Raw genomic sequence first — 56984 nt, 5'->3', positions numbered from 1 at the left:
GGTTGCCAGGAACGCATTGTTTCCACGGAAAACGCAGCCCAGTGGCGCTTGCAGGACATCGACCGCTACTGGGCTGGCGAGCCTGCCGTGGCATGACGACCGGCACGGCCGTAATAAAGTATATTTTATTAATAATAAAATATTAAAATAATGGTGCCACTGCCATGCCCGTTTTACTGACTGGCGACTGTGCCTTGTCCGCTTACCCGTCACCGTACGGGCTACCACTGAGGATGTGACCATGCGACTCAATCTTCCCGTCACCGATACCGAAATCAACCTGAGCGATACAGAGACCATCGTCTCGACTACCGACTTGCAAGGCAATATCACGTATGCCAACCCGTATTTCATCGCCGTCAGCGGTTACAGCGCGGAAGAGTTGATCGGCGCGCCGCAAAACATTCTGCGCCATCCGGACATGCCGGTCGAAGCGTTCGCCGATTTCTGGGCCACCATCCGCTCGGGGCGTTCGTGGAGCGGCATGGTGAAAAACCGCTGCAAGAATGGCGATTTTTACTGGGTGCTGGCGAACGTGACGCCGGTGGTGGAAGACGGCGTGGCTGTCGGCTACATGTCCGTGCGCACCAAACCGACGCGCCAGCAGGTGGCGCAGGCGTCCGCTCTGTACGCGCGCATCAAGGCGGGGCAGGCCGATGGCATCGCCCTCAGCCAGGGCGCCGCCGTGCGCACGGGCTGGCTGGCGAAGTTCGCGAGCCTGCGCGATCTGGCGCTGGGCAAGCGCATCGGCTGGAACCTGGGTTTGCTGACGGTGGTATTGGTGTTGCAGCTGGCGTGGAATGCGGGCGTGTTGCCGGAGGCGGCCCACGGCTGGCTGACGGGCCTGTCCGTGCTGGCCTTGTGCGCGACCCTGTATTTCTGGCACAGCTTGCACCGTGCCGTGCTGCAACCGTTGCAGCGGGCGCGCCAGGCCTGCGACGTGATGGCGGGTGGCGACCTGACGGGCGAGCTCGACACCACGCGGCGCGACGAGATGGGGCAGCTGCTGCGCTCCTTGCGCCAGCTGCGCGTGAACCTGCATTCCATCGTCGGCGACGTGCGCGGCAATTTCTTGCGCATCAGCATGGCCAGTCAGGAAATCGCCGCCGGCAATATGGATTTGTCGGGCCGCACGGAAGCGCAGGCCTCGGCCCTGCAGCAGACGGCGTCGAGCATGGAGCAACTGGCGGCCACGGTGCAGCAAAACAGCGGCAACGCCGTGCAGGCCAGCGACATGGCGGGCAAGGTGCATGGCCTGGCCGGGCGCGGCGGCGAGATCGTCGGCCAGGTGGTGAACATGATGGCGGACATCAATGCCTCGTCGAAGAAGATCGGCGACATTACGGGCATCATCGAAGGCATTGCCTTTCAGACCAATATCCTGGCCCTGAACGCGGCTGTCGAGGCGGCGCGCGCGGGCGACCAGGGGCGCGGTTTTGCCGTGGTGGCGGGCGAGGTGCGCAGCCTGGCCCATCGCAGCGCGGCGGCCGCCACGGAAATCAAGCAATTGATCACGGCGTCTTTGGCGCAGGTGCAGGCAGGCGCCAAGCTGGCGCAGCAGGCGGGCGCCAGCAGCGCCGAGATGCTGGGCGCCGTGCAGGGCGTGCACGGCATCATGGAAGAGATCGCCTCGGCTTCGCGCGAGCAAAGCCACGGCATTGGCCAGGTCAACATGGCCGTCACGCAGATGGATGAAGTGACGCAGCAGAACGCGGCGCTGGTCGAGGAATCGGCGGCCGCCTCGGCCTCGCTGCAAGACCAGACCTTGCAGCTGGAGCAGGCGATGGCCCTGTTCAAGCTGGAACGGCGGCGCGGCGGCCAGGCAGGCCCGGCTACGCCCCTGCGCGCACCCGAGCGTCGCCACGCTACAGCAGGCGCTCTGACAGCGCCTTGAAGGCAACCTTGGGCACGAGAAAGGCGAACGGGTTGGACACGGGCGGCAACTGCCCCAGCAAGCCGCAGTCGGCGCGCAAGGCTATCAGCGCTTGCACTTGATCCACATCAACGGGCAAGTCGATTTCGCCGAAGACCAGCTTGCCGTTGCGCGGCACGGGCGCGATGGCCGCTTCCTGGCAGGCAAGGAAGGTGACGGCGTCGCGCCAGTTGCCGAACAGTTGTTGCCAGTCTTCGTCGAGGGTCTGGTGACTGGTGATGTCCGCCTGCACCTCGAGCGCGGGTGCGCTGCCGGCGCCACTGGCAATGGCGCAGCTGGCTTGCGTGGCGCTGACTTCCAGCGTCATGCCGTCGGCCAGGTGCGTCGGCAGGATGTCGCTGAACAGCCGCGTGCCCAGCGCATGCGGCAGGCTGTCCATGATGTTTTTCAAAAAATACACGCAGGGCACGGTCGGCGCGCCCGGCGGCGTGTGGTCCAGGTAGAAGCGCCAGTTGCTTTGCAGGGGCGACGGCAGCAGCTTGCGTAACGGACCGGGCAGGGCCGGGCCGAAATGCCCGTGGCGGTAGGTCAGCACGGTCAATGGCGTCTTGCCGCCGCGCTGCCACAGGGTCACGCCGGCGGGCAGCAGTTGCTGCGCAGCAGCGGCGTCCACCAGCCAGCTCACGTAGACGACGTCGCGCACGTCGCTGTGCAGTGTCAGAAAGGGCAGGCGCGACATGATCGCCTGGCGTAGGTTGGCAAAATGCGTGCAATTGGCGAGCGCGGCGAACAGGCGCCCCGGCCAGCCCGCGCGCGGGTGGCGGTAAGAGTTGTCTTGCAATGGGGAACTTTCGGGGTAGATACCGGGGGAATACGCTGATGCAAAAGCGCCCGTCCACATCATCGCGAGCGGCAGCGATGTGTGGCCGAGACGCGCAGCTGTGCTGGAGCACAGCGAGCATCGCAGGCCGCACAGGGCGCCGCGCAGCCGATGTGGGCGGGTGTCACTATTACTGCATGTGCCAGCCGTGGCTGACGACGATCGACTGGCCGCTCAGTGCGTTCGACGGGAACGCCGCCAGGAACACGGCCGTTTGCGCCACATCCTGCGTGGTGGTGAATTCGCCGTCGATGGTGTCTTTCAGCATCACTTTCTTGATCACGTCTTCTTCGCTGATGTTCAGCTGGGTCGCCTGTTCGGGGATTTGCTTGTCGACCAGCGGCGTGCGCACGAAGCCGGGGCAGATGACGTTGGCGCGGATGCCATCCTTGGCGCCTTCCTTGGCCACCACCTTGGCCAGGCCCAGCAAGCCGTGCTTGGCGGCCACGTAGGCGCTCTTGAACGGCGAGCCTTCGTGCGAGTGCACGGAACCCATGTAGATGATGGCGCCGCCGCGGCCGGCCTTGATCATTTCGCGCATGCAGGCGCGCGTGGTGAGGAAGGCGCCGTCCATGTGAATGGCCAGCATCTTTTTCCACTGCTCGAACGGGTAGTCGACGACGGGGCTGATGATCTGGATGCCCGCATTGCTGATCAGGATATCGACGCCGCCGAAGTGGGCCACGGCATCGGCCACGCCCTGGTCGACCTGCGCTTCGCTGGAGACATCCATGGCGACGGCAAACGCCTGGCCGCCCGACTGCTTGATTTCCTCGGCCGTCTTGCTGGCCGCTTCCAGGACCAGGTCAGCGATGACGACCTTGGCGCCTTGTTTCGCGTATTCAATGGCCATTTCCTTGCCGATACCACTGGCGGCGCCGGTAATCAGTGCGACTTTGTCTTTGAGTTGCATATTAATCCTTTGCATTGCGGGTTGGAGTGATCGTGGAAAGCGTTGACTATGCCAGTATAGCCAGAAAACGCGCCAGGCATGGCCCGCGCACGCCTACAAACCGGCTTGCTTCGCCTGTAATTGCTGCAGGCGCCAGGCGCCGGGATTGGTGCCCGACCAGGTGCGAAACGCGTGGTTGAACGCGCTTTGTTCCTGGTAGCCGAGCAGGAAGGCGATGTCGACCAGCGACAGGTCCGGCTCGCGCAAATAATCGCGCGCCAGGCCGTAGCGGGCCTGGTCCAGCACGGCCTGGAAGCTGGTGCCCGCGTCGGCCAGCTTGCGCTGCAGGGTGCGCGGCGTCACCGCCAGGGTGGCGGCAACGGTGGCCAGGCGCGCCGAACCCTGGCGCAAGCCTGCCACGATGGCCGCGTGTACCTGCGCGTCGATGCCGCCGCCCGTCTGCGCTGCGGCTTGCCGTCGCGCCAGCAATTGTTCCGCATGCTGGCACAGCACGGGGTACAGGCTGACGTCGGCGTTCGGCACGGGCCAGTCCAGCAATTGCGCGTCGAAGCTGGCCGTGTTGGCGTCCGCGCCAAAGGCGGGCAGGCTGCCCAGTACGCGCACGTATTCGTCGCGGTGCGCCGCATGGCGCAGCAAACCGCCGCCGCCATCGTGGGTAAACGCCAGCCGGGCCGGCGGCAGCGGCATGCCCGCCAGCCAGTCGCCGCACACCTTGACGCCGGCAAAGACGCTGTCGACCAGGTGCCGGCTGGCGCCCGGGTAGTTGCTGGCCCAGCGGTAATGCGCGATGGCGCCATCGCGCTGCAGGGTCGAGCGGCCCAGGTCGTGCGCCAGCCGTTCATAGCGGGCCGTCTGTTCCAGCGCCTGGCCCACGTTGCGGCAACTGAGCAATATCAAGCCATACGCGCTGTAGGTGCCCATGCGCACGCGCTGGCCCACGTGCAGGCCGAAATGCGCATCGCCCGCCAGCTGCGCGGCCGCGTCGAGCAGGCGCACGTAGTCGCGCGCGGCCAGGCTGGCTGCGGATGCTTCCAGGCTGTGCGGCGCCACGCCGGCCGCCTGCGCCAGGCTGGCAGGCGCGATGCCGTGCGCGCCGGCCGCTTCCAGCAGCGGCTGCAGATAGGCGCCGGCGACCCGGCCTTCCGCGTGGTGGCTGTCAGTGCCTGGCATGATGGAACAATGCGATTGTCATGAAAAACCAATACCCTTCGTTTGTGGCGGCATATGCTATTGATCTGGCAAGAAAATAAGGCAAGGACAGTATAGCAAGCCGCCGTGGCGCGCAACTGGGTGAAGATAGGGAATGTCGATGCGACGCTGGAATGGCTGGGGAGACGAGAGCATCACGTATGCGCTGAGCGAAGAGGCGCTGGTTTTTTTGCGCGCGCGCCTGGGGCCGGGCAGCGGCATTGCCGACGCCACCTTCGACGACGCCTGTGCGCAGGTGCCCGCTTCGCGCCTGGCGCCGCATCCGCTGATCGACACTGCGCCTGCCACGCGCGTGCGCCATGCGCTCGGTCAAAGCCTGCCCGACTGGTTTAAATTACGCCATGGCCGCATCGGCGCCGTGCCCGATGGCGTGGCCTTTCCCGACAGCGCGCTGCAGGTGCGCCAGCTGCTCGCGTATGCGCGCCAGGCCTGCGTGGCCGTGATACCCCATGGCGGCGGCACCAGCGTGGCCGGGCATTTGACGGTGGCGGCGGGACCGCGTCCCGTGCTGTCGATCAGCCTGGCGCGCCTGTGCGCGCTGGGCCACCTGGACCGCGAAGCGCAGCTGGCCACGTTCGGCGCGGGCGTATATGGTCCCGACCTGGAAGCGCAGCTGCGCGCGCAAGGGTATACTCTGGGCCACTATCCGCAGTCATTCGAGTATTCGACCCTGGGCGGCTGGATCGCCACGCGCTCGTCGGGCCAGCAATCCTTGCGCTACGGCCGCATCGAGCAGCTGTTCGCGGGCGGCGCAGTGGAAACGCCGGCCGGCACCCTGACGATTCCCACGTTTCCCGCCTCGGCGGCGGGCATCGACCTGCGCGAAATGGTGCTCGGTTCCGAGGGCCGGCTGGGCATCCTGACGCAGGCCACCGTGCGCGTCTCGCCGCTGCCGCCCCATGAAGCATTCCACGCCGTGTTCTTTGCCGACTGGGGCCAGGCGCAGGCCGCCGTGCGGGCGCTGGCCCAGTCGCGCCTGCCCCTGTGCATGCTGCGCCTGTCGAACGCGGTCGAAACGCAAACCATGCTGACCCTGGCCGGGCATAAAAAACTGGTGGGACTGCTGGAGCGCTATCTGGCCCTGCGCGGCTGCGGCGAAGGCAAGTGCATGCTGATGCTGGGCGTCAGCGGAGAAACCGGGCCGGCGCGCGCGGCCCTGCGCGGCGCCCTGGCGCTGGCGCGGCGGCACAAGGGCGTGCACGCGGGACGCCACATGGGCGACAAGTGGAAGCAGGGGCGTTTTCGCAATGTGTACCTGCGCAACGGCGCCTGGGAACACGGCTATGTGATCGACACGGTGGAAACGGCCGTCGACTGGCCGCGCGTCGCTTCCATGATGGCGGCGCTGGAGCAGGCGGGCGCGGGCGCGCTGGCGGCGCACGGCGAGCAGGTGCACGCGTACACGCACCTGTCGCACGTGTACGCGCAGGGCGCCAGCGTCTACACCACGTATGTGTACCGGCTGGCGCCCACATTTGAAGACAACATGGCGCGCTGGCGCAGCCTGAAGGACGCGGCCTGCGCCGCCATCGTCGCCAACGGCGGCACCATCAGCCACCAGCACGGCGTGGGCACCGACCACGCGCCGTGGCTGGCGGCCGAAAAGGGAGAGCTGGGCATCGCCGCCATGCGCGCGCTGCTGCGCCAGTTCGACCCGCAGGGCATGATGAACCCCGGCAAACTGCTGCCCGACACCGGGGGCGGCTTGTGAACCGGGGGGAGTTGCCTGGCCTCCTGGCGCGCGAGTGGGATGTGCTGATCGTCGGCGGCGGCATCACGGGCGCCGGCATCCTGCTCGAAGCATCGCGGCGCGGCTTGACGGCGCTGCTGGTGGAACAGCGCGATTTCGCCTGGGGCACGTCGAGCCGTTCCTCGAAGCTGGTGCATGGCGGCTTGCGCTACCTGAAGCAGGGGCAGTTCGCGCTGACGCGCGAGTCGGTGCATGAGCGGCAAGCCTTGCTGACGGATGCGGCCGGGCTGGTCGAGCCCCAGGGCTTTGCCTTTGGCGACTACACGGGCAGGAAGCCGGGGCGGCGCCAGTTCATGCTGGGCCTGGCCATCTACGACGTGATGGCGGGCCGGCGCGCGCGCCGCTATGTCGATGCCCCTGATTTTGCCATGCTGGCGCCGCATGTCAACCGCGATGGGCTGCGGGGCGGCATGCTGTACCAGGACGCCAAGACGGACGACGCGCGCCTGGTGCTGCGCGTGCTGCAGGAGGCGCGCCGCCATGGCGGCGTGGCCGTCAATTACCTGGGCGTGGCAGCGCTGCTGCGGGAAGGAGATAACGTCGTCGGCGCCACCTTGCGCGATGGCATCGGCGGCGAAAAGCCAACGGTGCGCGCGCGCCTGGTGATCAGCGCCACGGGCGCCTGGGCCGACGGCCTGCGCGGCCAGGTGGGAGAACAGGCGAAACTGCGTCCCCTGCGCGGCAGCCATCTGCTGCTGCCGGCCTGGCGCCTGCCGCTGGCGCAAGCCGTCAGCCTGATGCACCCGCGTGATGGCCGCCCCGTGTTTGCGTATCCGTGGGAGGGCGTGACCCTGGTGGGCACCACCGATGTCGACCATGGCGCCAGCCTGGACCTGGAACCGGCCATCACGCGCGGCGAACTCGATTATCTGCTGGCGGCGCTGCAGTGGCAGTTCCCGCAGCTGGCGCTGGGCGAAGACGACGTGCTGGCCACGTTTGCCGGCGTGCGTCCCGTGATCGGCAGCGGCCAGCTTGACCCGTCGAAGGAAGCGCGCGAACATGCGCTATGGCTGGAAAACGGCTTGCTGACGGTGGCGGGCGGCAAGCTGACGACGTTTCGCGTGATCGCCCTCGATGCATTGCGCCGCGCGGCGCCGCTGCTGCCGGGCTGGCAGGCCGATTTGACGCCCTTGCCGATTTTCGACGCCACGCCGCCCTTGTCGGGCAAGGCCTTGCTGCTCGATGGCGAACAGCGCGCGCGCCTGCTGGGGCGCCATGGCGCGCAAGCGCAGGCGCTGTGCGAGGCGGCGCGGGAGGGAGAACTGGAGCCGATTCCCGGCACGCAGACCCTGTGGGCGCAGCTGCGCTGGGGCGCGCGCAACGAGGACGTGCAGCACCTGGACGACCTGCTGCTGCGCCGCACGCGCCTCGGTTTGCAGCTGGCCGGCGGCGCGCTTGCTATCATGCCGCGCCTGCGCGCCATCTGCCAGCGTGAGCTGGGCTGGGATGATGTACGCTGGGATGCGGAACAGGCGCGCTACCTGGCCCTGTGGCGCCGCCATTACAGCGTGCCGCAAGGCGATTGAAAAACCATAAGAATACGGAGAGCATCATCGAAACCATCCTGTTTGGCCAGCCCCTGGCGCTGGGCGACGCCCGCATCACCTACGACAGCCTGTCGCCACTGGATTTGCGCCAGAGCGTGGACGTCCTCGTCGACGACCTGGGCGAAGACCTGCTGCAGATCACGTGCGCGAATGGCGACATCGTCGACGTGGGCTGGTATCCGGCCTGGAGCGAAGGGGGGCGCTTGCGCGTGGTGGCCGTGCGCGGGCAGGACTGGGAAGCACCCGTGTTCAGCGCCCAGCCGGACAAGGATCCGCAGGCGCTGCTGCAGGCGCTGCGCGCCGCGCTGTCCAGCCTGGGCTGAGGCCATGGCGAGCGTATCGGGCCAGGGGCCGTACATTCTTGCCATCGACAATGGCACGCAAAGCGTGCGCGCGCTGCTGTTCGACCGGGACGGGAACCTGGCGGCCAAGGCGCAAGTGTTCCTGGAAGCATATTACTCGGCGCACCCCGGCTGGGCCGAGCATGACGCCGACGGCTACTGGCAAGCCGTGTGCGAAGCATGCCAGCAGCTGTGGCGCAGCACCGTCATTGAAAAATCGTCGGTCGCCGGCGTGGCCGTGACGACGCAGCGCGGCACGGTGGTCAACGTGGATGAATATGGCGTACCCTTGCGGCCCGCCATCACCTGGCTGGATCAGCGCAGCACGCGCGATATTCCCCAACTGGCGCCATGGTGGCGCGCCGCCTTCCGCGCCACGCGCCTCGATGGCACGATCGCGTATTTCCGCCGCGAGGCCGAGATCAACTGGATCCGCGCGCACCAGCCCGACATCTGGCGCCGCACGCACAAATTCCTGCTGCTGTCGGGTTTTCTGAATCACCGGCTGTGCGGAAAGTATATCGATTCGACGGGCTCGCAAGTGGCGTACATCCCGTTCGACTACAAGCGCCATGCGTGGGCCGGGCGCTTCGACTGGAAGTGGCAGGCGCTGGCGATTCAGCGCTCCATGCTGCCCGAGCTGGTGACGCCGGGCACGCGCATGGGCGCCATCACGGCCGCAGCAGCGGCAGCAATGGGTGTTCTTGAGGGCACGCCCTTGCTGGCCGCCGCCGCCGACAAGGCGTGCGAGGTGCTGGGCGCCGGCTGCGTCGAGCCGCACGTGGCCTGCCTCAGTTATGGCACCACGGCCACGATCAACACGACCAACCGCAAGTACGTGGAGGTGACGCGCTTCATTCCGCCGTATCCGGCCGCCATGCCGGGCGCCTACAGCACGGAGGTGCAGATCTTCCGCGGCTACTGGATGGTCAACTGGTTCAAGGAGCAGTTCGGCGACCGCGAACGGGCGGCCGCCGCCGAAGATGGTACGGGCCTGTCTGCCGAAGCGCTGTTCGACCGCCTGGTCGACGCCGTGCCGCCCGGCTCCATGGGCCTGATGCTGCAGCCGTACTGGAGTCCCGGCATCAAGGTGCCGGGCCCGGAAGCGAAGGGCGCCATGATCGGCTTTGGCGACGTGCACACGCGCGCGCACATCTACCGCGCCATCCTCGAAGGGCTCGCGTATGCGCTGCGCGAAGGCAAGGAACGCATCGAGCAGCGCAGCGGCATGGCCATCACGGAGCTGCGCATCGCGGGCGGCGGTTCGCAAAGCGACGCGGCCATGCAGCTGACGGCCGACATCTTCGGCTTGCCGGCCGCGCGCGCCCACGTGTATGAAAGCTCGGGCCTGGGCGCGGCGATCGCCGCTAGCGTGGGCCTGGGCTGGCATGCGGATTTTCCCGCCGCCGTGCAAGCGATGACGCGCAAGGGCAAGGTATTCCATCCCCATCCCGAGCACCGCAAAATCTACGAACAGCTGTACCGGCGCGTGTACCGCAAGATGTATGCGCGGCTGCGGCCCCTGTACCGCGAGATCGCCGACATCACCGGCTATCCCGAATAAACCGCATCAAATCGTATTGCGAATCATTCGCATTCGATATATGATGTGTTCCGCATTTCACTAAGGCAACTTGTCCCGGTGATTGCAGCGCGCCGCCGGCCATGCGCCGGCGGCGTGTCCGCGCGGGCAGAGTTCCGCCGCAACGCTTCCTTCAACGCCGCCGCTTGATCGTGCACCGCCTTCCTCTGCCCCGGCATTTTTTCATTCCAGAAGCATCAAGCAGTCAGCAAACCCAGGCAAGGATAGCGATGAAGAGCAGCAGCAAACAAGGATTAACCCCGCTGGCCGCCGCACTGGCGCTGGCATTGGGCGGCGCGCACGGCCATGCGTGGGCGGCAGCGGACGCTGTGCAGATGCCCGCCATCAGCGTGTTTGGCGACGCCATCAGCGCCGGCACGGCCGGGCGCTCCTACATCAACAGCGCCGATATCGAACGCCAGCAGGCCGATAATGTCGCGTCCTTGCTCGACACCTTGCCCGGCGTCGACCTGGCCGGCACGGCACGGCCCAGCGGCCAGAGCCTCAATATCTGGGGTTTCAATAAAGTGCAGGACGTGAAAGTCATCCTCGACGGCGTGCCCAAGGGCTTCGAGAAATACCGCCAGGGTTCCATCTTCATCGAGCCGGAATTGATCAAGCAGATCGAGGTGAACAAGGGCGCGCATACGAGCTTGTACGGCAATGGCGGCTTCGGCGGCGTCATCACGGTCGAGACCAAGGATGCGCAAGACTTGCTGGAAGGCGGCGAGAGCGTGGGCGCCATGCTCAAGTACTCGCGCCACTCCAATAACGGGGAAGACGACGCCACCGTGGCCGTTTACGGCCGCACGGAAGACGGCCGCTTCGATGCGATGGCCTTCACCACGCGGCGCAAGTCCGACGATTTGCGCAAACCCGATGGCAAGCCATTCCGCTTTTCCGCCATCGACGCGCCATCGAGCCTGGCGAAGCTGAATATCCGTCTGACGCCGGAGCAGCTCCTGACCCTGACGGCCATGAAGAGTGGCAGTTCGGGCTGGGGTCCGTTCGCCGCCATGGGCGAGGACGTGCCCACGCCGACCGAGGCGGAAATCAAGAAATATGGACTGGAGGAGGCGTGGCAGCGCAAGGCCGTGTACCGCGACCAGGACGACGATACGTATTCCGTGAAGTGGCAGTACGCGCCGCAAAACAATCCATGGATCAAGCTGACGGCCAGCGCCGGCTATTCGCACACGGACCAGCATGACAAGCGCCTGCCGTCCGCTTCGCCGGGTTCCTACCTGGGATCCCTGGGCAACGAGAGCTGGGCCTCGTACGTGGACCGCATTGCGGAGGTGCGCAACGAAAGCGTGTTTACGACGGGCGCCATTTCGCACGTGCTGCTAACGGGCCTGCAATGGCACAAGAACGTGCGCGACACCCTGATGTACTACCCGTCGTCGACGGCGCTGAAGGATCCCAGCTACAACCATGGCTACTTCCAGCCCTACTACATGCCGGCCGGGCGCCAGGAAACCACGGGCCTGTATCTGCAGGATGCGATGACGTATGGCGACCTGACGGTGACGGCGGCGCTGCGCCACGACCGGGTCGTGTCCGAGGGCGTGCCGAACAAGGCGCCGCGCTACAACAGCGCGCTGGCGGCGGCCGGCCACGACTTCAGCGAAAAGGCGCACGCGGACTGGTCGCCCCGCCTGGGCCTGTTCTGGAAGGCGTCGGGCAGCGTGGCGCTGTTCGGCGACTTGAGCCGCACCTGGCGCGCGCCGACGATCGACGAGATGTATTCGAACGAATACTATGTATCGGCCAGACAGGGCTCATCGACGCCGGGCACCAGCCGCGAGCTGGCCGTCGAGCGCGTGACGGCCGTGCGCACGGGCGTCATGCTGCACCGGCAGAACGTATTCATGGAGCGCGACGACGTGCAGCTGCGCCTGACGGCGTACCGGAACCGCGTCAGCGACAATATCGGACCGCGCCTGGGCATCCTGATCGAAGGCTATGTGCCGGGATCGGGCAAGGTGCCGCCAGCCCTGTCGTCCTACCGCAATCTGGCCGGTTTCCACACGCAGGGCGTGGAGGTCGAGTCCTACTACAACTCGCCGCGCCTGTTTGCCAGCGCTTCGCTGTCGAAGCAGCGCGGCACGCGCACCGGCTCCCAGCGCGACCCGTGGGGCCGGGACGAACCCGTGTCGACCATCGCGCCGGATAAATTGATGGCGGGCCTGGGCTGGCGCATGCCCGACCTCGGGGCCAGCATTGGCTGGCAGGGCCGCTTCGTGGCGAAGCAGGAGCGCGTCCTGGCGGTGGGGAATGTCTACCGCCTGCCGCCATCGAAAGGCTATGCGCTGCACACCCTGTTCGCTGCGTGGCATGGCAGGCAGGGAGTGTGGCGCGGCACGGAAGTACGCTTGACGGTCGATAATGTCTTCAACCGCAACTACATGCCGTACCTGAGTGAAGCAGTCACCGGCGTGGGACGCAATGCGAAGCTGAGCGTGTCGAGAAAGTTCTAACGTAAAACCAGCGCCTTGACCGTTTCCCAGGCCGTGCTGCCCGACTGCGTGACGCGCACCTGGTTGCGGCCCCCTTCCTTGGCCACGTAAAGCGCGCGGTCGGCGGCGACGAACAGCACCTTGCGGTCGTCCAGCTGGTGCGGGTGGATGGTCGCCACGCCGATGCTGACGGTGATCCATGGCGAGGTGGCGGAGCGAGGGTGCGGCAGCTGCAGTGCCTCGATGTGCGCGCGGATGGCTTCGGCCAGGTGCAGGGCGCCTTCGGCATCCGTGTCGGCAAACAGCAGGACGAATTCCTCGCCGCCGTAGCGGGCCGCCAGGTCGCCCGGGCGGGCGGCGTGCGAGGCGATGGCTTGCGCCACCTGCTGCAGGCAGCTGTCGCCGGCCGGGTGGCCCAGGCTATCGTTGTACAGCTTGAAGTGGTCGACGTCGAGCACCACCAGCGACAGGACGCCGCCGCCGCGCACGGCGCGCTGCCATTCCTTTTCCAGGAAGCTGTCGAAATGCCGGCGGTTGGGGATTTTTGTCAGCGGATCGAGATAGGCGGCGCGCTGCAAGGCGTCTTCCGACTGCTTGTGGTGCGTGATGTCGTGCAGCAGGCCGATATACAGGGGCTGGCGCAGATACATGGGCGTCAGGGTCAGGTCCATGCACAGCGTCTCGCCATTGCGGTGGCGGATCGCCACTTCGCGCGTGCCGTGGTTGTGCGCATTTTCGGGATTGGCTGCGTACATGGCGAAGTAATCGAGATATTCCTGCGTCACCAGAGGGCTGAGCAGCTCGCCGATGGAGCGCCCGGCCAGTTCGTTTTCGCGGTAGCCCAGGTACTGGTCGCAAGCCGGGTTGGTGTACTGGATGCGGCCATCGGCTTCGATGATCAGCAAGCCCTCGGCCATGTTGTTGACGATGGTGCGCAGGCGCTCGGCCTGTTCCTGCTGGGTTTCATTGTTGCTGCGGATTTGCAGCTGGGCGCGCACGCGCGCGCACACTTCGGCCATGCGCAGCGGCTTGCTGATGTAGTCGACGGCGCCGCAGTCGAAGCCGGCCACCACGTCTTCCGTTTCCGTCTTGGCGCTCATGAAGATGATGGGAATGCGCTGCGTCAGCGGATGCTGCTTGAGGCGGCGGCATGTTTCGATGCCGTCCATGTCCGGCATCAGCACGTCGAGCAGGATCAGGTCGGGATGGGCGCGCTGGGCGATCGCCAGCGCCCGTTCGCCGGACGTGGCGACATAGGTTTGATAGCCTTGTTCGCTCATCAGCTTGCGCAGCAGCTCAAGGTTGGCTGGCGCATCATCGACAATCAAAATGGCGGCGTTGTGCCGCTGGGAATGCTCCACACTGCCTGGACTCATTGCTTCCGGCCTTCTCGATGTACTCTGCGATGCCAGCGTTTGCCGCATTTTCGGTGATGCCGAGCGGGTTCAAATCCGCTGCAGCGCTCAAATCATACCGCCTTGCCAATTTTTTGGGTGAAAAAATCGATGCTGCGCGAGGCGGTGAAATATTATTTTTATGATATTTTTAAAAATATATACACGAAGTTGCTATCGTGAAGGCGGCTTTTGTGCGGAAAAGACGCGTGCCCCCAGGCGTCGGGGGCAGCAGTGACACGCCCCGCAGCAGGCGGGGCGCGAAGAGGCGAGTTACATTTTTGCGGCGATCAGTTTGCCCAGGATGGCGATGCCTTCGCGAATGCGTTCCGGCGGCACCGTCACGAACGACAGGCGCAAGGTGTGCGTTTCCGGCGTGTTGGCGTAGAACGGCGCGCCCGGCACGAAGGCGACCTTGTTGGCGATGGCTTCATCGAGCAGTTTCATGGCGTCGATGTGTTTCGGCAGGGTGACCCAGATGAACATGCCGCCTTCCGGGCGGGTCCAGGTGACGCCGGCCGGGAAGTGCTCTTCCAGCGCCGACAGCATGGCCTGGCACTGGTTGCCGTACAGGCTGCGGATGCTGGGGATGTGCCGGTCCAGGAAGCCATCCTTGATCACTTCATGCACGACCATCTGCGTCAGCTGCGACGTGTGCAGGTCGGCTGCCTGCTTGGCCAGTTCCAGGCGGCGCACCAGCGGCATCGGCGCCACCACGTAGCCGAGGCGGATGCCCGGCGTGAGCACCTTGGAGAACGAACCCATGTAAATGACGCCGTCCGGATTCATGTTGATCATCTTCGGATATGGCTCGCCGCTGTAGCTCAGGGCGCCGTACGGATCATCCTCGATCAGCGGCAGGCCGTGGCGGGCGCAGGTTTCCACCAGCTCCACGCGGCGCGCCACGGACAGGCTGCGGCCCGTCGGGTTCTGGAAGTTCGGCAGCGCGTACAGCAGGCGCGCGCCATCGGCGACGGGGTCGATCGACGACGGCACCAGGCCTTCGTCATCGGTGTCGACGGAAACGAATTCGGGACGGTAGACGGAAAACGCCTGCAGCGCGCCCAGGTAGCTGGGGGTTTCCACCAACACTTTGCTGCCTTCGTCGATGAGGACCTTGCCCAGCAAGTCCAGCGCCTGCTGCGAGCCGGACGTCATCAGCACTTGTTCGGGCAGGATGGTGCTGCCATTGCTGGAGAGCGAGTCGGCGATCCACTGGCGCAGCGGCAGGTAGCCGTCGGTGGGGCCGTATTGCAGCGCCACCTTGCCATTGTTCGACAGGACCTTGTCGAAGGCGGTCTTCATTTCTTCCACGGGGAAGGTGGCGGGCGAGGGCAGGCCGCCGGCAAACGAGATGATCTCGGGACGCTGCGTGATCTTCAGGATTTCGCGGATGAACGAGCTTTGCAGCTGTTCTGCGCGTTCGGCAAAGCGCCATTGGATCGGATTCGGATTTTCAATTTTCATACGAGTCTCACGGAAGATGCCGAGCTGCGCCGGCTGGATTTGTTGGCCCGCTTGTGGCGGTGCGTGCGCAAGCGGCGCCGGATAGGCGTCGCCATGGTGCTGCGGTATTGTACGGCTTGCACGCCGCCGTGCCCATCCGCACGCGCAACGGCGTTGCAAATGGGCGTCAAGGCGCTTTACTTCAGCTTGCGTCCGATGGCCACCACGGCGATCACGGCGCCGGCAAACAGCAGGCTTTCACCCGTCAGTGGCTCGTGCAGCAGCACGGCCGCGCCCACCAGCGTGAGGAAAGGCTGCAGCAATTGCGTCTGTCCCACGCGGGCCACGCCGCCCAGCGCCATGCCCCGGTACCAGAAAAAGAAGCCGATAAACATGGAAAACACGGAGATGTAGGCAAAGCCCAGCCAGGCCGCGCCGCTGGCCTGCGCCAGCAGCGCCCGCTGCGGCCAGGCATTCCACAGCACCACGGGCAGTACGAACGGCACGGCCAGCAGCAGCGCCCAGGAAATCACATGCTGGCCCGGCATGGCTTGCGCCAGGCGTCCGCCTTCGGCATAGCCGAGTGCCGCCAGCAGCACGGCGGCAAAGATCAGCCAGTCGGCCAGGTGGAAGCTGCCGCCGCCCTGGCGCAGCGCGAACGCCACCACCAATGCCGTGCCGAGCAGGGCCATCAGCCAGAAGCCCGGCGATGGGCGTTCCTTGCCGCGCAGTACGGCAAACACAGCGGTGGCCAGGGGCAAAATGCCCACCAGCACGGCGCCGTGCGAGGCGGGCAGGCTGCGCATGGCGATCGAGGTCAGCCAGGGGAAGCCCAGCACGCAGCCCAGCGACACGAGCGCCAGCGGCAGCCATTGTTCGCGCCGCGGCATGGGCGCGCGCTGCTGCCATAGCCACAGGCCGGCCAGGCAGGCGGCCACCAGGGCGCGGCCCAGGGCGACAAAGGTGGGATCGAGTTCGGCCACCGCCAGGCGCGTGAAGGGCAGGGTCAGGCTGAAGAGCGCGACGGCGGTCAGGCCCAGCAGCAACCCCTTGTGGTCATCGCTGAGGCGGGGCGGGTGGGTGGTGGAGGTGCTCGTGTGTGAAGACATGGGTTTCCTGGTGCGTGCGGTAAGGGAAAGGCGTGGATTTGTGTGATACATGCTGCTATCCTAGGCGTGAATAGCAGTACAGTACAAATACACTTCCACGCATAATTTCACATACTGTCATGGTCATATGAGCAATACACTCCCTTTGCTGTCGCGCGTCTCGGGCGAAACCCTGATCGACCAGATCACGCGCTCGCTGGCGGCGCGCATCGATGACAAGCTGCTGCGCGGCGGCGCGCGCATGCCCTCGATCCGCCAGTGCGCCGCCAGCTTGAGCGTGTCGTGCGCCACGGTGGTGGCCAGCTACGACAAGCTGGTGGCGCGCGGCTACCTGGAATCGCGGCGCGGCGCCGGTTTTTTCGTGCGCGAGCGCTCGTCCCTGAATACGCCGGCGCCGTCCGCTGGCGCGCAGGACCCGGTGGCGCAGCCGATGGACGTGGTCTGGCTGATCCGTAACATGTTCCGCCAGACGCCGGCCATCCCCGCGCCCGGCACCGGCATGCTGCCCGCCGAGTGGCTCGACGGCGACCTGGTGGCGCGCGCCTTGCGCGACGTCAGCCGCCAGCCCGGCAGTTTGCTGCTGGGCTATGGCACGCCGCAGGGGTTCCTGCCGCTGCGCCAGCAGTTGCAACTGAAACTGGCGGGGCTGGAAATCGCCTGCCCACCCGAGCAGATCGTCACCACGGTGGGCGTGATGCAGGCGCTGGACCTGGTGGCGCGCGAGTTCGCCCGCCCCGGAGACACCATTTTCGTCGACGATCCCGCGTACTGGCTGATGTTCGGCGCCTTTGCCGCCATGGGCATGCACGTCATCGGCATCCCGCGCCTGGGTGACGGCCCCGATATCGCCGTGCTGGCCGAGCTGGCGGCGCTGCACCGCCCCAAGCTGTACGTGATCAACTCGGTGCTGCACAACCCCAGTTCGACCTCGCTGTCGGCGGCCAAGGCGTTCCAGGTGCTGCGCCTGGCCGAACAGCACGATTTCCTCATCGTCGAGGATGACATCTATTGCGACATGCACCCGGGCGCAGCCGGTCTGGTGCAGCCGGCCACGCGCCTGGCCGCGCTGGACCAGCTGCGCCGCGTGATCTATCTGGGCGGCTTTTCCAAGAGCCTGGCGGCGAACCTGCGCGTGGGCTTCATTGCCACCTCAAAGGAGCGGGCGCAGCGCCTGGCCGACCGCAAGATGCTGGCCACCCTGACCACCAGCGACATCGGCGAACGCGTCGTGTATAAAATCCTCTCGCAGGGGCTGTACCGCAAGCATGCGGAGCGCCTGCGCGCGCGGCTGGACAAGGTGCGCGAGGGTACTTACCGCAAGGTCGAACAGGCGGGCTTGCGTTTCGATCCCGCACCGGCCGGCATGTTCGTGTGGGCCGATGCGGGCAGTGACACGAACGTATTGGCCGAGAAGGCGCTGGCAGAGGGGCTGGTGCTGGCGCCGGGAAGCCTGTTCTCGCCGCGCCAGCTGCCGTCGACCCGCATGCGCCTGAACCTGGCCACGGTGCAGGATGAGCGTATCTGGGCGTTTTTCGCCCGCGCGCTGGGATAAGACGCCGCGTGAAACGGGGGGGGCTTGAAATCGCTTATATAATCCCCAACTCCGTAGCATCCGTCCCATCCACAAGACTATGAGGTAAAAATGGCTGTCTCCGAAAAGCAAACCCTGGGTTTTCAGACCGAAGTGAAGCAAATGCTGCACCTGATGATCCATTCCCTGTACTCGAACAAGGAAATCTTCCTGCGCGAATTGATCTCGAACGCGTCCGACGCGGCCGATAAATTGCGCTTCGAAGCGATCGATAACGATGCCCTGTACGGCAACGATCACGAATTGAAGATCAAGGTCAGCTTCGACAAGGATGCGCGCACCATCACCATTTCCGACAACGGCATCGGCATGACCCGCGACGAGGCGATCTCGCACCTGGGCACCATCGCCAAGTCGGGCACCAAGGAATTCTTCGGCAAGCTGTCGGGCGACCAGCAGCAGGACGCGGCCCTGATCGGCCAGTTCGGCGTGGGCTTCTATTCGGGCTTCATCGTCGCCGACAAGATCACCGTCGAAACGCGCCGCGCCGGCGCGGACGCCTCCGAGGGCGTGCGCTGGGAGTCAAGCGGCGAAGGCGATTACAGCATCGAGACCATCGACAAGCCGTCGCGCGGCACGGACATCATCCTGCACCTGCGCGAAGGCGAGGACGAATTGCTGTCGAGCTGGAAGATCAAGTCCATCATCCGCAAATACTCGGACCATATCTCGCTGCCGATCGTGATGCAGAAGGAAGAGTGGGACGACGAGAAAAAAGAAACCGTCCTGAAAGACGAATTCGAAACCGTCAACCAGGCCAGCGCCCTGTGGGCCCGCAACAAGGCCGACATCACGCCGGAACAGTACGACGAATTCTACAAGCACGTGTCGCACGACTTCCAGTCGCCGCTCACGCACACGCACAACCGCGTCGAAGGCCGCAGCGAATACACGCAGCTGCTGTACATCCCGGCCAAGGCACCGTTCGACATGTGGGACCGCAACAAGCGCGGCGGCATCAAGCTGTACGTCAAGCGCGTCTTCATCATGGACGATGCCGAGCAGCTGATGCCGACCTACCTGCGCTTCGTGCGCGGGGTGATCGATTCGGCCGACCTGCCGCTGAACGTGTCGCGTGAAATCCTGCAGGAATCGCGCGACGTCAAGGTGATCCGCGAAGGCTCGACCAAGCGCGTGCTGGGCATGCTGGAAGAACTGGCGAACGCGGACGAGCAGGACAAGAAGGACAAGAAGGACAAGTACGCCGTCTTCTGGAAGGAATTCGGCCAGGTGCTGAAAGAAGGCATCGGCGAAGACGCGGCCAACAAGGAACGCCTGGCCAAGCTGCTGCGCTTTGCATCGACGGCCAACGACAGCGACGAACAAATCACCTCGTTCGCCGACTACGTGGCGCGCATGAAGGAAGGCCAGGACAAGATTTACTACGTCACGGCCGACAACTACGCCGCCGCCAAGAACAGTCCGCACCTGGAAATCTTCCGCAAGAAGGGCGTCGAAGTGCTGCTGCTGACGGACCGTGTCGATGAATGGATGCTGTCGTTTATCCAGGACTTCGAAGGCAAGGAACTGGTCTCCGTCGCCAAAGGTGGCCTGGACCTGGGCGCGCTGGAAGACGAAGCGGAAAAGAAAGAGCACGAAGAAACGGAAACCTCGTACGCCGACCTGGTGGGCAAGATGAAGACCGTGCTGGCCGACAAGGCCAAGGACGTGCGCGTGACGTTCCGCCTGACCGATTCGCCAGCCTGCCTGGTGGCCGATGAAAACGAATTGTCGGGTAACCTGCTGCGCATGCTCAAAGCTGCTGGCCAGAGCGCGCCGGAATCGAAGCCGATCCTGGAGATCAACCCGAACCACCCGCTGGTGACGCGTTTGAAGTACGAAGACGCGGAAGGCGGCAAGTTCGGCGACTGGGCCAATATCCTGTTCGACCAGGCCATGCTGGCCGAAGGCGGTTCGCTGGCCGATCCTGCCAGCTTCGTGAAACGCCTCAACGAATTGCTGCTCAATTCGGCGAAGTAATCGCCTTGTTGTCAGTGCGTAGATCGGATTAGCGGGGCCGTCGAGGCCAAGCGTAATCCGATACGGCGTCTGAGGCATTAGGGCCGGCCCTTTCCTCGTGAAAGGGCCGGCTTTTTCTTTAAGGGGGAGCATGAAAATTCGCCTGATGGCCGGCCTGGGCGCGCATGCGCTGGGCTGCCTGCTGTTTATCGCATTGAGCTGGCTGGGGTTTTATTTGTACACGCAACTGTTTGGCAGCCTCGGCTCGCGCGGCGTGGCCGGCGGCCTGGCCCTGCTGCTGGTGTTTTACGTGTATGCGGGCACAAATCTGCTGCTGGCGCTGCTGCCGCCCGGCTGGTGGAAGCCTGCGCTGTGCGCTCTGCTGGGCGCGGCCGTGCTCGCGTACCTGCTGCCCCAGCATCCGCTGCGGGCCATCTACTTCAGCGTGCTGTCGGGCGGCGTGAGCTGGCTGGCCGTGCTGGCCAGCGCGCGTTTAAGCGGATACCTGCGCGGCTGACAGGCCCGCGAGAAAGGCGGCGACGGCGTCGGCTGCCGCTGCCGGCGCCGCCTGCAGCAGCATGTGCGGCGCGGCGATGTCGACCAGTTGCGCGCCGGGCGCCTGCCGCAGTATCTGCACGGCGTTCGCCGGCGGCACCAGGCGGTCGTGGCGGGCGCGCAGGTACAGCACGGGCAGGCTGCCGCGCGCGAAGCTGCGCGAGGCGTCTGTTTCCAGCACGGCGCGCAGGCGCTGGCGCAGCACGCTGGGTGGCACTTGCGCCAGCGCCGCTGCCAGTTCCGCCTGCAGTTGCGGCGTGGCGCAGGGTGCCAGCAGCGCCTGGCGCAGGGCGAAGCCGGGCATGGCGCCAAAGGGCACCAGGCCGAGCAGGTGGCGCAGCGGCGCCAGCATCGGGCGCGGATTGCGCACGAACGAACAGCAGAGGACCAGGGCGTGCATGCCGGGTGGCGGATCGGCGCGCAGGGCGGCGCCGAGCGGGCCTGAAAACGATTCGGCCAGCACGACGAAAGGGCGGCCCTGCGGCAAGCGCTCGCGCACGAATGCTTCCAGCGCCGCGTAATCGAGTGGCGCGGCCGGATAGGCGATGGCCAGGGTATCGATGGTGGTTTGCGCCCGCAAGGCGGCGTCAAAACGGTGGAATAGCCGGGCCGTGCCATCCATGCCGGGCAGGAGGACAAGCAGGGGCGAGGCGTGGGGTGGTGTCGTCATTGCGGCCATCATACCAGCCGCGCCGGCAGATCACCGTCCGCCAGCCGCACGGCATGGGCGCTGGCGCCATGCTAGAATCGCCGGTGCGCCATGCGTGGCCGTAATCGCGGCCATATCCCCGACAGACAGAACCATGCATATCATTTTTTCGAATTACCGCACCCTGGGCGGCGCTTTGCTGGCAGCGGCTTGCGTCCTTTTCCAGCCTGCCCGCGCCATGGCGGCGCCTTCGGCTCCGGCCGGGAAAGGCTTGTCCTCGTTGCTGGCAGGCGGTCCTTTGCCGCGCCTGAGCGAAGACCCGCAAGTGCGCGCCGCGCTGTTCGATTTCTTCGGTTACGCGCGCGGCAGCTACACGGAAGACGATGAATTGCTGCTGGCGCAGGCGCTCGAAGCGATCAGCGAAAAGCGCGACGCCACGCGCACCGTGCTGGCCGATGGTCGCCAGTTGCTGGCGTCGATGAATGACCGCAAGCAGGGCCGCGAACGCGGTGCCATGCTGCTCGACAAGCGCGGCGCCATCATCGCCTTTGGCCTGGTCAACGGGCATTGCCGCCTGGAGGGCCAGCCGCTGGCGAAAGTCTGCAATCCTGATCCGAATGCGGTGCTGACGGTGTTCCACCGCAAGGGCATGCTGGTCGGGGATGCGGCGCCGTTGCTGGCCTGGGCCCGCCAATTGCCGCCCATGCTGGCGCTGATCGCGGGCGACAAGGAAGCGGGTGCCGACGGGCAGAAGATCGCCAGCGTCGAATATGTGCTGGCGCAGCCGGCCCTGCCGGGCTGGAACCGCGCCCAGCTGCCGCCCGCGTATCCGCCGGCGCTGTTGCCGCTGCTGCTGGATAGATCCACGGTGCTGACGTCGGCCGGCGCCGGCGTGTTTGCCTATCCGCTCACCTTGAAGGGCAAGAAACAGAACAATGTGCTGGACCATGCCGAAGGCCGCCCGCCGCGCGACTTGGAAGTGGCGCTGCGCAGCTATGCCAGTTTCGACACGGTGGTCGAGCGCTACCGCCAGCTGGCCAAGGGCGCCCGGCTGCAGCGCAACGAGCGCACGGCTTACCTCGATGGCGACATGGGGCAGGGCAGCTACCGCGTCTACATCCGCAACACGGGCGTGGACGGCGTGATGATCGACGTGGCGCTATGGCAGCGCAAGCTGGCGGCCAGCCGCTAACGCTAGTAAAAGCGTGCCTCGGCGTAGCCCAGCGCTGACAGCTGCGCGTCGATCGCATCGTCGCGCTTCCGTTTGCCCGTGGCCAGGGTCAGGTTTTTTAGTGTTGCAGGCAAGCCGCCGGCCAGCAGCGCATCGATATCGAGCTGCGTCAGGTACACGGCCAGGTTGCGCAATGCGGGCAGGGCCGTAATGCCTGCCAGGCGCTCCAGGGTCTTGCAGTTGCGCAGGACCAGCCATTCCAGCGCGCGATTTTCACCCAGCCGGACTTCCTGCAGCTTGATCTGGTCTTCCACCGCCAGGCGCCGCAGGCGGGGAAAACGGCCGATGTGGCCCAGGTCTTCCAGTCCGCGCACGCGCACCACTTCCAGTTCTTCCAGCAGCGGCGCCGTGATGTGTGCAATCGACGCGCGCCCGCCCAGGATGAAGCGCAGCCGCCTCAGTGCCGGCATGGCGCGGATGAAGTCCACGTCATCCTTGCTCTTGACCTGCGACAGCGACAGCCGCGCCAGCGCGGGCAGGGCCGTGATGGCGGCGATGTTTTTCACGTGGCCGGTTGTGTGCAGCTGCGCCAGCTGCGGCCAGTGCCGCAGCGGAGCCAGGTCGATGTTCGCCTTGCGCGTCTCGCCCAGGCTCAGGGATTGAAGGCCGCGCAGATTGTCCAGCGCCAGGATGTCGTGCTGCGCCAGTTCGTACACGCCCAGCTGCAATCGCTCCAGGTGACGCAGTTCGCCCAGGATTTCCAGGTTGACGGCGCTGGTATGGCAGTCGAGCGACAGGTTGGCCGCATGCGGCAGCGCGCGCAGGATGGCGGCGTCGAAGGGGGTGAAGTGGTAGCCGTAGAAGCGGATTTCCAGCGCCGCGCGGCAGCTGGCCGCCAGCGCGTCGAGATCCGCCAGCAGCGGTGTCGCATCATAGTGTTCGCCAAACTGCACAATGACCTTGCCATCGGCGGCGATGGCGGCGTGCAGGGCCGCCGCGTCGATGCTTGTCGGGTTGTGGATGCGCTGCGGTTGTCTTGTTTGCGTCATCGTCACAGTCCTATCGGATAGTCTACCTGCCTGGGGGGAGGGCAGCCTTCCGGCCCCGGGAACGTCTGCTTGCCCGTGTCATCGTAGCGCTTGCCGCACTCGACGAGCACGCGTTTGCGGAAGGTGTAGATGCTGGCCACCTTGCCGTTCGGGTGGTAGCAGATATTGTCGCCATCGCGGTCGGCCGAGGCGTAACTGATCATCGACTCGCCATTCACCGTGCGCGTGCTGTGGCCGCGGCGCGGCTCCGTGCATTTGAGCTGGCCGCTTTCGTAATACGCGTTGAAGACGGAGGTGTCGGCGGCGCGGTCGACCAGCAGTTCGTCCTTGCGCTTGCCGTTCGGGTAGTTCGAATAACCTTCCTGGCGCTGGCCGTACTGGAAGGCGTAGTAATACTGCGGCTTGCCGTCCGGGTAGTACATGTGGTGGTATTCGCACACGTCGTCGCGCGTGCTGCCGTACTCCTTGAAGGTGCAGCGGTGGATGTCGTTGAGCAGCTGGCCGTCTTCATAGTACTCGCGCAGGTGCGTGAGCAGTCTGCCCTGGTCGATGACGGCCAGGCGTTCCGGCTTGCCGTTCGGGTAGTAGCGCGCGTCCAGGCCCTGCTTCTTGCCGTTGTCCCACAGCGTGTCGAGACGCAGGACTTTGCCGCTGTCGTCGAACGCCTGTTCACGCCCATCGAGCTGGCCATTGCGGTAGGTGGCCGTGTAGATCACGTATTCCTTGCCGGCCGGGCCCAGATAGCGCGTGCGGCTGCCATCGAGCACGCCCGCCTGGTAGTGGTCGCGCACGCGCAGCGCGCCTTGCGCATCCGTGTCGAGGGCCTCGCCCTGCTTCTTGCCTTTGACGAAGGTGACGCTTTGCGTGACCTTGTCCTTGAGCTTGAGCTTCCACGGGCCGTCGCGCAAGCCCTCGACGAAGCTGCCGTCGCCGTCTTCCGTGATCCACGGCCCATGGCGCGTGCCGTCGACGTAGTTGCCGCGCGTTTGCAGCTTGCCGCCCATGCGGCGTTCGTGCGGGCCGTTCAGCTGGCCGGCCACATAGGTGTCGAAGCCCGTCACTTCCTCTGCATCGGCATAGTTGACGACGGTCCAGCGGCCTTCGCGCTTGCCGGCCCGGTACATGCCACTTTCGCTCTGTCTGGGATAATTGAAGGACCACAGGCCTTCCTGCAGGCCGTTGACGAAATGGCCTTTTTCGCTGCCTTCGTGCATGCCTTCGCGCACCCACAGTCCCTGGCGCTTGCCTTTCACGTACTGGCCCCGTTCGACCGCAGAGCCGTCGTCCCAGGCCAGGCTGTAGATGACGGACGGGCCGTCCTGGCTACCCGTGAATTGCTTTGGCGCCGTTTCCCACGTCACTTGCCACAGGCGGTAGTTGGGCAGAATGCCGGCGCCCGCGTCGCTGTACAGGGTGTAGCTGGCGGTGAGAAAACGCTCGCCTTTTTTCTGGAAGGTTTTTTTGTAGGTGATGGCGTCCTTGCTGCCTGCCGCCACGGGCTTGCCGTCATCGCTGTAGTAGCCGACGATGCTGCCTTGCGTATGGTCGATGGCGTCGAAGTCCGCATTGCCGCTCTTGCCCCGCGCTACGCTGTAGTCCATCGGCGCCAGCTTGGCCAGCGCGGCCTTGACCTGGCCCGCGTTGGGAGCACTGCCTTGCGCCACGATGCGGTTCAAGGCCGGCTGCAAGCCATCGAGGCGCCGGTATGTGCCGGAGCTGCGGTGGTAGCGGTAGGCGCGCAGCCCGTTCTTGTCGCCCTGGCGGAACAGCACCAGCATGGTTTGCACGCTGTCGTCCGTCTCCTGGTCCAGCGAGGCGTAGAAGACGGAGCGGATGACGGCGTTGCCGAACTGGTCGAGCACAATGGCTTTCGCGCTGCCGCTCTTGCACTCGCAGTAATAGCCGTTGACGCCTTCTTTTTCCTTGAGGAAGGCGATGTCCAGCCCGCTGTCCTGCGAAGCAATGATGGCGGGATGGGCAAGGCTCTTGCCTTCGTAGAAGGGCGCGCCGTAGGCGAGGGCGGAGCAGAGCAGCAAGGGCAGGAGAACTGGCAAAAGCGGACGTTTCATCGTGGGGCTGGCGCCGGGGCGCCGCAATGGAAAGGCCACGATTCTGCCTGTGTTCTTACTTGTGGGCAAATACGCCTCTATCGTGCGCGCCCCCGTTCAGGGCTGGTGCGCGGCGCAGAAGTCCAGCAGCAGTTGCTCGCCGTCCGGCCAGGGGCCGTAGCCGGCGTCGCCGTTGATATGGCCGGCGTCGCCGATCATGGTGAAATCGCTGCCCCAGGCGGTGGCAAACGCGCGTGCCCGCGCGAAGCTGACGTAGGGATCATCGCCGCTGGCCACCACCAGGCTGGGAAACGGCAAGGCTTGCAGCGGCATCGGCGCAAAGCCCGTCGTGCCGGCGGGGTAGGAGGGCGCTTCCACATCGCTGGGGGTGACGAGGAAGGCGCCGGCGATCTTGTGCGGCGAGCCGCTGGCCGCCCAATGGGCCACCAGCGCGCAGGCCAGGCTGTGCGCTGCCAGCACGGGCGCTCGCTCGCAGGCGGCGATGGCGCGGTCGAGCTCCGCCACCCATTCATCCTTGTCCGGCGTCTGCCATTCCCGGTGCGGTACGCGCGACCAGTGCGGGTGGCGCGCTTCCCAATGGGTTTGCCAGTGCTGCGGCCCGGAATTCCACAGGCCGGCCAGGGTCAGGACGAGAGCGGACATCAAATCTCCTTATGAAATTAGAGCTCCGTGCGAAGGGCGAAGAGCTCCGGGAACAATACCACGTCGAGCATCTTGCGCAAATAGCTCACGCCCGCCGTGCCGCCCGTGCCCGTCTTGAAGCCGATGATGCGCTCCACCGTCGTCACGTGGCGGAAGCGCCAGAAGCGGAAGGCCGTTTCCAGGTCGACCAGCTTTTCGGCCAGCTCGTACAGAGCCCAGTGTTTCGACGGGTCGCGGTAGACTTCCAGCCACGCCGCTTTTACGGAGGCGTCGGCGCTGGTCGGCAGGGTCCAGTCGGCGTTCAGGCGCTCGGGGTCTATGTGCAGGCCGCTGCGCGCCAGCAGCTTGATCGACTCATCGTAGACGGACGGCGCGCGCAGGGCGGCGTCGAGCACGGCATAGGTTTCTGGCGCCGTCGTATGCACGTTGAGCAGGGCGGCGTTCTTGTTCCCCAGGATGAATTCGATTTCGCGGTACTGGAAGGACTGGAAGCCGGACGAGGCGCCCAGGTAGGGGCGGATGGCCGTGTATTCGGGCGGCGTCATGGTGGCCAGCACGTCCCAGGCATGCACCAGCTGGTCCATGATGCGCGCCACGCGGGCCAGCATTTTAAAAGCGGGCGCCAGGTCGCCGCTTTGCAGGTTGGCGCGCACGGCGTGCATTTCGTGCAGCATCAGCTTCATCCACAATTCGCTCGTCTGGTGCTGCACGATGAACAGCATCTCGTTGTGGTTCGGCGACAGCGGATGCTGGGCCGTCAGGATGCGGTCCAGCGCCAGGTAGTTGCCGTAGCTCATAGATTCGCTGAAATCCATCTGCGCGCCATGCCACTGCGCATCCTGGCCGCCGGCATGCATGGGGCAGCCGCTGGTGTTTTCCTTGTTCATATTCTTGTCGTCTCTCATGGGGTGGTTCAGGTGACCGCATCGCGCCTGGCGGCGATGTCATAGGCTAGTGTGTCGAGGATGTCGCGCAGGATGTCCACGGCATCCCACACGTCGGCAAAGCTTGTGTACAGGGGCGTGAAGCCGAAGCGCATGATGGCCGGTTCGCGGTAGTCGCCGATCACGCCGCGCGCGATCAGCGCCTGCATCACGGCATAGCCGTGCGGGTGCGTGAAGCTGACCTGGCTGCCGCGCCGCGCATGCTCGCGCGGCGTGACGAGGCCCAGCGGATGGCTGGCGCAGCGCTGTTCCACCAGCGCGATGAACAAATCGGTCAGGGCCAGCGACTTGCGGCGGATGGCTTCCATGCTCGTTTGCGCAAAGATCTCCAGGCCGCATTCGACCAGGGCCAGCGAAAGAATCGGCTGCGTGCCGCACAGAGCACGGGCGATGCCGTCGGCGGGCACGAAGCCCGGATCCATGTCGAACGGCGTGGCATGGCCCCACCAGCCGGACAAGGGCTGGCGGAAGCGCGCCTGGTGTTTTTCCGGCACCCAGATGAAGGCGGGCGAGCCGGGGCCGCCATTCAGGTATTTATAGGTGCAGCCGACAGCCAGGTCGGCGCCGGCGCCGTTCAGATCCAGCGGCACGGCGCCGGCCGAATGGGCCAGGTCCCACAGCGCCAGCGCACCCTGCGCGTGGCAATGGCTGCTGATGGCGGCCATGTCGTGCTGGTAGCCGGTGCGGTAGTTCACGTGCGTGAGCATGGCGACGGCGCAATCGGCATCGATGGCTTGCGCCAGGTCGTCCGGGCTGTCGACCAGGCGCAGCTGGTAGCCGCGGTCGAGCCAGGCGGCCAGGCCTTGCGCCATGTACAGGTCGGTGGGAAAGTTGCTGCGTTCGCTGACGATGATTCTGCGCGCGGCCTGCGCGGGATCGCTGGCCTGCATCTGCAGGGCGGCGGCCAGGGCCTTGAACAGGTTGACGGAGGTGGTGTCGGTGATCACCACTTCGCCCGTGTGCGCGCCGAGCAGCGGGGCCAGGCGGTCGCCCAGGCGCTTGGGCAGGTCGAACCAGCCAGCCGTGTTCCAGCTGCGGATCAGATCCGTGCCCCATTCGGCCGTGATGACGTGCTGGGCGCGGGCCAGGGCCGTTTTCGGCCGTGCGCCCAGGGAATTGCCGTCGAGGTAAATCACGCCTTGCGGCAAGTCGAATTGCTGGCGCAGGGGCGCCAGGGGATCGTCGAGGTCGCGCGCGCTGCAGTCATGTCGAGAAATCATGGTGGCTTTCATATTGATGCTTGTCTGAGTGGCATGATATTGCTTGAGGCTTAAAGTATCATGCGGAAGTGGCAGTGTAGCAAATCCATGCCGCACAGCGCGCTTCCCGGTATGGAAAGGCGGCGAAAACATGCCCGCTTGTGGGGCGTCAACGAAAAAAATCACGATTCTTGAAAATATTTTCAAAAACCCCTCAAGTTCTGCGATTCGCCGCCGTCAACAAATACATGAACGGCGGTAATCGGTCAGGCAAGCATCAAAAACTTTTTAAACTTTTTTAAAAAAAAGCCTAAAGTTCCCGTCGAAGCTGCCGTTATCTCAGTAGACAGGCTTGATTCTGATCAAGTTGTTGTAAAAAAGTGATATTTTTTACAGGCCAAAAGTCGGACAAATCCGGCACAGCGCCAACCTCCCACATCCGCGCCGTTGCTGGCGTGCGACCATGATCGAGTAGTGTTTGTCAGACAAACACCTACGGTCCCGTCCGCCATTCCCCGACCAAAAATACAGCGCTACGCCTCTGTTGCGTTTAATGTTGCTCCTGCAGAATGTATCTCACTGGCAACACACAACGCCAGCTGAATTCAACGGATTGAGGAGATGGAAATGACTGCTAACGATATGATGGCTGAGATTCGCGACGCTAACCTGAGCTACCTGATGCTGGCCCAGCAAATGATTCGTGCGGACAAGGTAACGGCCATCTTCCGTTTGGGCATTGCCGCCGAAATCGCCGAACTGATCGAAGGCATGAGCAATGCGCAGATCCTGAAACTGGCTGGCGGCAACATGATGCTGGCCCGTTTCCGCTTCGATGACAGCGCCATCCTGGGCATGTTGACGAACTACAATAAAGACCGCTCGCTGGCCCAGTCGCACGCGGCTATCCTCATGGCCGGCCAGGGCGTCGAAGAAATCGCTTAAGGTCCCCATCAAAACGTCCATGGCGGCGTTGCATTGCCCTGAACATTTTGCTGGCAACCTTTTATTTAGTCAGTATCGGTAGTCGGTATCAGTCAGTAGTGGAGTACACAGCATGGCCAAGAAAAGTGTCGTATCGGAAGCGCAGGAGATCCAGCTGGCCATCGAATTGATACAGCTGGGCGCCCGTTTGCAACTGCTGGAGACGGAAGTCTCGCTGTCGCGCGAACGCCTGCTGAATCTGTACAAGGAATTGAAGGGCGTCTCGCCGCCCAAGGGCATGCTGCCGTTTTCCACCGACTGGTTCATCACCTGGCAACCGAATATCCATTCCTCGCTGTTCATCAATATCCACAAATTCCTCGTCGACCACGCTGGCGCCACCGGCATCGAAGCCGTGATGAAGGCATACAAGCTGTATCTGGAACAGATGCCGCCCGAAGCGGGGGAAGAGCCGCTGCTGTCGCTGACGCGGGCCTGGACCCTGGTGCGCTTTTTCAGCAGCAAGATGCTGGACATGGCGCCCTGCGGCAAGTGTGGCGGCAAGTTTGTCGTCAACTGCCTCGACCTGAATGCCGATTATGTGTGCGGCCTGTGCCACATGCCTTCGCGTGCCGGCAAGACCAAGAAGGCGCGCGATGAAGCGGCCGCTATCGCGGCGCCGGATGTCGCCGCCTGATACTGCCCCCTCAGGCAAGCTCAGTGAAAACCGGAGCGGTCGCCAGACCGGACTCCGGTTTTTTCATGGCGCTTTCGCTTACACTGGCGTTTTCCTCCTGTGACTACCCCATGCTGCAACAAATCCTGCGCGCGCCCGCGCTCAAGGCCATCCTGATCCAGGTCCTGGCCTTTCCCTTGATGTTGCTATTGGTGTATGGCCTGGCGCGCGCGGGCGTGGCCATGTCGCTGCCGGCCGTGGCGCTGGTGCAGGGCGTGCTGGCGGCGCTCATCACGTGGCGCGCGGGACTGGCGCGCTGGTGGTGCGCCATCGGCCTGCTGTTTGCGCCCGCCTTGCTGGCAGCCAGTTTGCTCGATTTGCCCCCGGCCGTGTTCCTGGCGGCCTTTGTTTTCTTGCTGAGTCTGTACTGGTCCACGTTCCGCACGCAAGTGCCGTTTTACCCGTCTGGGCCGAAGGTATGGCAGGCGGTGGCCGAACTGGTCGCGGACCGTCCCGGCGTGCGGCTGGTCGATATCGGCAGCGGCCTGGGCGGTCTGGTGCTGGACCTGGCGCGGCGCCGGCCCGATGGCCAGTTTTCCGGCATCGAGCTGGCACCGCTGCCGTGGCTGGCAAGCCGCTTGCGCGCGGGGCTGGCGGGCAGCCGCGCGCGCTTCCTGCGCGGCGACTACGAAGCGCTCGACTTCGGCCGCTACGATGCCGTCTTTGCCTATCTGTCGCCGGCGGCGATGGCGGCCCTGTGGCGCAAGGCGGAAAAGGAAATGTTGCCCGGTAGCATGCTTCTTAGTTACGAATTCCAGATTGTGGCTCGCGCGCCCGATAAGACCATTGCCGCCACAGAGGGTGGCCCTTTACTTTACATATGGTGCTTTTAAGCAATTGTCTGCGTTATTTGCTTGCCCGTGGGGCAATCTCACGTTATTGTAGTTCCACACGGCATTTTCTCGGAATTGCATTGAAAAGCAGCGCATTTCAATTAACTTCCGGTTGCTTTTTTTGCCGCTGTCTCCGCCGGCGGCGCAGCCGCCAGAAGACAGGAACAGGTTTGAACATGCCGGGCACACAGCCCCGGCCATTATTGGGAGTCAGGGCACTTGTTAGTCATAATCGGATACATCATCGTCTGCGCCTCGGTCTTTGGCGGCTTCGCAATGGCCGGCGGCCATCTGGCGGCGCTGTTTCAGCCGCTGGAGTTGCTGATGATCGGCGGCGCCGCCCTGGGTGCCTTCCTTGTCGGTAACAATAACAAGGCCATCAAGGCGACAATCGCCGCCTTGCCCAGCCTGTTCAAGGGCTCGCGCTATACCAAAGAGCTGTACATGGAGCTGATGTCGCTGTTGTTCGAAGTGCTCAGCAAGGTGCGCAAGGAAGGCTTGATGTCGATCGAAGGCGATATCGACAAGCCCGAAGAAAGCCCGCTGTTTTCCAAGTATCCGGCCGTGCTGGCCGACCACCATATCATCGAATTCATGACCGATTACCTGCGCCTGATGGTATCGGGCAATATGGATGCGTTCCAGATCGAAAACTTGATGGATAACGAAATCGAGACGCACCATCACGAAGGCGCCGTGCCGGCCCACGTGATCGCCAAGGTGGGCGATGGCTTGCCCGCGTTCGGTATCGTCGCCGCCGTGATGGGCGTGGTGCACACGATGGAATCGGTAGGCCTCCCGCCAGCCGAGCTGGGCATGCTGATCGCGCACGCGCTGGTCGGCACCTTCCTCGGCATCTTGCTGGCCTACGGTTTCGTGGGGCCATTGGCCAGCCTGCTGGAGCAGAAGCTGGAAGAGTCGAGCAAGATGTTCCAGTGCGTGAAAGTGACCCTGCTGGCCAGCCTGAACGGTTATGCGCCGGCGCTGGCCGTGGAGTTCGGCCGCAAGGTGCTGTTCTCGACCGAGCGTCCGACGTTCAACGAGCTGGAAGACCACATCAAGAAATCGAAAACGAAGTAAGCAGTGAATATACGCCTGGACACCATGAGTCATTTGCAGCACACGGAAGGGGGATGCCATGGCCGATGAAGGCATGCGCCCGATTATCGTCAAGCGTATCAAGAAGACGGCTGGCGGACACCATGGCGGGGCGTGGAAAATCGCCTACGCCGACTTTGTCACGGCCATGATGGCTTTCTTCCTGCTGATGTGGCTGCTGGGCTCCACCTCGAAGGGCGACTTGAACGGCATTTCCGAATTCTTCAAGACACCCTTGAAAGTGGCCATGGCGGGCGGTTCCGGCAGCGGCGAAAGCAATTCCGTCATCCAGGGCGGCGGCCAGGACCTGTCGCGCCAGGATGGACAGGTGCGCAAGGCGCAGGAAGAGCCGCAGCGCAAGTCGTTCGACCTCAATTCCGCCAAGGCCGCGCTCGAACGCGAGGAAGGCAAGCGCCTGCAGGCGCTCAAGGCGCGCATCGAAGCGACCATCGACGCCAATCCCCTGCTGAAGAAGTACAAGAACCAGTTGCTGCTCGATATCACCAGCGAAGGCTTGCGCATCCAGATCGTCGACGAACAGAACCGTCCGATGTTTGCGCTCGCCAATGCGAATCTGCAACCGTACACCAAGGAAATCCTGCACGCCATCGGCTTCGTGCTCAATGAAGTGCCGAACCGCATCGGCCTGTCCGGCCATACGGATTCGACGCCCTACATGAGCGATGCCGGCTACAGCAACTGGGAATTGTCGGCCGACCGCGCGAATGCGTCGCGGCGCGAACTGGTGATCGGCGGCATGAAGGAAGAAAAAGTATTGCGCGTGGTGGGACTCGGTTCGGCCGCCCACCTGGACAAGCTCGACCCCTTCAATCCGATCAACCGGCGCATCAGCATCATCGTCATGAACAAACGCACGGAAGAAAATGTGTTGCGCGATGGCTCGGCGATCGAACTGCCGGTGACCGATGCCGCTTCCGCCGCCGTCGCTTCAGGGCTGGCGGCCGGTGCGCCGCCTGCGGCGAAAAAATAACACGCAAGGCTGTCGACGCGTAGTGTATTGAAACAATGAGACCTTTATGACAAGAAAGAAAATACTTGGCTCGCATGTAAAGCGCCTGCTGTCTGGCGTGTCGGACCATGGCCGCAAGCACTTGACGGAGGTGGAAACCGACCTGGTGCAGACCGGCATCTTGCTGGAAGAGGCGATCGAAAAGCTGTCCTTCAATTTCATGGCGATACACGCCGCCGTCGCTGCGCAGCAAGATACCATCGCCCTGCTGCTCGACGGCGGCATTCCGGCCGAGCAGCAGCGGGAGAAACTGCTGGCCTTGCAGGACGAAGTGGGGGGCTACGTGAATGCCGCCATCACCAGCCTGCAGTTCCAGGATATGACCAGCCAGCTGATCGAGCGCACCTTGAAGCGCGTGACGGGCTTGCGCGAGTTCCTCGGAACCCTGGGCTCGCATGGCGCGGAGATGTTGCCGGAGAGCGACAATGAAGAAATTGTCGCCTTGCTGGGGCGGGTCAGCATGGCGCTGGCGATTCAAAGCCTGGAGTTGCGCAGCGTGCTGCGCAAGGCTGTCAGTCAACAGCATTTGGAAAGTGGCGACATCGAGCTGTTCTAGCATGCCAGTGTGGAACGCTTGTGGTTGCATGGATTGATTAATCAAATACTCGGGCAAGATGCCCGGAATAAGTGGGAGCAAAGATGGCCAAAACGATACTTGCAGTGGACGATTCGAGCTCATTGCGCCAGATGGTGGCGTTCAGTCTGAAGGCCGCCGGTTACCAGGTGGTGGAGGCCGTCGACGGCCAGGACGGACTGGAAAAAGCCAAGCTGCAAACCGTGGATCTGGTATTGACGGACCAAAACATGCCGCGCATGGATGGCCTGGAGCTGATCAAGCTGCTGCGCGAACTGCCGACCTACCAGAAGGTACCCATCCTGATGCTGACGACGGAGTCGTCGGACGAGATGAAGTCGAAGGGACGTGCCGCCGGCGCCAATGGCTGGCTGGTCAAGCCGTTCGATCCGCAACGCCTGATCGAAGTGGTCAAGAAGGTGATCGGCTGATGCCAGCCGCGCAGCGCAACGATGCAATTGACGGAGTCACCCTATGACCATCGATATTAGCCAGTTTTTTCAGGTCTTTTTCGATGAGGCCGAAGAACTGCTGGCTGAAAAAGAACGGCTGCTGCTGGCCGTTGATATTGCGGCGCCCGACGCCGAAGACCTGAATGCCATTTTCCGCACCGCCCATTCGATCAAGGGCGGCGCATCGACGTTCGGCCTCTCCGACATGAGCGAGGTGACGCACATCCTCGAGTCGCTGCTCGACCGCATCCGCCAGGGCCAGATGGCCCTGACGGCGGAACACGTCGACGCCTTTTTGGCGGCCAAGGATATCCTCAAGATGCAGCTCGACGGCCATCGCCTGGGCAGCGCCGTCGACCAGGATGCCGTGGCCAATGTGCGCATGATGCTGCAGTCGTTCTCGCAGGACGTGCCCGTGGCCGCGCTCACGCCCGTCGCGCCGGCCTTCCACACGGCGGAAAAGGCAGCCGTCAGCCATGCCGGCGGCCATCGCATCCGCCTGGAACTACCTAGCATGGAGGCGCGCGAAGTCGATGCGCTGGCGGCCGAACTGGGCTTGCTGGGCGACGTCGCCGTGTCCGCCTTGCCCGACGCGCGCAAGGTGCTGGAAGTGACGACGCATGAAAGCCTGGACGATATCCTGGCCATCTGCTCGTTCGTGCTCAATCCCGACGACATGGTCATCACGCAGGCGCCGCCTTTGGCGCCAGGTGAAGCCGATGCGGCCCGCGCGGCGCAGGAAAAAGCCCAGGGCTATGGCTTCTTCGAGCCGCTGCCAGGCACGCCTGGCGCGGCGGACCCAGGCTATGGCTTCTTCCAGCCGCTCGAAGACATCCGCGCCGCCGCCGGCGTGCAGAGCGACGCCGAACAGGGCTACGGTTTCTTCCAGCCCCTGGAACAGATTCGCGCCGACGCGGCCAGGGCGGGCAACGCCAGCGCCGCGCCGGCCGTAGCCAGCGCCGTGGCCGAAGTGGAGCAGGAAAAGAAACCGGCCAAGAAAGAGGGCGACAAGGCCGGCGCCGAATCGTCGTCGATCCGCGTCTCGATCGAGAAAGTCGACCAGCTGATCAATCTGGTGGGCGAACTGGTGATCACGCAGGCGATGATCGAGCAGCGTGCCAGCGCGCTCGACCCGATGCTGCATGAAAAACTGCTCGACAGCGTCAGCCACCTGACGCGCAACACGCGCGACTTGCAGGAAGCGGTGATGTCGATCCGCATGATGCCGATGGATTTCGTCTTCTCGCGCTTCCCGCGCATGGTGCGCGACCTGGCGACCAAGCTGGGCAAGAAGGTCGATTTCATCACGAATGGCGCCGCCACGGAACTGGACAAGGGCCTCATCGAGCGCATCGTCGATCCGCTCACGCACCTGGTGCGCAACAGTATCGACCATGGCGTGGAAATGCCGGCCGCCCGCGTGGCCGCCGGCAAGACCGAGGCCGGCCGTTTGTTCCTCTCGGCCAGCCACCAGGGCGGCAACATCATCATCGAAGTGTCCGATGACGGCGCGGGATTGAACCGCGAGCGCATCCTGGCCAAGGCCGCGCAGCAGGGCCTGGACGTCTCCGAGACGATGAGCGACGCCGACGTGTGGCAGCTGATCTTCGCGCCCGGTTTTTCCACCGCCGAAGCGGTCACCGACGTGTCGGGCCGCGGCGTGGGCATGGATGTCGTCAAGCGCAACATCAGCGCCATGGGCGGCGTCGTCGACATCCGGTCGGCGAAGGGTTTCGGCACGACGATTTCCATCTCGCTGCCGCTGACCCTGGCCATCCTGGACGGCATGTCGATCCGCGTCGGCGACGAAGTGTATATTTTACCGCTGGGCTTTGTCATCGAATCGCTGCAGCCAGCCGTTGAGGATATCAAGGACATCGCTGGCCGCGGGCAAGTGGTGAAAGTGCGCGGCGAATACCTGCCTTTGATTCCGCTGTACCAGATGTTCGACATCGCGCCGCGCTTTACCAGTCCTTCGGAAGGCATCTGCGTGATCCTCGAGACGGAAGGGCGCAAGGCGGCCCTGTTTGTCGACGACCTGGTGGGGCAGCAGCAGGTCGTGGTGAAAAACCTCGAATCGAACTACCGCAAGGTGGTGGGCATTTCCGGCGCCACCATCCTGGGCGATGGCGGCGTGTCGCTGATTCTCGATGTCGCCGCCCTGATCCGTTCCTCTCGCCAGCTGGCCGACGAGTCCATTTTTTCGTAGTACCGATAGATAAAAGATAGGAAAACGCACCATGTCAGATACTCAACAAACATCCGGAAGCAATGCGGGCGACGGCAAGGACATCGCCGGCCGTGAATTCCTGGCCTTTACCCTGGGCTCCGAAGAGTACGGCATCGATATCCTGAAGGTCCAGGAAATCCGAGGTTACGAAGCGGTCACCCGCATCGCCAACGCGCCTGAATTCATCAAGGGCGTGATCAACCTGCGCGGCATCATCATCCCCGTGGTCGACATGCGCATCAAGTTCAACCTGGGCACGCCCGTGTACGACCAGTTCACGGTGGTGATCATCCTGAACATCGGCGGCCGCATCGTCGGCATGGTGGTCGACAGCGTTTCCGACGTCACCACGCTGACGCCGGAGCAGGTGAAGCCGGCGCCGGAAATGGGCACCGCCTTCTCGACCGACTACATGATCGGCCTGGGCACCATCGACGAGCGCATGCTGATCCTGGTCGACATCGACAAGCTGATGTCGAGCAGCGAGATGGGCCTGATCGACAAGCTGGCAGCGTAAGCGGCAGCAGGCAGGCAGCAAGGCGGCGCCCGGTGCGCCGCCGTTTTGGCACGCAAAGAATCACTACAGATATGCATGTACCGGTGCGGGCGTTAGCCAGAGGCGCGCCGGCAGGCTGCAAGGTCCGACAGAGACCAGGCCACAACACGGCGCCGTCCGGTTGAACGGGCGCCGTTCACATAAATATTGGAGACTGTAATGAGTTTGCGCGATTTCAAGATAGGCACCCGGCTGGGGATAGGTTTTGGCAGCATCCTCGCCATCCTGGTGGTAGTGATCGTTTCGGCGAATGCACTGAATTACCGTAACAAGGCCCAGTTGCTCACGGGCCTGGCACTGGCAAGCGAAAAGAATACGCAGGCGTCGCTGATGAAAAGCGCGATGCTGGAAACCGGTATCGCCATGCGCAATATCGGCCTGCAGGGCGATGTGGGCCTGATGCAGGCGGAAGAGGGCAAGGTGCGCGAGCAGCGCAAGCTGTACGACGGCGCGCGCGGCAAGCTGTCCGGCCTGGGTCTGTCCGCTGGCGAGAAGGCGCTGCTGGCCAATATCGCCAAGGTCGACGGCGAAGTCGATGCCGCCTTCAAGGAAGCGATGGGGCAGGTGCTGGCGTTTAACAGCGAGGGCGCGGCGAAGGTCATTGCCACCCGCATCGACCCCTTGAACAAGACGACCCTGGCCGATATCAACAAGCTGCTCGACTTGCAGCACGTGGCGCAGCAAAGCTTCATGGACGACTCGCTGGCGGCCGATGCGCGCCTGATGAAGGTACTGTTCATCCTGGGCGGCGCGGCGGTGGCGATCGGCGCCTGGTGCGCCATCTTCATCACCCGCTCGATCACGGTGCCGCTGTCGGGCGCCCTGGCCGTGGCGCAGAAAGTGGCTGCCGGCGAGCTGACGTCGCGCGTGGTGGTCGAAGGCAAGGATGAAACGAGCGCGCTGCAGCAGGCGCTCAAGGACATGAACGAGAGCCTGGTGCAGACGGTCAGCGACGTGCGCAATGGAACGGACACGATTACCGTGGCGTCGCGCGAGATCGCCAGCGGCAATGCGGACCTGTCGGCGCGCACGGAAACGCAGGCCAGTTCGCTCGAAGAGACGGCATCGTCGATGGAAGAGCTGACGTCGACCGTGAAGCAGAACGCGGACAACGCGCGCCAGGCCAACCAGCTGGCCGTGTCGGCATCGTCGGTGGCGGAGCAGGGCGGCAAGGTGGTGGCGCAAGTGGTCGATACCATGGGTTCCATCAAGGACAGTTCGCGCAAGATCGTCGACATTATCGGCGTCATCGACGGCATTGCGTTCCAGACGAATATACTGGCCTTGAATGCGGCAGTCGAAGCGGCGCGCGCAGGCGAGCAGGGACGCGGTTTTGCGGTGGTGGCGTCGGAAGTGCGCAACCTGGCGCAACGATCGGCTGGCGCGGCGAAGGAAATCAAGGGCCTGATCGGCGACTCGGTCGACAAGGTCGATGCCGGCAGCCGCCTGGTGGACGAGGCGGGACAGACCATGGGCCTGATCGTCACGTCGATCCGGCAGGTGGCCGACATCATGGGCGAGATCACGGCGGCGACGCAGGAACAGAGCCATGGCATCGAAGAGGTCAACCAGGCCATCGCGCAGATGGACCAGATGACGCAGCAAAATGCGGCGCTGGTCGAGGAAGCGGCGGCGGCGGCCGAAAGCATGCAGGATCAGGCGCAGAAGCTGGCCGACGCCGTGAGCATCTTCAAGCTCGATGGCGAGAGCGCGGCGCAGGCGGCCATGCCCGCACCCGCGCCAGCAGTAAAGGCGGCGGCACGGCCGGCGCCTGGCGTGGCGGCAAATACACGGCGGTTGGCAAAGACGGCGCAAGCCGGCACGCCACCGCCCGCGAAAAAGCTGGCGGCGGCCGGCGGCGACGATTGGGAAGAGTTCTGACGCCAACCCGGTCCCGCTAGTTATACTTGCAAAGGCATTGGTCAGAGTAGTCATAGAGAGGTAAAAACAAAATGCCGCAAACTAAAACGGATTCGGTCAAGGAATTTGATTTCACTGGCAAGGACTTCGAACGGGTCCGCGCCATGATTTACAAGCGGGCCGGCATCGCGCTGGCCGACAGCAAGCAGGAGATGGTCTACAGCCGCCTGGCGCGGCGCCTGCGCGCGACGGGCATCTCCTCGTTCGTCCGCTACCTGGACGACCTGGAAGCTGGCCGCATGGGCGACGAGTGGGAAGCGTTCACGAATGCGCTGACGACCAACCTGACGTCGTTCTTTCGCGAGGCGCATCACTTCCCGCTGCTGGCCGAGCATGTGAAAAAACTGAACGGGCCGATCACCATCTGGTGTTCGGCCAGTTCTACCGGCGAGGAGCCGTACTCGATCGCCATGACGGTGTGCGAGGCGTTCAATACGCTCACGCCGCCGGTCACCATCATCGCCACGGACATCGACACGAACGTGCTGGCCACGGCCGCCAATGGCGTCTACAACCTGGACCGGCTCGACAAGATGCCGGCCGACCGTGCGCGGCGCTTCTTCTTGCGCGGCAAGGGCGATCGCGAAGGACAGGTGCGGGTGCGCCCGGAACTGCGCCAGATGATTACCTTCAAGCCGCTCAACCTGCTGGCTGACAGCTGGCCCTTGACGGGCCAGTTCGATGTCATCTTTTGCCGTAACGTGATGATCTATTTTGACAAGGCGACGCAGCGCAAGATCCTGTCGCGCTTTGTGCCATTGATGAAGCCGGATGCCCTGCTGTTTGCGGGCCATTCGGAGAATTTTCTGTACGTGTCGGATTCATTGAAGCTGCGCGGTAAAACAGTCTATGAGCTCGATCAGCCTCGGGGCGCCGCGCCCAAGGCATCGTCGCATCGTACATGAGAGTGAAATATGAGCCTGGAATCCAAAGAGCAATTCGCCACTAACGTCTATTACGACAGGACGTTCAATTGTGACGCCGCCAAGATCTTGCCTGGTGAGTATTACTTCACCAACAAGGACATGCTGATCGTCACCGTGCTCGGCTCCTGCGTCTCGGCCTGCATCCGCGACCGCGTCACGGGCCTGGGCGGCATGAACCATTTCATGCTGCCCGATGGCGGCAGCGATCCGAATAGCCCGATTTCCGCGTCGATGCGCTATGGCACCTACGCCATGGAGATATTGATCAACGATTTGCTGAAGGCGGGCGCGCGGCGCGAGAACATGGAAGCGAAAGTGTTCGGCGGCGGCGCCGTGCTGCGCGGCTTCACTGCGATCAACGTGGGCGAACGCAATGCGGCTTTCGTCATCAATTACCTGAAGGCGGAAAAAATGCGCGTGGTGGCCGAGGACTTGAATGACATCCACCCGCGCAAGGTGTATTTCTTCCCCCGCAGCGGCAAGGTGCTGGTGAAAAAGCTGATGCAGACGCATAACGATACGCTGGTACGCCGCGAACTCGACTACGCCAGCCGCCTCAAGGTCGCGCCAGTGGGCGGCGAGGTCGAGCTGTTCTAGTAACACCAGACCAAACCTGCTGCGCGTCGTGCTGTGCGGCCTGCGGCGGTTTGGTCCAATGTACTAATTTAATAAAGAATAAGGGCCGCAAGGCCTGGAAGGATAACTATGAAGATCAAAGTATTGATCGTGGATGACTCGGCGCTGATCCGCAGCGTCATGACGGAAATCGTGAACAGCCAGCCCGACATGGAAGTGGTGGGCGCGGCGCCCGATCCGCTGGTGGCGCGCGAGATGATCAAGCAGACCAACCCTGACGTGCTGACCCTCGATGTCGAGATGCCGAAGATGGATGGCCTCGACTTCCTGGAAAAACTGATGCGTTTGCGCCCGATGCCGGTATTGATGGTGTCGTCGCTGACCGAGCGCGGCTCGGAAATCACCATGCGCGCGCTGGAACTGGGCGCCGTCGATTTCGTCACCAAGCCGAAGATTTCCATCCAGAGCGGCATGCGCGAGTACACGGACATGATCGCCGACAAGATCCGCGCCGCCTCGAAGGCGCGCATCCGCGCGCGCACCCTGCCGTCGGCCAATGACAAGGTCGCCGCGCCGCTGCCTGCGCTGCGCAGCCCGCTGACGTCGAGCGAAAAGCTGATCATCGTGGGCGCTTCGACGGGCGGCACGGAAGCGATCCGCGAATTCCTCATGCAGATGCCGTCCGATTGCCCCGGCATCCTGATCACGCAGCACATGCCGGAAGGCTTTACGCGCTCGTTCGCGCGCCGCCTCGATTCGCTGTGCAAGATTTCGGTGCAGGAAGCGGCGGGCGGCGAAAGGGTGCTGCCCGGCCACGCCTACATCGCGCCCGGCCATTCGCACCTGACCCTGACGCGCAGCGGCGCCAACTACATGACCAAGATCGACCAGGGCGAGCCGGTCAACCGCCACCGCCCGTCGGTCGATGTGCTGTTCCGTTCGGCCGCGCAATCGGCCGGTAAAAATGCCGTCGGCGTGATCCTCACCGGCATGGGCAAGGACGGCGCACAAGGCATGTTGGAGATGAAGGCCGCAGGAGCGTATAATTTTGCTCAGGATGAAGCCAGTTGCGTGGTGTTCGGCATGCCGCGCGAGGCGATCGCTGTCGGCGCTACGCATGAGGTCGGCGCTCTGACGGCGCTGCCTGGCATGGTGCTGGGACACCTGGCGGCGCATGGCATGCGTGCTTTGCGCGTGTAAGCCACGTTTTATATGATCTGAGGCAAGTTTGTTCGCCTAAAAGCAACGAAAATGCTATCCTACAACTTGCTGCCGTAGTGTCGACCATAATGTCGGCATTCATGTCGATATTATTAACAAACCGCTACAGAAACAACGGAGTTATTCATGGCTGATCCAAAGATGAAATTTTTAGTCGTTGACGATTTTTCGACGATGCGCCGCATTGTCCGGAATCTGTTGAAGGAACTGGGTTATGCCAACGTCGATGAGGCGGAAGACGGCGTGATGGGCCTGGCCAAGCTGCGCGCGGAATCGTATGATTTCGTCGTCTCGGACTGGAACATGCCAAACATGGATGGCCTGACGATGCTGCAGCATATCCGCGCCGATCCCGCACTGGCCAAGCTGCCCGTGCTGATGGTCACCGCCGAAGCGAAAAAAGAAAACATCATCGCCGCCGCGCAAGCTGGCGCCAGCGGTTATGTCGTCAAGCCGTTCACGGCCGCGACCCTCGATGAAAAGCTGAACAAGATTTTCGAGAAGCTGGAAAAAGCCGGCGCCTGATCCAGGCTGGACCGTTATCAGGAAAAACGCTGCCCGTGCAAACCGGCAGCGTTTTTTTCGTCCACAAGGGCCTTTGGGCAGTCCGCCATTCGCGCGCGGGGCTCCCGCGCTTGCCTGCTCCGAGCGGAGCAATCCTGTGCAATACTGACTAATCGCAACTAGTTGCGAAGAGGAAGGAAATATTTCCCAAAGTTAACTTTACATGTCAAATAATTTGGCCCATGATCGCTGCAGTATTCCACCTCTGTCCCCGCCCCCGACAAGAAGGAGCGCACGATGCGCCGAGCACCCGTATTATTTTTCGCCCTGAGCACGGCCCTGAGCACAGTCCTGTTGACGGCGTGTGGCTTGAGCCTTGAACAAACCACTGTCGCCTCTGTCGAGCTGCAGGAACCGCCTGCCGAAGCTGACGGCCGGCATGCCTATCTGCACCGCGTGGGCGGCCATGACTATGTCAGCCTGAGTCAGCATGGCGCCGAGGGCGGCTTGCCGATCCTCGCGGGCACGCAGCGCCATGCGCGCGCCATACGCCTGCTGGCAGCCGATCCGGCCCAGGTCCGGGCCATCCTGCGCAGCCTGAGGCTGCCTGCGAATCAGCGCAAGCTGTGGGCGGGAGAGGAAATCGTGCTCGATGCGGCCAGCTATGACATGTTGCAAGCGGCACGCGGCAGCAACAAGCCGCTGTTTGCCGAACTCAAGCTGGTAGGGATGGAGAAGTAGAGAAAGAAACGGGGCCGAATGGCCCCGTCGAGGTGACGCTTAAATTTCCAGGTTGTCGATCAATCTGGTTTGTCCCAGCTTGGCGGCTGCCAGCACCACCAGCGGTTCGCCGGCGGCCAGTTCGGCGGCGCTCGGCGCCTGCAGGTTGGCGCGCTTGCGCACGGCGATGTAGTCCGATTTCCAGCCGCGGCCGTCCAGCAACCGCATGGCCGCCTGTTCCAGTTCACCGACGGCCAGGTTGCCCTTGCGCACTTCCTCGGCCACGATGGTGAGGCCCTTGTACAGTTCCGGCGCTTCCGCCCGCTCGCTTTCCGACAAGTACATATTGCGCGACGACAAGGCCAGTCCATCGTCTGCCCGGTAGGTTTCGGCAGCGATGATTTCCGTCGGCAGCGCGAACTGGCGCGCCATGTTGCGGATGATCATCAGTTGCTGGTAATCCTTCTTGCCGAACACGGCCACTCTTGGACCCACGCACGAGAACAGCTTGGTGACGACCGTGCACACGCCTTCGAAGAAGCCGGGGCGGAATTCCCCTTCCAGGGTATTGCCCAGGTCATCGGGCGGGCGCACGCGGTATTCCTGCGGTTCCGGGTACAGTTCCTTTTCCGTTGGCGCGAACAGCACGTACACGCCTTCCTTTTCCAGCTTGGCGATGTCGGCCGCCATGGTGCGCGGATATTTCTCGAAGTCTTCGTTCGGGCCGAATTGCAGGCGGTTGACGAAGATCGAGGCGACGACGGGGTCGCCATGCTTGCGCGCCAGGCGCATCAGCGACAGATGGCCTTCATGCAGGTTGCCCATGGTGGGGACGAACGCCGTGCGCAGCTGTCCGCTGAGCTGGTCGCGCAATTCTTCGATGTCGGAAATAATTTTCATGGATTGCTTTCGCTAAAACCCCGTTGTACGGTGGTCAGTGACAAAGGGAAGGATATCAGGCGGGCGAATAGGCCAGCCGGACGTAGATGGGGGCAAACGGTTCTGCCTGCGTGATTTCGATCAGGGTTTCCTTGGCCAGTTCAAGCAGGGCCACGAAGTTGACCACCACCACGGGCACGCCGCCGGCGATGTCGAACAGCTCGCTGAACTCGACAAAGCGCGACGATTGCAAATGGCGCAGGATGCTCGACATATGCTCGCGCACGGACAGTTCCTGGCGGCTGATGCGGTGATGCTGGGTCAGCTTGGCGCGTTTCAGCACGTCGAGCCACGCCTGCTGCAAGTCCACCGGTTCCACGTCGGGCCAGGTGGGCGTCAGGCTTTGCTCGATGAAAATCTGCGTGCGCACGAAATCGCGCTCGAACTGGGGAATGGCGTTCAGGTCGTAGGCGGCCAGCTTGATCTGCTCGTACTCGAGCAGACGGCGCACCAGCTCGGCACGGGGATCGCCGCCATCTTCCTCGACGTCACTCTTGCGTGAAGGCAAGAGCATGCGCGACTTGATCTCGATCAGCATGGCGGCCATCAACAAATACTCGGCGGCCAGTTCCAGGTTGCGCACGCGGATCTGGTCGACATATTTCAGATATTGCAGGGTCACCTGCGCCATCGGAATATCGAGAATGTTGAAGTTTTGCTTGCGGATCAGGTAGAGCAGCAAGTCGAGCGGGCCTTCGAAGGCTTCGAGGAAGATTTCCAGCGCGTCCGGCGGAATGTACAAATCCGTCGGCATGCGCAGCATCGGCTCGCCATACAGGCGGGCGATGCCCAGCGGGTCGGCGGCGGGTGCCGCCTCCGTGGTTGCCGATGCTGCAGGGTCGCCGCTGCCGTCGCCGCTAGCGACGGGTTCGGGCAACGCGATGACTGCGCCGGTACCGGAAGCGTCGGCTTCCGGCGTGACTGCAGACTCTTCAGGCAACATCGTGCCGGTTCCAGATATTAGTTCTTGTTCTGGTAAACGTAAGCCTGTTGCTTGACGGCCGACGCCAACTGGCGTTCCTGCTCATCGATGCTGACGGCCGGCTTGTCCCACAGCAGGGCGCGGCCCGCTTGCTGGCCCGCTTCCATGCCAGGATTCTTGGCCTTCAGTTCGGCGATGAACAGGGTGTGGTCGGATACGTAGTTGTTGTGTTTTGCAGGCAGTTTCATATTCTCTTCTGAGTGTCTTATGGGTAAGGTCAGCCGGCCGTATTTTACCGCGCCATGCTGCTTGGCGGGTTGTTGTATCGGCAAGTCCAGGGGTGAAATTGCTAAAAATCAATAACGTAGCAACCGCCGCATCACCATCGGTGCCGGTTCGGCGGGGTTGGCGTGCGAATATTCCAGTTCTTCGGCCAGGTCGAATTCGAAGGCCGCATAAAAATCGATCAGTTTGCGCTGGTCTCGCCGCACGGCCAGGCGCAATTCCTCGGCCTGGCACGACAGGCCGTGATGAATGATGGCTTCGAGCAAGTGCTGCGAGACGTGGCTGCCCCGGTAGGCGGGCAGCACGCCCATGCGTGAAATCTTCCAGATGGCGGGGTCGCTGTCGAGCGGCATCCAGCGCAGCGAACCGGCTGGAATGTCGTCGATCAGCAACACAAAACCGCCGCCGTGGCGCAATTGCTCTGCCACCTGCTGCGCCGTCTCGTGGTGTCCACTGGACGAGGCGACCACCTTGCCGGCCCACGCGGCGCGGGTCAGCTCGGCCATCAGCTGTGCATCGGCATTCGTTGCTTCGCGCACCACGATATTCATCATCGGTCCTTAGCGGATGCGCATGCCAGGTTCGGCGCCCGGCCATGGGTTCAGGATGTAGATGCCGGGATTGGCCTTCTCGTCGGCGGCGGAGGCCGCCATGACCATGCCCTCGGAAATGCCGAACTTCATCTTGCGCGGCGCCAGGTTGGCCACCAGCACCGTCAGCTTGCCAACCAGCTCTTCCGGCTGGTACGCCGAACGGATGCCCGAAAACACATTGCGCAAACGGCCTTCGCCCGCATCCAGGGTCAGGCGCAGCAGCTTGTCGGAACCTTCGACCAGTTCGCAGTTGACGATTTTCGCGATGCGCAGGTCAACCTTGAGGAAGTCGTCGATCTTGATTTCGGGCGCCAGTTCCTCGATGGCGGCAGCGGCAATGGCTGGCGCGGCGGCATCGTTGGCGGCATCGCCAGCGGGCGCGGCAATGGCGGCGGCCGCTTGCGGCGCATCGAACAGCGCTTCGATCATCTTCGCATCCATGCGCGTCATCAAATGGCTGTAGGCGCCGATGGTGCGGCCCAGCATGCTGTTCGAGACGGCGTCGCCGAACACTTGCGTATCCGCCCAGGTGAATTGCTCGTCGTTGAGGAACGATGCCACGTTCTTCGCCACGCCCGGCAGGACCGGCGACAGCAGGATCGTCAGCTGGCGGAACAGGATCAGGGCCGTGGTGCACACGTCGTGCAGCTCGGCCGTTTTGTCCGCATCCTTGGCGAGGATCCACGGCTTGTTTTCATCGACATACTGGTTGGTGATGTCGGCGATTTCCATGATTTCGCGCAAGGCCTTGCCGAATTCGCGGTTTTCAAAGTGCGCAGCGATGCTGGCCTGGCGCTCGACGATGACGCCGTTGACGTCCACCGTCAGGGCGCGGTTGATCCAGCTTTGCGCGCCTTCCGACAGCGTCGATGCCAGCTTGCCGTCGAAACGCTTGGCGATGAAGCCGGCGCAGCGGCTGGCGATGTTCACGTACTTGCCGATCAGGTCACTGTTCACGCGGGCGACAAAATCTTCGCCGTTGAAGTCCAGGTCTTCCACTTTCGAGTTCAGCTTGAAGGCGATGTAGTAGCGCAGCCATTCCGGGTTCATGCCCAGGTCCAGGTAGCGCAGCGGCGAGATGCCCGTGCCGCGCGACTTCGACATTTTCTCGTTGTTGACCGTCAGGAAGCCGTGAACGTTGACTTTCAGTTTATCGATCACCGGGTGATTGGCGAACTTCAGCATGGCGGGCCAGAACAGCAAATGGAAGGAAACGATGTCCTTGCCAATGAAGTGGATCTGTTCCGTCGACGGGTCATTCAGGAAGGCGTCGAAATCGATGCCTTTCTTGTCGCAATAGTTTTTCAGGCTGGCTAGGTAACCGACGGGCGCATCCATCCACACATAGAAGAATTTACCTGGCGCATCGGGAATCGGGATGCCGAAGTAGGGCGCATCGCGCGAGATATCCCAGTCGGCCAGCTTTTCACCCGCTTCGCCCAGCCATTCGCTGACCTTGTTGACCATTTCCGGCTGCAAGCGGCCTGGCGTATTCAGCCAGCTTTTCAGGAATTCGAAGCAGCGCGGGTCGGACAGCTTGAAGAAATACTGTTCCGACGGCTTCATCACGGGCGTCGCATTGGTAAACACGGAGAACGGATTGACCAGGTCGGTCGGCTGATAGGCCGCGCCGCACACTTCGCAATTGTCGCCATACTGGTTCTTGGCGCCGCATTTCGGGCATTCGCCCTTGATGTTGCGGTCGGCCAGGAACATGCCCTTGACCGGATCGAAGAAGCGGTCGACGGTTTTCGTGACGATCAGGCCCGTATCGCGCAGTTTGCGGTAGATCGATTGCGACAGGTCGACGTTTTCCGGCGAATCGGTCGAATACCAGTTGTCGAAGGCGATATGGAAGCCATCGAGGTACTGGGCGCGGCCGGCGGCGATGTTGGCGACGAATTGCTGCGGCGTGATGCCTTCCTTTTCGGCGGCGATCATGATGGGCGTGCCATGCGTATCGTCGGCGCCCACAAAGTGCACTTCACGGCCGGCTGCGCCATCGCGTTGCATTCGCTGGAACCGGACCCAGATATCGGCCTGGATGTATTCCATGATGTGGCCAATGTGAAAAGCGGCGTTTGCGTAAGGCAGGGCAGTGGTGACGAACAGCTTGCGAGTCATGATTGATGCACTTTTGGGATGGATAATAGGTCATTTTAACAGCGGAAAGGCAATATGAGCAGATGCCGCGCCGGCAAGTGATGCTTTTGCCGCCATCGCGCCCTGCAAATTTGCGCTAGACTGCGCGTATTGCACATATGTAGTACACACGGAGATTTACATGAGCATCACAGTAGAAGACGTCAAGGCCGCGCTGGCCCAGGTTATTGATCCAAATACACATAAAGATTTCGTTTCCAGCAAAACCGTCAAGAATCTGAAGGTCGATGGCGATGATATTTCGCTCGACATCGAGCTGGGCTACCCCGCCAAAAGCCAGATCGACCTGATCCGCAAGTCCGTGCTGGCCGCCCTGCGCGTGCTGCCGGGCGTGGGCAACGTCAGCGTGGGCGTGTCGTCGAAAATCATTTCGCACACGGTGCAGCGCGGCTTGAAGCCGATGAGCAACGTGAAAAACATCATTGCCGTCGCCTCCGGCAAGGGTGGCGTGGGTAAATCGACCACAGCCGTCAACCTGGCCCTGGCCCTGGCCGCCGAAGGCGCCACCGTCGGCATGCTCGACGCCGACATCTATGGCCCGTCGCAGCCGATGATGCTGGGCATTAGCGGTCAGCCGAAGACCCTCGATGGCAAGAGCATGGAACCGATGGAAAACCACGGCCTGCAAGTGTCGTCGATCGGCTTCATGATCGATCCGGACGAGCCGATGGTGTGGCGCGGCCCGATGGTCACGCAAGCCTTGCAGCAACTGCTGGACCAGACCAACTGGCGCGACCTCGATTATTTGATCGTCGACATGCCGCCAGGCACGGGCGACATCCAGCTGACCCTGTCGCAGAAAGTGCCCGTCACCGGCGCCGTCATCGTCACGACGCCGCAGGACATCGCGCTGCTGGACGCGCGCAAGGGTCTCAAAATGTTCGAGAAAGTCGGCATTCCGATTTTGGGCGTGGTGGAAAACATGAGCACGCACATCTGCTCGAACTGCGGCCATGCGGAAGAAATCTTCGGCGCCGGCGGCGGCGCGAAGATGTGCGCGGACTTCGGCGTGGAATTCCTCGGCGCTTTGCCGCTGACCATGGCGATCCGCCAGCAGACGGATTCGGGCACGCCCACCGTCGTGGCCGAGCCCGATGGCCCCGTCGCCGCCATCTACAAGCAGATCGCCCGCACCATCGCGATCAAGGTGGCGGAAAAGGCGAAGGATATGACCAGCAAGTTCCCGAGCATCGTCATCAAGAACGATTAGCGGCTGGGTGGCCTTGCAAACCTACTGCGCAGCTCACTTTCGGGTCGGCGTTACTCACCGTACTAAAGTACGGTTGCGTTACTCAACCCGATATTGAGCTTGCTCGCTACGGTTTTCAAGACCACCGTGGCACCATTGGATTCACTCTTCCACGGCGCCACGACCGGCAGGAATATGGTTTCATGCAGTCCGTGTTGTTACTAAACAAGAGGAGACATCATGCAATTGACCACCGTATTCCTGCGCCAAGCCGCCGTCGCGATTGCCGGTACCCTGCTGGCCGCCAGCGCTTTCGCCCAATCCGTTTCGTTCGTGGAACCGGCTGACGGCGCCACCGTCAGCAGTCCGTTCAAGGTGAAATTTGCCGTCAAGGGCATGGACGTCAAGCCGGCCGGCGACATGACGGTCAAGACGGGCCACCATCATTTGCTCATCAATATCGGGCCGATGAGGGCGGGCGAGATGATCCCCATGGACGAAAAACATTTGCATTTCGGCAAAGGCCAGACGGAAACGGACGTCACCTTGCCGCCGGGCCAGTACACCCTGACCATGCAGTTCGCCAACGGCGCGCACCAGTCGTATGGGCCGGAGTTGAGCAAAAGCATCAAGGTGACGGTCAAGTAATCGCGCATATTGATTCATGTCGGCATCAGGCCGGGTTCCAGCGATGGAGCCCGGCCTTTTTCATGGTATTGCTTTTTGTCATCATTACGTCATATAGTCGGCGTATGCTGCCCGGTGGCCTAACTTTTGATGAGCGGATATGACGAAAAATTTCTCCCTTTCCCGGCAACTGGCGCAGGCGCTGCTGCTGGTGGCCAGCGTGGCGGCATGCCAGGCGCATGCGGCCAAGGCCGCTCCTGTCGCTGCCGCCACGGCGGCGCAGCCGAAGCTGGTGGTGGTATTGGTCGTGGACGGCTTGCCGCAGGAACAGGTGACGCGCTACCGCGACCAGTTCGGCCAGGGCGGTTTCCGCCGCCTGCTGGAGCAGGGCGCGTGGTTCAGCGATGCGCACCAGGCGCATGGCATCACGGTCACCGCCATCGGCCACTCGGCCGTGCTGTCGGGCGCCTACCCGTACCAGCATGGCGTGATCGGCAATAACTGGATCGATCCCGTGACGAAAAAATCCGTGTACTGCACCGAGGATGGCAATTTCCACTACATCGGCGAAGACACGCAGCCCGATGACGGCACGGCGCCGACCAAGCTGCGCGTGAGCACCCTGGGCGACGAACTGCGCTATTCCACGGGCGACCAGGCCAAAGTCGTCACCGTGTCGGGCAAGGACCGGGGCGCCATCCTGCTGGCCGGGAAAACGGGCACGGCGTATATGTACATGGAAAAGACGGGCAATTTCGCCAGCAGCACCTATTACATGCAGCAGCATCCGCAATGGGTGCAGCGCTACCAGGCCACCAGGCCGCAGGATCGCTACTATGGCAAGAGCTGGACGCCGCTGCTGGCCGATTCGGCCTATGCGCGCGACGCCCGTGATGATCTGGTGGCGGCCAAGCCGGGCACGCGCAACACCTTCCCGTTCGCCTACTACAGCGACAGCGGCAAGCTCGATGGCGAGTACTACAGCCGCTTGAAGTCCGGCCCCTTCCTCGATGAACTGACGCTGGAATTCGCCCGCGCCGCCATCGATGGCGAAAACCTGGGCCACAACCCGGCCGGCGTCCCTGATATCCTGGGCGTGAGCCTGTCCGCGCACGATTACGTGAACCATGCCTACGGCCCGGAAAGCAAGATGTCGCACGACCACCTGCAGCGCCTGGACCGCATGCTGGCCGGCTTCTTTGCCGACCTGGATAAAAAAGTCGGCATGGACAACGTGCTGGTGGTGCTGACGGCCGACCATGGCTTTGCCAACGTGCCGGAATTTGCCGAAACGCGGGGCTTTTCCGCCAGGCGCATCGACGGCGCCAAACTGGTCGATGCCTTGAACCGGCACCTGGCGACAAACCTGGGCATCGATAAACTGGTGACGACGTCGTCGCTGCCGAATATCTACCTCGACTACGCGCTGGCGGAAAAGAGCGGCGTCCATCGCGCCGCCCTGGAAGACGCGGCGGCCCGCTTCCTGCTGCAGCAGGACGGCCTGGCGCAAGTCTACACGCGCACGCAGATGGAAACGGGGGCGGTGGCCACGCGCATGGACACCCTGATGCGCCGCGCCTGGAACCGCCAACTGTCGGGCGACCTGATGGTCGTCACCAAGCCGGCCTGGTACTTCGGCAAGGGCAGCGGCGGCACCTCGCACGGCACGCCGTACACGTATGACACCAACGTGCCGCTGATGGTGTTCGGTCCCCGCTGGATCAAGCCGGGCGCCTATGGCCAGTATGCGGAAGTGGTCGATATCGCGCCTACGCTGGCCCATCTGCTGCGCATACGCCAGCCGTCGGCGTCGGAAGGGCGGGTGTTGACGGAAGCGGTGCGGTAGGTCGGATTAGCGGCGAAGCCGCGTAATCCGACAACATCGTTGGTCAAGCCGCTTACAGCAGCCAGTCGATCGGCAGCACCGACAGAATCGATACTCCCATGCGCTTCCACACGCTGGTGCCCGGTTCCGTGTCGTAGCGCGTGGTGGCGCCGCTGGCGTCGCGGGACAGCCAGTACAGCGCGCCGTCGTCGCCAAGCAGTACCTGGTAGGCGCGTTGCGGGATGGTGGTGCGCATGGCTTGCCCCAGCTGGCTGGCCAGCGCGGGGCTGTCGATGACGAGGCCCATTTCCGTGTTCAATGTGATCGAGCGCGGGTCGAAGTTGAACGAGCCGACAAAGATGCGCGTGTCATCGACGGCAAAGGTCTTCGCATGCAGGCTTGAGGCGGAACTGCCCAGGTGGCCTGGCTGTGCGCGCGCATCGCCCCGTTCCCACGAGCGGCGCGATTCATACAGCAGCACGCCCGCTTCCAGCAGCGGTTTTCTCCACTTCGCATAGCCCGCATGCACGGCCGCCACGTCGGTCGCTTCCAGCGCATTCGTCAGGATGCGCACGCCCACGCCTTTTTGTGCCAGGTCGGTGAAGGCTTGCGTGCCGGATTTGCCAGGCACGAAGTACGGCGACACGAGGTCCACTTCCTTTTCCGGCACGCCCAGCAGGCTTTGCAGGTTTTCCGCCACGCCCGTGCCGGGCCGGGCCTTGTCCAGCACCTTGGCCGGGTCGTCGCTGACCATGCGCGTCTGCGCCCATTCGAAGGGCAGGGTGCGTTCCATCATCTGCCTGACGAAGGGCGAAGTGCGCAGCGCCTGCACGTATTCCTCGGCCGCCCTGGTGTCGTCGATGCGGTCCGCTTCGGCGGCGATGGTGGCCGCGTCGCCGTCGACTGGGCTGGTCAGCAGCAGCCTGGCCGGGTAGGCCGAGGCACTGTTCCAGTAGCGGTCGAAATCCTGCGAGACGTCGTCGACGACGGGGCCGACGGCCAGCACGTCAAGGTCGGCAAACAGCACGTCGCCGGCCGCGCCAAAATACTCATCGCCCACATTGCGCCCGCCGACGATGGTGGCCTGGTTGTCTGCCGTGAACGATTTATTGTGCATGCGCCGGTTGAGGCGGGAAAAATCGGCGGCAAAGGCCAGCGCGCGCGGCGCGCGGGGCACGAAGGGGTTGAACAGGCGGATTTCGATATTCGCCTGCTTGCCCAGCATCGTCAAGGTCTGGTCCAGGCCTGCCGTGTTGTTATCGTCGAGCAGCAGGCGCACGCGCACGCCCCGTTCGGCCGCCTGGCGCAGGGCGTCGAACAGCAGGGTGCCCGTGATGTCTTTGTGCCAGATGTAGTACTGCACGTCCAGGCTGCGCTGGGCCGCGGCGGCCAGCAGGGCGCGCGCGGCAAAGGCGTCGCGTCCATCGGCCAGCGGATAAATGCCGGACACGCCGGGATGCTGCGCCACCATGGGCGCGATGGCCATGGCCAGTCGGGTATGCTTTGTGTCGGCGATGACGGTCGACGTGCTGCGGCCTTCCAGCGAAGGCAGTGAAGCGCAGCCGGCGAGGACGGCGGACAGCAGCAGGGGCAGCAGAGGCAGCAGAAAAACGCCGCTGCGGCGGGCAAGGGTGGTGGCGGGCATGGCGGGCTTTCATCGAATTGCCTCGATGTTAGCAGATGCGCATGCCCGCACGCGGGCGCGGTTTTACAGTTGTTCCAGCGCGATCAGCTCGGCCACCGTCTGGCGGCGGCGGATCAAACGGGATTGCCCCCCATCGACCAGGTATTCGGCCGCATGCGGGCGGCTGTTGTAGTTCGACGACATCGACGCGCCATACGCGCCCGCGCCTTCGAACACGACGTAGTCGCCCACCTGCGCTGCGGGCAACAAGCGGGTTTCGACCACGCCGCCATCGCGCTGGGTAAACACGTCGCCCGATTCGCACAGGGGACCGCCGACCACGGTGGCGTGTTGCGTGTCCAGTGCCCGGCCGTCGTGCGCGATGACCGACATTTCATGGTAGCTGCCGTACATGGCGGGGCGCATCAGTTCATTGAAGCCCGTGTCGAGCAGGGTGAAATGGTTGCCGCCCATTTGCTTGGTGGCGCGCACTTCGGCCACCAGCAGGCCCGCGTCGGCCACGAGGAAGCGGCCCGGTTCGATTTCCAGGTGCACGGCGTGGCCCAGGTGCGCCTCGATCTGCTTGCGCGCCGCATCCCACAGCTGGAAGTAGTGGTCCGTGTCGACCGGCTGCTCGCCTTCGCGGTAAGGCACGGACAGGCCGCCGCCCGTGGAAATGGCTTCGATATCGTGGCCCATGTTTTTCACCAGGTCGACCATGGTGCCGCAGACGGTTTCCAGGTGGCTGTAGTCGACGCCCGAGCCGATGTGCATGTGCAGGCCCACCAGGTGCAGGCCATGCGCGCGGATGACGGCCAGCGCCTCTGGCAGCTCTTCATGCCAGATACCGTGCTTGCTGTTTTCGCCGCCCGTATTGGTCTTGTTGCTGTGGCCATGGCCATAGCCGGGATTGATGCGCAGCCAGACGCGGTGGCCGGGTGACACGGGGCCAAGCTGGCGCAGCATGTCGACGGAGCCGCAATTGACTTCGATCTTGGCCGCCGCCACGCGCGCCAGGGTGGCGCGGTCGAACAGGTCGCAGGTGAACACCACGCCGGCGGCGCCGTTCGTTTGCGCCGGCGTGAAGCCTGCCTGCAGCGCGCGCTCGATCTCGCCCAGCGAGACGGCGTCCACGTGCACGCCCGCCTCACGCATCAAGGTGAGCAGATGGATGTTCGAGTTGGCCTTTTGCGCGAAACGGACCGTGTCGAACTGCGCCAGCTGGGCGATGCGCGCGCGGATGGTGGCCGCGTCATACACCCACAGGGGCGTGCCGTGTTCCTGGGCGAGTTGGGCGAGGGTGGCGTCTGGCACTGGTTTCATGGTGGTTGTCTTTATCGTGTGATGGGTGGTGTCGGAGGTGGTGTCGGATTACGCGCTTTGCGCTAATCCGACCTACGTGCCGATCATGATGCGGGTTTTCTTTGTAAACATAAAATATCCATTTAGGGTTACCTTATTCATTTATGATATGAGCATGACTATCTCATTGCGCCATATCGAGGTCTTCCGCGCCATCATGACGACGGGCGGCGTGACGGCCGCCGCCACGATGCTGCATACGTCGCAGCCCACCGTCAGCCGCGAGCTGGCGCGCCTCGAGCATTTGACGGGTTTGACCCTGTTCGAGCGCGAACGGGGGCGGCTGCGCCCGACGGCCCAGGCGCTGCAGCTGTTCGAGGAAGTGCAGCGCGCGTATTTCGGCCTGGAGCGCATCGTCAGCACGGCGGCGGCCCTGCGCCAGTTCGACCAGGGGCAGTTGTCGATCGCCTGCCTGCCCGTGTTTTCCCAGTCGCTGCTGCCGCAGGCGTGCAAGCGCTTCGTCGCCGATTTTCCGAACGTGAGCATCAGCATCACGCCGCAGGAGTCGCCGCTGCTGGAAGAGTGGCTGTCGGCGCAGCGCCACGATATCGGCCTGACGGAAGTGGGCAATGCGCCGCCGGGCACCGTGTTTGACGTGTTGATGTCCGTCGATGAAGTGTGCGTGCTGCCCGACGGCCATGCGCTCGCTGGCAAGGCCGTGCTGCAGCCGGCCGACTTCGCGGGCCAGTCTTTCATCAGCCTGGCCGCCGTCGATCCCTACCGCCAGCAGATCGACGCCATCTTCGCGCAGGCAGGCGTGGAGCGGCGCATGGCGCTCGACACGCACAGCGCCGCTTCCGTCTGCGCGATGGTGCGCGAAGGCGTGGGCCTGGCCATCGTCAATCCGCTCACGGCGCTCGATTACGCGGGGCAGGGCTTGCAGATCCGCCGCTTCGGCGTATCCCTGCCGTTCACCGTAAACCTGGTCAAGCCCCTGCACCGGCCCTTGTCGCAACTGGTCGCCCTGTTCGAGCAGGCCCTGCATGCGCAGGCGGAGGACGTAAAAAGGCGCTTGCTGCAGCTGTGACGGTGCTTGTGGAGCGGCGGCGGTCAACAGAGTAAAATGGCGTTTTACTTATTCAAGCCTGACTACTTCGATGACCACAACCGCTACTCCCGTCCGCACCCGTTTCGCTCCCAGCCCGACCGGCTATCTGCACCTGGGCGGCGCCCGCACCGCCTTGTACAGCTGGGCGTATGCCCGTCACTTCGGCGGCACTTTCGTGCTGCGCATCGAAGACACGGACGTGGAGCGCTCCACGCCGGAAGCGGTGCAAGCCATCATCGAAGGCATGAAGTGGCTGGGCCTGGACCACGACGAAGGCCCGTTCTACCAGATGGCCCGCATGGACCGCTACCGCGAGGTGGTGGCGCAGATGCTGGCCGAAGGTACTGCATACCACTGCTACTCCTCGCCCGACGAAGTCGAAGCGATGCGCGAGCGCATGCGCGCCGCCGGCGAAAAGCCACGCTACGACGGCACCTGGCGTCCGGAGCCGGGCAAGACCCTGCCGGCCATCCCTGCCGACCGCAAGCACGTCGTGCGCTTCAAGAATCCGCTCGATGGCGACGTGACGTGGGACGATGTCGTCAAGGGCACGATCACGATTTCGAACCGCGAGCTGGACGACCTGGTGATCGCCCGCCCGGACGGCACGCCGACGTACAACTTCTGCGTGGCCGTCGATGACTGGGACATGCAGATCACCCACGTGATCCGCGGCGACGACCATGTCAACAACACCCCGCGCCAGATCAACATCCTGCGCGCCATCGGCGCTCCGCTGCCGCTGTACGGCCACCTGCCGATGATTTTGGGTGCGGACGGCGAGAAGCTGTCGAAGCGCCACGGCGCCGTCAGCGTGATGGATTACCCGGCGCAGGGCTTTTTGCCGGAAGCGATGCTGAACTACCTGGCGCGCCTGGGCTGGAGCCATGGCGACGATGAAGTGTTTTCGACCGAGCAGTTCTGCGAGTGGTTCAACCTGAACCACCTGTCGAAATCGGCGGCCCAGTTCAACAATGAAAAACTGGCCTGGCTGAACAACCACTATATCAAGCAGGCCGACAACACGCGCCTGGCCGACCTGGCCCGCCCGCAGATGGTTGCCGCCGGCGCCGTCTTCGACGGCGCGCCGGACCTGGCGCAAGTGCTGGGCATGATGAAAGAGCGCGCCAACACCGTCAATGAGCTGGCTGCCGCCTCGATGCTGTTCTTCCGCGCGCCGCAACCGGAAGCAGAGTTGGTAACGCAACACATCACGGATGCCATCAAGCCCGTGCTGGCGCAGTTCGCCGAGCGTATCGCCACGGTAGAGTGGAGCAAGGAAGCCGTCGCCGCCATGATCAAGGAAGTGCTGGCCGCCAACACCATCAAGATGCCGCTGCTGGCCATGCCTTTGCGTTTGATTTTGACGGGCCAGCTGCAGACGCCGGCCATCGACCAGGTGGTGGTGATCTTCGGCCGCGACACCGTGCTGGCGCGCCTGGCAAAGTGGCTGTAAGCATCGCGATCAAATCGTCGTAAAAGAGCGTGCGGAAACCGTCCCTATGAAAAGTTGCTCATAGACGAAAAAGGGTATTTGCAGAGTGAAACTTCTTTGCTATACTCTTGTTTCTGCACCAACGGGGGTATAGCTCAGCTGGGAGAGCGCTTGCATGGCATGCAAGAGGTCAGCGGTTCGATCCCGCTTACCTCCACCAGCAGCAAAATCGCAGCCAGGTTTTGTTAGTCGTTGAAGTGGTGCAGAAGTTGTTTGGAAGTTCCGCGGTCCCCATCGTCTAGAGGCCTAGGACATCACCCTTTCACGGTGAGTACAGGGGT

Annotated in this window: 50 protein-coding genes and 1 tRNA gene (1 of these 51 running past the window's edge); 32 read left to right on the top strand and 19 right to left on the bottom strand. The window is 63.5% G+C overall.

Annotated features, from left to right (window positions below):
- Together AC54AF_RS19480 and AC54AF_RS19475 are read left to right on the top strand one after the other, a co-directional pair.
- Positions 1-96, top strand: partial view of an HD-GYP domain-containing protein gene (locus tag AC54AF_RS19480; RefSeq protein ID WP_496637844.1) — the end only. Its footprint begins 1161 nt before the window's first position; 96 of the gene's 1257 nt are visible here — the last part of the coding sequence; its start codon lies off the left edge, out of view; it ends in the stop codon at positions 94-96.
- A 145-nt stretch (positions 97-241) separates the two neighbouring features.
- On the top strand, positions 242-1894 hold the full coding sequence (locus tag AC54AF_RS19475) for a methyl-accepting chemotaxis protein (protein ID WP_496637843.1): 1653 nt from the start codon (positions 242-244) through the stop codon (positions 1892-1894).
- Here AC54AF_RS19475 and AC54AF_RS19470 read toward each other — a convergent pair.
- The 3 genes from AC54AF_RS19470 to AC54AF_RS19460 form a co-directional block, all read right to left on the bottom strand.
- Positions 1866-2714: a DUF2071 domain-containing protein gene (locus AC54AF_RS19470; protein ID WP_496637842.1), complete on the bottom strand. Its 849-nt coding sequence runs from the start codon at positions 2712-2714 to the stop codon at positions 1866-1868. The genes AC54AF_RS19475 and AC54AF_RS19470 overlap by 29 nt on opposite strands.
- A 169-nt stretch (positions 2715-2883) precedes the next feature.
- Entirely contained in the window at positions 2884-3666 is a 783-nt protein-coding gene (locus AC54AF_RS19465) for a 3-hydroxybutyrate dehydrogenase (RefSeq protein WP_496637841.1), read from the bottom strand.
- 93 nt (positions 3667-3759) lie between these two features.
- Positions 3760-4836 carry an AraC family transcriptional regulator gene (locus AC54AF_RS19460; protein ID WP_496637840.1) on the bottom strand — a complete coding sequence of 359 codons (1077 nt, stop codon included), beginning with the start codon at positions 4834-4836 and terminating at the stop codon, positions 3760-3762.
- A 139-nt stretch (positions 4837-4975) separates the two neighbouring features.
- On the opposite strand from AC54AF_RS19460, the gene AC54AF_RS19455 reads away from it, so the two are divergent.
- The 5 genes from AC54AF_RS19455 (at position 4976) to AC54AF_RS19435 (ending at position 12575) form a co-directional block, all read left to right on the top strand.
- On the top strand, positions 4976-6586 hold the full coding sequence (locus AC54AF_RS19455) for an FAD-binding oxidoreductase (protein WP_496637839.1): 1611 nt from the start codon (positions 4976-4978) through the stop codon (positions 6584-6586).
- Positions 6587-6597: 11 nt separating this feature from the next.
- Complete coding sequence (locus tag AC54AF_RS19450; RefSeq protein WP_496637838.1) at positions 6598-8151, top strand: glycerol-3-phosphate dehydrogenase/oxidase; 1554 nt, start codon at positions 6598-6600, stop codon at positions 8149-8151.
- Positions 8148-8495: a hypothetical protein gene (locus AC54AF_RS19445; RefSeq protein WP_496637837.1), complete on the top strand. Its 348-nt coding sequence runs from the start codon at positions 8148-8150 to the stop codon at positions 8493-8495. The genes AC54AF_RS19450 and AC54AF_RS19445 overlap by 4 nt, the downstream gene beginning before the upstream one ends.
- Positions 8496-8499: 4 nt before the next feature.
- Positions 8500-10077, top strand: a complete 1578-nt coding sequence (locus AC54AF_RS19440) for an FGGY-family carbohydrate kinase (RefSeq protein ID WP_496637836.1) — start codon at positions 8500-8502, stop codon at positions 10075-10077.
- A 248-nt stretch (positions 10078-10325) separates the two neighbouring features.
- Positions 10326-12575, top strand: a complete 2250-nt coding sequence (locus AC54AF_RS19435; protein ID WP_496637835.1) for a TonB-dependent hemoglobin/transferrin/lactoferrin family receptor — start codon at positions 10326-10328, stop codon at positions 12573-12575.
- Here the strand turns inward: AC54AF_RS19435 and AC54AF_RS19430 are convergent.
- The 3 genes from AC54AF_RS19430 to AC54AF_RS19420 all read right to left on the bottom strand — a co-directional run bounded on the left by AC54AF_RS19430 (position 12572) and on the right by AC54AF_RS19420 (position 16503).
- Complete coding sequence (locus AC54AF_RS19430; protein WP_131687398.1) at positions 12572-13930, bottom strand: diguanylate cyclase domain-containing protein; 1359 nt, start codon at positions 13928-13930, stop codon at positions 12572-12574. The two genes, AC54AF_RS19435 and AC54AF_RS19430, sit on opposite strands and share 4 nt — an antisense overlap.
- 291 nt (positions 13931-14221) lie before the next feature.
- Positions 14222-15415, bottom strand: a complete 1194-nt coding sequence (locus AC54AF_RS19425) for an aminotransferase-like domain-containing protein (RefSeq protein ID WP_496637834.1) — start codon at positions 15413-15415, stop codon at positions 14222-14224.
- 176 nt (positions 15416-15591) lie between these two features.
- Entirely contained in the window at positions 15592-16503 is a 912-nt protein-coding gene (locus tag AC54AF_RS19420) for a DMT family transporter (RefSeq protein WP_496637833.1), read from the bottom strand.
- A gap of 127 nt (positions 16504-16630) precedes the next feature.
- Between AC54AF_RS19420 and AC54AF_RS19415 the strand changes: the two genes are divergently transcribed.
- The 3 genes from AC54AF_RS19415 (at position 16631) to AC54AF_RS19405 (ending at position 20570) form a co-directional block, all read left to right on the top strand.
- Entirely contained in the window at positions 16631-18055 is a 1425-nt protein-coding gene (locus AC54AF_RS19415; RefSeq protein ID WP_496637832.1) for an aminotransferase-like domain-containing protein, read from the top strand.
- Between the two features lie 90 nt (positions 18056-18145).
- On the top strand, positions 18146-20074 hold the full coding sequence (gene htpG / locus AC54AF_RS19410) for a molecular chaperone HtpG (RefSeq protein WP_496637831.1): 1929 nt from the start codon (positions 18146-18148) through the stop codon (positions 20072-20074).
- A 130-nt stretch (positions 20075-20204) separates the two neighbouring features.
- The gene (locus AC54AF_RS19405; protein ID WP_496637830.1) at positions 20205-20570 is read left to right on the top strand and encodes a hypothetical protein; all 366 of its coding nucleotides are present in this window, start codon (positions 20205-20207) and stop codon (positions 20568-20570) included.
- Here AC54AF_RS19405 and AC54AF_RS19400 read toward each other — a convergent pair.
- Complete coding sequence (locus AC54AF_RS19400) at positions 20547-21278, bottom strand: alpha/beta fold hydrolase (protein WP_496637829.1); 732 nt, start codon at positions 21276-21278, stop codon at positions 20547-20549. The genes AC54AF_RS19405 and AC54AF_RS19400 overlap by 24 nt on opposite strands.
- A 133-nt stretch (positions 21279-21411) precedes the next feature.
- On the opposite strand from AC54AF_RS19400, the gene AC54AF_RS19395 reads away from it, so the two are divergent.
- Positions 21412-22449: a hypothetical protein gene (locus AC54AF_RS19395; protein WP_496637828.1), complete on the top strand. Its 1038-nt coding sequence runs from the start codon at positions 21412-21414 to the stop codon at positions 22447-22449.
- Positions 22450-22451: 2 nt separating this feature from the next.
- Here AC54AF_RS19395 and AC54AF_RS19390 read toward each other — a convergent pair whose 3' ends face one another.
- From AC54AF_RS19390 to kynU, 5 genes are all read right to left on the bottom strand, one after another.
- Entirely contained in the window at positions 22452-23477 is a 1026-nt protein-coding gene (locus AC54AF_RS19390; protein WP_496637827.1) for a leucine-rich repeat domain-containing protein, read from the bottom strand.
- 2 nt (positions 23478-23479) lie between these two features.
- On the bottom strand, positions 23480-25546 hold the full coding sequence (locus AC54AF_RS19385; protein WP_496637826.1) for a toxin-antitoxin system YwqK family antitoxin: 2067 nt from the start codon (positions 25544-25546) through the stop codon (positions 23480-23482).
- A 96-nt stretch (positions 25547-25642) separates the two neighbouring features.
- Entirely contained in the window at positions 25643-26188 is a 546-nt protein-coding gene (locus tag AC54AF_RS19380) for an RBBP9/YdeN family alpha/beta hydrolase (RefSeq protein ID WP_496637825.1), read from the bottom strand.
- Positions 26189-26205: 17 nt separating this feature from the next.
- Entirely contained in the window at positions 26206-27093 is an 888-nt protein-coding gene (gene kynA / locus AC54AF_RS19375; protein WP_496637824.1) for a tryptophan 2,3-dioxygenase, read from the bottom strand.
- A gap of 8 nt (positions 27094-27101) precedes the next feature.
- Positions 27102-28352: a kynureninase gene (gene kynU / locus AC54AF_RS19370; RefSeq protein WP_496637823.1), complete on the bottom strand. Its 1251-nt coding sequence runs from the start codon at positions 28350-28352 to the stop codon at positions 27102-27104.
- Positions 28353-28958: 606 nt separating this feature from the next.
- On the opposite strand from kynU, the gene flhD reads away from it, so the two are divergent.
- The 15 genes from flhD (at position 28959) to AC54AF_RS19295 (ending at position 42652) form a co-directional block, all read left to right on the top strand.
- Positions 28959-29276, top strand: coding sequence for a flagellar transcriptional regulator FlhD (gene flhD / locus AC54AF_RS19365; RefSeq protein ID WP_034758381.1), 318 nt, complete (start codon positions 28959-28961; stop codon positions 29274-29276).
- Between the two features lie 112 nt (positions 29277-29388).
- On the top strand, positions 29389-29952 hold the full coding sequence (gene flhC / locus AC54AF_RS19360) for a flagellar transcriptional regulator FlhC (RefSeq protein ID WP_131687385.1): 564 nt from the start codon (positions 29389-29391) through the stop codon (positions 29950-29952).
- A gap of 110 nt (positions 29953-30062) precedes the next feature.
- The gene (locus AC54AF_RS19355; RefSeq protein WP_496637822.1) at positions 30063-30824 is read left to right on the top strand and encodes a class I SAM-dependent methyltransferase; all 762 of its coding nucleotides are present in this window, start codon (positions 30063-30065) and stop codon (positions 30822-30824) included.
- 219 nt (positions 30825-31043) lie between these two features.
- Positions 31044-31904, top strand: coding sequence for a flagellar motor stator protein MotA (gene motA, locus AC54AF_RS19350; protein WP_131687383.1), 861 nt, complete (start codon positions 31044-31046; stop codon positions 31902-31904).
- 58 nt (positions 31905-31962) lie between these two features.
- Entirely contained in the window at positions 31963-32913 is a 951-nt protein-coding gene (gene motB / locus AC54AF_RS19345) for a flagellar motor protein MotB (protein WP_131687382.1), read from the top strand.
- 46 nt (positions 32914-32959) lie between these two features.
- The gene (locus tag AC54AF_RS19340; protein WP_077401991.1) at positions 32960-33508 is read left to right on the top strand and encodes a chemotaxis protein; all 549 of its coding nucleotides are present in this window, start codon (positions 32960-32962) and stop codon (positions 33506-33508) included.
- An 83-nt stretch (positions 33509-33591) separates the two neighbouring features.
- Entirely contained in the window at positions 33592-33957 is a 366-nt protein-coding gene (locus AC54AF_RS19335; protein ID WP_034758362.1) for a response regulator, read from the top strand.
- A 43-nt stretch (positions 33958-34000) separates the two neighbouring features.
- Positions 34001-36187 carry a chemotaxis protein CheA gene (cheA, locus tag AC54AF_RS19330; protein WP_496637821.1) on the top strand — a complete coding sequence of 729 codons (2187 nt, stop codon included), beginning with the start codon at positions 34001-34003 and terminating at the stop codon, positions 36185-36187.
- Between the two features lie 31 nt (positions 36188-36218).
- The gene (locus tag AC54AF_RS19325; RefSeq protein ID WP_034758356.1) at positions 36219-36725 is read left to right on the top strand and encodes a chemotaxis protein CheW; all 507 of its coding nucleotides are present in this window, start codon (positions 36219-36221) and stop codon (positions 36723-36725) included.
- A 198-nt stretch (positions 36726-36923) separates the two neighbouring features.
- The gene (locus tag AC54AF_RS19320; protein ID WP_496637820.1) at positions 36924-38645 is read left to right on the top strand and encodes a methyl-accepting chemotaxis protein; all 1722 of its coding nucleotides are present in this window, start codon (positions 36924-36926) and stop codon (positions 38643-38645) included.
- Between the two features lie 71 nt (positions 38646-38716).
- Positions 38717-39589: a CheR family methyltransferase gene (locus AC54AF_RS19315; RefSeq protein WP_131687379.1), complete on the top strand. Its 873-nt coding sequence runs from the start codon at positions 38717-38719 to the stop codon at positions 39587-39589.
- A gap of 9 nt (positions 39590-39598) precedes the next feature.
- Positions 39599-40207: a chemoreceptor glutamine deamidase CheD gene (gene cheD, locus AC54AF_RS19310; protein WP_034758343.1), complete on the top strand. Its 609-nt coding sequence runs from the start codon at positions 39599-39601 to the stop codon at positions 40205-40207.
- 108 nt (positions 40208-40315) lie between these two features.
- Positions 40316-41386: a protein-glutamate methylesterase/protein-glutamine glutaminase gene (locus tag AC54AF_RS19305; RefSeq protein ID WP_496637819.1), complete on the top strand. Its 1071-nt coding sequence runs from the start codon at positions 40316-40318 to the stop codon at positions 41384-41386.
- Positions 41387-41533: 147 nt separating this feature from the next.
- Positions 41534-41932 carry a chemotaxis response regulator CheY gene (gene cheY / locus AC54AF_RS19300; RefSeq protein ID WP_010396677.1) on the top strand — a complete coding sequence of 133 codons (399 nt, stop codon included), beginning with the start codon at positions 41534-41536 and terminating at the stop codon, positions 41930-41932.
- A gap of 276 nt (positions 41933-42208) precedes the next feature.
- Positions 42209-42652 carry a hypothetical protein gene (locus AC54AF_RS19295; RefSeq protein WP_496637818.1) on the top strand — a complete coding sequence of 148 codons (444 nt, stop codon included), beginning with the start codon at positions 42209-42211 and terminating at the stop codon, positions 42650-42652.
- 39 nt (positions 42653-42691) lie between these two features.
- Here AC54AF_RS19295 and panC read toward each other — a convergent pair whose 3' ends face one another.
- The 5 genes from panC to metG all read right to left on the bottom strand — a co-directional run bounded on the left by panC (position 42692) and on the right by metG (position 47494).
- On the bottom strand, positions 42692-43531 hold the full coding sequence (panC, locus tag AC54AF_RS19290) for a pantoate--beta-alanine ligase (RefSeq protein ID WP_496637817.1): 840 nt from the start codon (positions 43529-43531) through the stop codon (positions 42692-42694).
- Between the two features lie 55 nt (positions 43532-43586).
- Positions 43587-44513, bottom strand: coding sequence for a segregation and condensation protein A (locus AC54AF_RS19285; RefSeq protein ID WP_496637816.1), 927 nt, complete (start codon positions 44511-44513; stop codon positions 43587-43589).
- Between the two features lie 17 nt (positions 44514-44530).
- Positions 44531-44740 (bottom strand): DUF3460 family protein, encoded by a 210-nt coding sequence (locus AC54AF_RS19280; RefSeq protein WP_034778041.1) that lies wholly within the window; start codon positions 44738-44740, stop codon positions 44531-44533.
- Positions 44741-44848: 108 nt separating this feature from the next.
- On the bottom strand, positions 44849-45328 hold the full coding sequence (locus AC54AF_RS19275) for a GNAT family N-acetyltransferase (RefSeq protein WP_496637856.1): 480 nt from the start codon (positions 45326-45328) through the stop codon (positions 44849-44851).
- A 9-nt stretch (positions 45329-45337) separates the two neighbouring features.
- Positions 45338-47494, bottom strand: coding sequence for a methionine--tRNA ligase (metG, locus tag AC54AF_RS19270; protein ID WP_496637815.1), 2157 nt, complete (start codon positions 47492-47494; stop codon positions 45338-45340).
- Positions 47495-47654: 160 nt separating this feature from the next.
- On the opposite strand from metG, the gene apbC reads away from it, so the two are divergent.
- From apbC to AC54AF_RS19255, 3 genes are all read left to right on the top strand, one after another.
- Positions 47655-48743, top strand: a complete 1089-nt coding sequence (apbC, locus tag AC54AF_RS19265) for an iron-sulfur cluster carrier protein ApbC (RefSeq protein WP_496637814.1) — start codon at positions 47655-47657, stop codon at positions 48741-48743.
- Between the two features lie 219 nt (positions 48744-48962).
- Positions 48963-49370, top strand: a complete 408-nt coding sequence (locus AC54AF_RS19260; RefSeq protein WP_496637813.1) for a DUF4399 domain-containing protein — start codon at positions 48963-48965, stop codon at positions 49368-49370.
- A gap of 139 nt (positions 49371-49509) precedes the next feature.
- A complete protein-coding gene (locus AC54AF_RS19255; protein WP_496637812.1) occupies positions 49510-51195 on the top strand; it encodes an alkaline phosphatase family protein in 1686 nt (561 codons plus the stop codon).
- Positions 51196-51247: 52 nt separating this feature from the next.
- On the opposite strand, the gene AC54AF_RS19250 is transcribed toward AC54AF_RS19255, so the two are convergent.
- Both AC54AF_RS19250 and lysA read right to left on the bottom strand, forming a co-directional pair.
- Entirely contained in the window at positions 51248-52819 is a 1572-nt protein-coding gene (locus AC54AF_RS19250; protein WP_496637811.1) for a phospholipase D family protein, read from the bottom strand.
- 63 nt (positions 52820-52882) lie between these two features.
- The gene (lysA, locus tag AC54AF_RS19245; protein ID WP_496637810.1) at positions 52883-54121 is read right to left on the bottom strand and encodes a diaminopimelate decarboxylase; all 1239 of its coding nucleotides are present in this window, start codon (positions 54119-54121) and stop codon (positions 52883-52885) included.
- Positions 54122-54275: 154 nt separating this feature from the next.
- Here lysA and AC54AF_RS19240 point away from each other — a divergent pair, with 154 nt between their 5' ends.
- From AC54AF_RS19240 to AC54AF_RS19230, 3 genes are all read left to right on the top strand, one after another.
- The gene (locus AC54AF_RS19240) at positions 54276-55187 is read left to right on the top strand and encodes a LysR family transcriptional regulator (RefSeq protein ID WP_496637809.1); all 912 of its coding nucleotides are present in this window, start codon (positions 54276-54278) and stop codon (positions 55185-55187) included.
- Between the two features lie 70 nt (positions 55188-55257).
- On the top strand, positions 55258-56664 hold the full coding sequence (gene gltX / locus AC54AF_RS19235) for a glutamate--tRNA ligase (protein WP_496637808.1): 1407 nt from the start codon (positions 55258-55260) through the stop codon (positions 56662-56664).
- A gap of 123 nt (positions 56665-56787) precedes the next feature.
- A tRNA-Ala gene (locus AC54AF_RS19230) sits at positions 56788-56863 on the top strand.
- The last annotated feature ends 121 nt before the right edge of the window (positions 56864-56984 follow it).

The organism is Janthinobacterium sp. JF4 (assembly GCF_059617925.1).
Note: the sequence above shows the minus strand (reverse complement) of the source record. Positions and strands in the feature narration are given on the sequence as shown.

What these genes read in the sequence shown, in the direction of transcription:
- AC54AF_RS19420 (WP_496637833.1), bottom strand. Translation starts at nt 16,503, where the DNA reads ATGTCTTCACACACGAGCACCTCCACCACCCACCCGCCCCGCCTCAGC.
- kynA (WP_496637824.1), bottom strand. Translation starts at nt 27,093, where the DNA reads ATGAGAGACGACAAGAATATGAACAAGGAAAACACCAGCGGCTGCCCC.
- flhC (WP_131687385.1), top strand. Translation starts at nt 29,389, where the DNA reads ATGGCCAAGAAAAGTGTCGTATCGGAAGCGCAGGAGATCCAGCTGGCC.
- AC54AF_RS19465 (WP_496637841.1), bottom strand. Translation starts at nt 3,666, where the DNA reads ATGCAACTCAAAGACAAAGTCGCACTGATTACCGGCGCCGCCAGTGGT.
- metG (WP_496637815.1), bottom strand. Translation starts at nt 47,494, where the DNA reads ATGACTCGCAAGCTGTTCGTCACCACTGCCCTGCCTTACGCAAACGCC.
- panC (WP_496637817.1), bottom strand. Translation starts at nt 43,531, where the DNA reads ATGAAAATTATTTCCGACATCGAAGAATTGCGCGACCAGCTCAGCGGA.
- apbC (WP_496637814.1), top strand. Translation starts at nt 47,655, where the DNA reads ATGAGCATCACAGTAGAAGACGTCAAGGCCGCGCTGGCCCAGGTTATT.
- AC54AF_RS19415 (WP_496637832.1), top strand. Translation starts at nt 16,631, where the DNA reads ATGAGCAATACACTCCCTTTGCTGTCGCGCGTCTCGGGCGAAACCCTG.
- AC54AF_RS19255 (WP_496637812.1), top strand. Translation starts at nt 49,510, where the DNA reads ATGACGAAAAATTTCTCCCTTTCCCGGCAACTGGCGCAGGCGCTGCTG.
- AC54AF_RS19285 (WP_496637816.1), bottom strand. Translation starts at nt 44,513, where the DNA reads ATGTTGCCTGAAGAGTCTGCAGTCACGCCGGAAGCCGACGCTTCCGGT.
- AC54AF_RS19325 (WP_034758356.1), top strand. Translation starts at nt 36,219, where the DNA reads ATGTCAGATACTCAACAAACATCCGGAAGCAATGCGGGCGACGGCAAG.
- flhD (WP_034758381.1), top strand. Translation starts at nt 28,959, where the DNA reads ATGACTGCTAACGATATGATGGCTGAGATTCGCGACGCTAACCTGAGC.
- cheA (WP_496637821.1), top strand. Translation starts at nt 34,001, where the DNA reads ATGACCATCGATATTAGCCAGTTTTTTCAGGTCTTTTTCGATGAGGCC.
- AC54AF_RS19355 (WP_496637822.1), top strand. Translation starts at nt 30,063, where the DNA reads ATGCTGCAACAAATCCTGCGCGCGCCCGCGCTCAAGGCCATCCTGATC.
- AC54AF_RS19295 (WP_496637818.1), top strand. Translation starts at nt 42,209, where the DNA reads ATGCGCCGAGCACCCGTATTATTTTTCGCCCTGAGCACGGCCCTGAGC.
- motB (WP_131687382.1), top strand. Translation starts at nt 31,963, where the DNA reads ATGGCCGATGAAGGCATGCGCCCGATTATCGTCAAGCGTATCAAGAAG.
- AC54AF_RS19430 (WP_131687398.1), bottom strand. Translation starts at nt 13,930, where the DNA reads ATGAGTCCAGGCAGTGTGGAGCATTCCCAGCGGCACAACGCCGCCATT.
- AC54AF_RS19425 (WP_496637834.1), bottom strand. Translation starts at nt 15,415, where the DNA reads ATGAAAATTGAAAATCCGAATCCGATCCAATGGCGCTTTGCCGAACGC.
- AC54AF_RS19460 (WP_496637840.1), bottom strand. Translation starts at nt 4,836, where the DNA reads ATGCCAGGCACTGACAGCCACCACGCGGAAGGCCGGGTCGCCGGCGCC.
- cheD (WP_034758343.1), top strand. Translation starts at nt 39,599, where the DNA reads ATGAGCCTGGAATCCAAAGAGCAATTCGCCACTAACGTCTATTACGAC.
- AC54AF_RS19280 (WP_034778041.1), bottom strand. Translation starts at nt 44,740, where the DNA reads ATGAAACTGCCTGCAAAACACAACAACTACGTATCCGACCACACCCTG.
- AC54AF_RS19385 (WP_496637826.1), bottom strand. Translation starts at nt 25,546, where the DNA reads ATGAAACGTCCGCTTTTGCCAGTTCTCCTGCCCTTGCTGCTCTGCTCC.
- AC54AF_RS19320 (WP_496637820.1), top strand. Translation starts at nt 36,924, where the DNA reads ATGAGTTTGCGCGATTTCAAGATAGGCACCCGGCTGGGGATAGGTTTT.
- AC54AF_RS19250 (WP_496637811.1), bottom strand. Translation starts at nt 52,819, where the DNA reads ATGCCCGCCACCACCCTTGCCCGCCGCAGCGGCGTTTTTCTGCTGCCT.
- AC54AF_RS19240 (WP_496637809.1), top strand. Translation starts at nt 54,276, where the DNA reads ATGACTATCTCATTGCGCCATATCGAGGTCTTCCGCGCCATCATGACG.
- AC54AF_RS19275 (WP_496637856.1), bottom strand. Translation starts at nt 45,328, where the DNA reads ATGAATATCGTGGTGCGCGAAGCAACGAATGCCGATGCACAGCTGATG.
- AC54AF_RS19260 (WP_496637813.1), top strand. Translation starts at nt 48,963, where the DNA reads ATGCAATTGACCACCGTATTCCTGCGCCAAGCCGCCGTCGCGATTGCC.
- AC54AF_RS19440 (WP_496637836.1), top strand. Translation starts at nt 8,500, where the DNA reads ATGGCGAGCGTATCGGGCCAGGGGCCGTACATTCTTGCCATCGACAAT.
- AC54AF_RS19455 (WP_496637839.1), top strand. Translation starts at nt 4,976, where the DNA reads ATGCGACGCTGGAATGGCTGGGGAGACGAGAGCATCACGTATGCGCTG.
- AC54AF_RS19335 (WP_034758362.1), top strand. Translation starts at nt 33,592, where the DNA reads ATGGCCAAAACGATACTTGCAGTGGACGATTCGAGCTCATTGCGCCAG.
- htpG (WP_496637831.1), top strand. Translation starts at nt 18,146, where the DNA reads ATGGCTGTCTCCGAAAAGCAAACCCTGGGTTTTCAGACCGAAGTGAAG.
- AC54AF_RS19305 (WP_496637819.1), top strand. Translation starts at nt 40,316, where the DNA reads ATGAAGATCAAAGTATTGATCGTGGATGACTCGGCGCTGATCCGCAGC.
- gltX (WP_496637808.1), top strand. Translation starts at nt 55,258, where the DNA reads ATGACCACAACCGCTACTCCCGTCCGCACCCGTTTCGCTCCCAGCCCG.
- cheY (WP_010396677.1), top strand. Translation starts at nt 41,534, where the DNA reads ATGGCTGATCCAAAGATGAAATTTTTAGTCGTTGACGATTTTTCGACG.
- AC54AF_RS19390 (WP_496637827.1), bottom strand. Translation starts at nt 23,477, where the DNA reads ATGACGCAAACAAGACAACCGCAGCGCATCCACAACCCGACAAGCATC.
- AC54AF_RS19340 (WP_077401991.1), top strand. Translation starts at nt 32,960, where the DNA reads ATGACAAGAAAGAAAATACTTGGCTCGCATGTAAAGCGCCTGCTGTCT.
- AC54AF_RS19405 (WP_496637830.1), top strand. Translation starts at nt 20,205, where the DNA reads ATGAAAATTCGCCTGATGGCCGGCCTGGGCGCGCATGCGCTGGGCTGC.
- lysA (WP_496637810.1), bottom strand. Translation starts at nt 54,121, where the DNA reads ATGAAACCAGTGCCAGACGCCACCCTCGCCCAACTCGCCCAGGAACAC.
- AC54AF_RS19315 (WP_131687379.1), top strand. Translation starts at nt 38,717, where the DNA reads ATGCCGCAAACTAAAACGGATTCGGTCAAGGAATTTGATTTCACTGGC.
- AC54AF_RS19400 (WP_496637829.1), bottom strand. Translation starts at nt 21,278, where the DNA reads ATGACGACACCACCCCACGCCTCGCCCCTGCTTGTCCTCCTGCCCGGC.
- AC54AF_RS19395 (WP_496637828.1), top strand. Translation starts at nt 21,412, where the DNA reads ATGCATATCATTTTTTCGAATTACCGCACCCTGGGCGGCGCTTTGCTG.
- AC54AF_RS19435 (WP_496637835.1), top strand. Translation starts at nt 10,326, where the DNA reads ATGAAGAGCAGCAGCAAACAAGGATTAACCCCGCTGGCCGCCGCACTG.
- AC54AF_RS19475 (WP_496637843.1), top strand. Translation starts at nt 242, where the DNA reads ATGCGACTCAATCTTCCCGTCACCGATACCGAAATCAACCTGAGCGAT.
- AC54AF_RS19380 (WP_496637825.1), bottom strand. Translation starts at nt 26,188, where the DNA reads ATGTCCGCTCTCGTCCTGACCCTGGCCGGCCTGTGGAATTCCGGGCCG.
- kynU (WP_496637823.1), bottom strand. Translation starts at nt 28,352, where the DNA reads ATGATTTCTCGACATGACTGCAGCGCGCGCGACCTCGACGATCCCCTG.